This window comes from Streptomyces sp. NPDC059874 (assembly GCF_042731135.1).
Taxonomy (GTDB): Bacteria; Actinomycetota; Actinomycetes; order Streptomycetales; family Streptomycetaceae; genus Streptomyces.
Map to the genome: position 1 here is coordinate 112767 of NZ_JBHWJY010000008.1, position 46746 is coordinate 159512.

43 protein-coding genes and 1 pseudogene (2 of these 44 running past the window's edge) are annotated in these 46746 nt (G+C 72.6%); 11 read left to right on the forward strand and 33 right to left on the reverse strand.

What is annotated here, in order from left to right; all coding sequences use genetic code 11:
* Positions 1 to 19, forward strand: partial view of an ATP-binding cassette domain-containing protein gene (locus ACFV9H_RS07355; RefSeq protein WP_385394528.1) — the 3' portion only. Its footprint begins 716 nt before the window's first position; only the last 19 of its 735 coding nucleotides appear in the window; the start codon falls outside the window, past its left edge; its stop codon occupies positions 17 to 19.
* Here ACFV9H_RS07355 and ACFV9H_RS07360 read toward each other — a convergent pair.
* A protein-coding gene (locus ACFV9H_RS07360) for a transglycosylase family protein (protein ID WP_385394531.1) crosses the window boundary here: on the reverse strand, positions 1 to 614 show its 5' portion. 91 nt of this gene lie to the left of the window's left edge; 614 of the gene's 705 nt are visible here — the first part of the coding sequence; its start codon is at positions 612 to 614; its stop codon lies off the left edge, out of view. The two genes, ACFV9H_RS07355 and ACFV9H_RS07360, sit on opposite strands and share 110 nt — an antisense overlap.
* A gap of 294 nt (positions 615 to 908) precedes the next feature.
* Between ACFV9H_RS07360 and ACFV9H_RS07365 the strand changes: the two genes are divergently transcribed.
* Entirely contained in the window at positions 909 to 1727 is an 819-nt protein-coding gene (locus tag ACFV9H_RS07365; protein WP_385394534.1) for a hypothetical protein, read from the forward strand.
* Positions 1728 to 1884: 157 nt separating this feature from the next.
* The gene (locus ACFV9H_RS07370) at positions 1885 to 2295 is read left to right on the forward strand and encodes a hypothetical protein (protein WP_385394537.1); all 411 of its coding nucleotides are present in this window, start codon (positions 1885 to 1887) and stop codon (positions 2293 to 2295) included.
* 11 nt (positions 2296 to 2306) lie between these two features.
* Here the strand turns inward: ACFV9H_RS07370 and der are convergent, their stop codons facing one another.
* The 5 genes from der to ACFV9H_RS07395 form a co-directional block, all read right to left on the reverse strand.
* Entirely contained in the window at positions 2307 to 3770 is a 1464-nt protein-coding gene (gene der, locus ACFV9H_RS07375) for a ribosome biogenesis GTPase Der (RefSeq protein WP_385394539.1), read from the reverse strand.
* Positions 3771 to 3845: 75 nt separating this feature from the next.
* Positions 3846 to 4535: a lysophospholipid acyltransferase family protein gene (locus ACFV9H_RS07380; protein WP_385394542.1), complete on the reverse strand. Its 690-nt coding sequence runs from the start codon at positions 4533 to 4535 to the stop codon at positions 3846 to 3848.
* Positions 4490 to 5197, reverse strand: a complete 708-nt coding sequence (cmk, locus tag ACFV9H_RS07385) for a (d)CMP kinase (RefSeq protein ID WP_385394544.1) — start codon at positions 5195 to 5197, stop codon at positions 4490 to 4492. Before cmk ends, ACFV9H_RS07380 begins: the two co-directional genes overlap by 46 nt.
* A 262-nt stretch (positions 5198 to 5459) precedes the next feature.
* Entirely contained in the window at positions 5460 to 6548 is a 1089-nt protein-coding gene (locus ACFV9H_RS07390) for a prephenate dehydrogenase (protein ID WP_385394547.1), read from the reverse strand.
* Positions 6549 to 6685: 137 nt separating this feature from the next.
* Complete coding sequence (locus ACFV9H_RS07395) at positions 6686 to 7120, reverse strand: YidB family protein (protein WP_385394549.1); 435 nt, start codon at positions 7118 to 7120, stop codon at positions 6686 to 6688.
* Positions 7121 to 7257: 137 nt separating this feature from the next.
* On the opposite strand from ACFV9H_RS07395, the gene ACFV9H_RS07400 reads away from it, so the two are divergent.
* The 3 genes from ACFV9H_RS07400 to ACFV9H_RS07410 all read left to right on the forward strand — a co-directional run bounded on the left by ACFV9H_RS07400 (position 7258) and on the right by ACFV9H_RS07410 (position 8873).
* Positions 7258 to 7602 (forward strand): DUF952 domain-containing protein, encoded by a 345-nt coding sequence (locus ACFV9H_RS07400; RefSeq protein WP_385394551.1) that lies wholly within the window; start codon positions 7258 to 7260, stop codon positions 7600 to 7602.
* An 82-nt stretch (positions 7603 to 7684) separates the two neighbouring features.
* On the forward strand, positions 7685 to 8164 hold the full coding sequence (locus ACFV9H_RS07405; protein WP_385394553.1) for a Rieske (2Fe-2S) protein: 480 nt from the start codon (positions 7685 to 7687) through the stop codon (positions 8162 to 8164).
* A 28-nt stretch (positions 8165 to 8192) separates the two neighbouring features.
* Positions 8193 to 8873 carry a DNA polymerase beta superfamily protein gene (locus tag ACFV9H_RS07410; protein WP_385394555.1) on the forward strand — a complete coding sequence of 227 codons (681 nt, stop codon included), beginning with the start codon at positions 8193 to 8195 and terminating at the stop codon, positions 8871 to 8873.
* A 3-nt stretch (positions 8874 to 8876) separates the two neighbouring features.
* Here ACFV9H_RS07410 and ACFV9H_RS07415 read toward each other — a convergent pair whose 3' ends face one another.
* From ACFV9H_RS07415 to ACFV9H_RS07480, 14 genes are all read right to left on the reverse strand, one after another.
* Positions 8877 to 9635 carry a DNA polymerase beta superfamily protein gene (locus ACFV9H_RS07415; RefSeq protein ID WP_385394557.1) on the reverse strand — a complete coding sequence of 253 codons (759 nt, stop codon included), beginning with the start codon at positions 9633 to 9635 and terminating at the stop codon, positions 8877 to 8879.
* Between the two features lie 3 nt (positions 9636 to 9638).
* Entirely contained in the window at positions 9639 to 10649 is a 1011-nt protein-coding gene (locus tag ACFV9H_RS07420; RefSeq protein WP_385394560.1) for an ADP-ribosylglycohydrolase family protein, read from the reverse strand.
* Positions 10646 to 11386, reverse strand: coding sequence for an NUDIX domain-containing protein (locus tag ACFV9H_RS07425; protein ID WP_385394562.1), 741 nt, complete (start codon positions 11384 to 11386; stop codon positions 10646 to 10648). The genes ACFV9H_RS07420 and ACFV9H_RS07425 overlap by 4 nt, the downstream gene beginning before the upstream one ends.
* Positions 11383 to 12462 carry an AAA family ATPase gene (locus tag ACFV9H_RS07430; protein WP_385394564.1) on the reverse strand — a complete coding sequence of 360 codons (1080 nt, stop codon included), beginning with the start codon at positions 12460 to 12462 and terminating at the stop codon, positions 11383 to 11385. Before ACFV9H_RS07430 ends, ACFV9H_RS07425 begins: the two co-directional genes overlap by 4 nt.
* Positions 12459 to 13055, reverse strand: coding sequence for a nicotinamide riboside transporter PnuC (gene pnuC, locus ACFV9H_RS07435; RefSeq protein ID WP_385394567.1), 597 nt, complete (start codon positions 13053 to 13055; stop codon positions 12459 to 12461). Before pnuC ends, ACFV9H_RS07430 begins: the two co-directional genes overlap by 4 nt.
* Positions 13056 to 13180: 125 nt before the next feature.
* Complete coding sequence (locus ACFV9H_RS07440) at positions 13181 to 14584, reverse strand: pseudouridine synthase (RefSeq protein WP_385394569.1); 1404 nt, start codon at positions 14582 to 14584, stop codon at positions 13181 to 13183.
* Positions 14584 to 15207, reverse strand: a complete 624-nt coding sequence (scpB, locus tag ACFV9H_RS07445; RefSeq protein ID WP_385394571.1) for an SMC-Scp complex subunit ScpB — start codon at positions 15205 to 15207, stop codon at positions 14584 to 14586. The genes ACFV9H_RS07440 and scpB overlap by 1 nt, the downstream gene beginning before the upstream one ends.
* Positions 15204 to 16526: a segregation/condensation protein A gene (locus ACFV9H_RS07450; RefSeq protein WP_385394646.1), complete on the reverse strand. Its 1323-nt coding sequence runs from the start codon at positions 16524 to 16526 to the stop codon at positions 15204 to 15206. The genes scpB and ACFV9H_RS07450 overlap by 4 nt, the downstream gene beginning before the upstream one ends.
* A gap of 728 nt (positions 16527 to 17254) precedes the next feature.
* Complete coding sequence (locus ACFV9H_RS07455) at positions 17255 to 17761, reverse strand: hypothetical protein (RefSeq protein WP_385394573.1); 507 nt, start codon at positions 17759 to 17761, stop codon at positions 17255 to 17257.
* Entirely contained in the window at positions 17746 to 18864 is a 1119-nt protein-coding gene (locus ACFV9H_RS07460) for a ParA family protein (protein WP_385394575.1), read from the reverse strand. The genes ACFV9H_RS07455 and ACFV9H_RS07460 overlap by 16 nt, the downstream gene beginning before the upstream one ends.
* Positions 18865 to 19232: 368 nt before the next feature.
* Entirely contained in the window at positions 19233 to 20348 is a 1116-nt protein-coding gene (gene ald / locus ACFV9H_RS07465; RefSeq protein WP_385394579.1) for an alanine dehydrogenase, read from the reverse strand.
* 153 nt (positions 20349 to 20501) lie between these two features.
* Positions 20502 to 22478 (reverse strand): tetratricopeptide repeat protein, encoded by a 1977-nt coding sequence (locus ACFV9H_RS07470; protein ID WP_385394581.1) that lies wholly within the window; start codon positions 22476 to 22478, stop codon positions 20502 to 20504.
* 337 nt (positions 22479 to 22815) lie between these two features.
* The gene (locus tag ACFV9H_RS07475; RefSeq protein WP_385394583.1) at positions 22816 to 23454 is read right to left on the reverse strand and encodes an NUDIX domain-containing protein; all 639 of its coding nucleotides are present in this window, start codon (positions 23452 to 23454) and stop codon (positions 22816 to 22818) included.
* An 81-nt stretch (positions 23455 to 23535) separates the two neighbouring features.
* Complete coding sequence (locus tag ACFV9H_RS07480; RefSeq protein ID WP_385394586.1) at positions 23536 to 25185, reverse strand: CTP synthase; 1650 nt, start codon at positions 25183 to 25185, stop codon at positions 23536 to 23538.
* Positions 25186 to 25685: 500 nt separating this feature from the next.
* Between ACFV9H_RS07480 and ACFV9H_RS07485 the strand changes: the two genes are divergently transcribed.
* Both ACFV9H_RS07485 and ACFV9H_RS07490 read left to right on the forward strand, forming a co-directional pair.
* Entirely contained in the window at positions 25686 to 27452 is a 1767-nt protein-coding gene (locus ACFV9H_RS07485; RefSeq protein WP_385394649.1) for a glycoside hydrolase family 15 protein, read from the forward strand.
* Between the two features lie 109 nt (positions 27453 to 27561).
* Positions 27562 to 28944 (forward strand): FAD-binding protein, encoded by a 1383-nt coding sequence (locus tag ACFV9H_RS07490; RefSeq protein WP_385394588.1) that lies wholly within the window; start codon positions 27562 to 27564, stop codon positions 28942 to 28944.
* 3 nt (positions 28945 to 28947) lie between these two features.
* Here ACFV9H_RS07490 and ACFV9H_RS07495 read toward each other — a convergent pair whose 3' ends face one another.
* The gene (locus tag ACFV9H_RS07495) at positions 28948 to 30588 is read right to left on the reverse strand and encodes a flavin monoamine oxidase family protein (RefSeq protein ID WP_385394590.1); all 1641 of its coding nucleotides are present in this window, start codon (positions 30586 to 30588) and stop codon (positions 28948 to 28950) included.
* A gap of 59 nt (positions 30589 to 30647) precedes the next feature.
* Positions 30648 to 32222, reverse strand: a complete 1575-nt coding sequence (locus ACFV9H_RS07500) for an APC family permease (RefSeq protein ID WP_385394593.1) — start codon at positions 32220 to 32222, stop codon at positions 30648 to 30650.
* Between the two features lie 185 nt (positions 32223 to 32407).
* Between ACFV9H_RS07500 and ACFV9H_RS07505 the strand changes: the two genes are divergently transcribed.
* On the forward strand, positions 32408 to 34027 hold the full coding sequence (locus ACFV9H_RS07505; protein ID WP_385394596.1) for a PucR family transcriptional regulator: 1620 nt from the start codon (positions 32408 to 32410) through the stop codon (positions 34025 to 34027).
* 250 nt (positions 34028 to 34277) lie between these two features.
* On the opposite strand, the gene ACFV9H_RS07510 is transcribed toward ACFV9H_RS07505, so the two are convergent.
* The 5 genes from ACFV9H_RS07510 to ACFV9H_RS07530 all read right to left on the reverse strand — a co-directional run bounded on the left by ACFV9H_RS07510 (position 34278) and on the right by ACFV9H_RS07530 (position 39399).
* The gene (locus ACFV9H_RS07510; protein WP_385394599.1) at positions 34278 to 35387 is read right to left on the reverse strand and encodes a glycosyltransferase family 4 protein; all 1110 of its coding nucleotides are present in this window, start codon (positions 35385 to 35387) and stop codon (positions 34278 to 34280) included.
* Positions 35388 to 35614: 227 nt separating this feature from the next.
* Positions 35615 to 37339 (reverse strand): DNA repair protein RecN, encoded by a 1725-nt coding sequence (recN, locus tag ACFV9H_RS07515; RefSeq protein WP_385394652.1) that lies wholly within the window; start codon positions 37337 to 37339, stop codon positions 35615 to 35617.
* Positions 37340 to 37446: 107 nt separating this feature from the next.
* The gene (locus ACFV9H_RS07520) at positions 37447 to 38355 is read right to left on the reverse strand and encodes an NAD kinase (RefSeq protein WP_385394601.1); all 909 of its coding nucleotides are present in this window, start codon (positions 38353 to 38355) and stop codon (positions 37447 to 37449) included.
* Entirely contained in the window at positions 38352 to 39167 is an 816-nt protein-coding gene (locus ACFV9H_RS07525) for a TlyA family RNA methyltransferase (protein ID WP_385394604.1), read from the reverse strand. The genes ACFV9H_RS07520 and ACFV9H_RS07525 overlap by 4 nt, the downstream gene beginning before the upstream one ends.
* 7 nt (positions 39168 to 39174) lie before the next feature.
* Positions 39175 to 39399: a hypothetical protein gene (locus ACFV9H_RS07530; protein ID WP_385394607.1), complete on the reverse strand. Its 225-nt coding sequence runs from the start codon at positions 39397 to 39399 to the stop codon at positions 39175 to 39177.
* A gap of 64 nt (positions 39400 to 39463) precedes the next feature.
* Between ACFV9H_RS07530 and ACFV9H_RS07535 the strand changes: the two genes are divergently transcribed.
* Positions 39464 to 39811, forward strand: coding sequence for an SCP2 sterol-binding domain-containing protein (locus tag ACFV9H_RS07535; protein ID WP_385394609.1), 348 nt, complete (start codon positions 39464 to 39466; stop codon positions 39809 to 39811).
* A gap of 178 nt (positions 39812 to 39989) precedes the next feature.
* Here the strand turns inward: ACFV9H_RS07535 and ACFV9H_RS07540 are convergent, their stop codons facing one another.
* The 4 genes from ACFV9H_RS07540 to ACFV9H_RS07555 all read right to left on the reverse strand — a co-directional run bounded on the left by ACFV9H_RS07540 (position 39990) and on the right by ACFV9H_RS07555 (position 44075).
* Positions 39990 to 40868, reverse strand: a complete 879-nt coding sequence (locus tag ACFV9H_RS07540) for an ABC transporter ATP-binding protein (RefSeq protein ID WP_385394612.1) — start codon at positions 40866 to 40868, stop codon at positions 39990 to 39992.
* Positions 40865 to 41911 carry a FecCD family ABC transporter permease gene (locus ACFV9H_RS07545; RefSeq protein ID WP_385394615.1) on the reverse strand — a complete coding sequence of 349 codons (1047 nt, stop codon included), beginning with the start codon at positions 41909 to 41911 and terminating at the stop codon, positions 40865 to 40867. The genes ACFV9H_RS07540 and ACFV9H_RS07545 overlap by 4 nt, the downstream gene beginning before the upstream one ends.
* Positions 41908 to 42966 (reverse strand): FecCD family ABC transporter permease, encoded by a 1059-nt coding sequence (locus tag ACFV9H_RS07550; RefSeq protein WP_385394617.1) that lies wholly within the window; start codon positions 42964 to 42966, stop codon positions 41908 to 41910. Before ACFV9H_RS07550 ends, ACFV9H_RS07545 begins: the two co-directional genes overlap by 4 nt.
* 71 nt (positions 42967 to 43037) lie before the next feature.
* Positions 43038 to 44075 carry an HAD-IIA family hydrolase gene (locus tag ACFV9H_RS07555; protein ID WP_385394619.1) on the reverse strand — a complete coding sequence of 346 codons (1038 nt, stop codon included), beginning with the start codon at positions 44073 to 44075 and terminating at the stop codon, positions 43038 to 43040.
* Between the two features lie 112 nt (positions 44076 to 44187).
* On the opposite strand from ACFV9H_RS07555, the gene ACFV9H_RS07560 reads away from it, so the two are divergent.
* Complete coding sequence (locus ACFV9H_RS07560) at positions 44188 to 45459, forward strand: DUF1015 family protein (protein WP_385394621.1); 1272 nt, start codon at positions 44188 to 44190, stop codon at positions 45457 to 45459.
* Positions 45460 to 45535: 76 nt separating this feature from the next.
* On the opposite strand, the gene ACFV9H_RS07565 is transcribed toward ACFV9H_RS07560, so the two are convergent.
* Positions 45536 to 46363, reverse strand: coding sequence for a tetratricopeptide repeat protein (locus ACFV9H_RS07565; RefSeq protein WP_385394623.1), 828 nt, complete (start codon positions 46361 to 46363; stop codon positions 45536 to 45538).
* Positions 46345 to 46746, reverse strand: a pseudogene (locus ACFV9H_RS07570) (hypothetical protein); the annotation flags it as partial. The pseudogene ACFV9H_RS07570 and the gene ACFV9H_RS07565, both read right to left, overlap by 19 nt.

The window sequence follows — 46746 nt, forward strand, 5'->3', positions numbered from 1 at the left end:
CCCACCGGCTCCGGAATGACCAGCAGCATCCCGATCGCGATCACCCCCGGCTTCGGCCCGATCAGCGCCCGGTTCGCCGCGTACAGCGCCGGCCAGCCGCCCACCACCCGGTGCCTCCGGGCGATGGCGTACAGGGTGTCCCCGGCCCGCACCGTGTGCATCCGGCCCGCCAGCCCGTACCGCTTCGAGCACACCGGCCAGGCGTCCCACCCCTGCCGGGCGAGGACGTCCTGGGCGACCCGAATCTGCTGCCCGCGGCTCGCCAGGTCGGCCCGCCGCGCGAAGGCCAGCCCGCCGTACTCCTCCCACGTCTGCTGCCAGAACTGCAGCCCGCCGTAGAAGCCGTTGCCGGTGTTGACCGCCCAGCGGCCGCTGCTCTCGCAGTCGGCCACGCAGTCCCAGGGCCACTCCCCGCCCGGTCCGCAGTCCCCGGGCCCCTTCCCGATCAGTCCCGGCGAACCGGGGTGCGCCACCCCGGCAGGCCCGGGCGCGGGCGGTGGCGGAGCCGCTGCCGCCGCACCGGAGGGGAGTACGAGCACCAGTACGGCGGCAGCGGTGACGGCGACGGCGACGGCAGCACCGACGGCGCCTCGCCGGATCCCGAGGTTGGGCATCGCGTCACGCTACGCAGCCTCCCGCGCCGCTCCCGAACCGCCACGCGGCGCTTCCTCGCGCCCCACCCGGTCGGCCGACCGCGCCGCCTCCCCCAAACGGCCATCTCCGAGCACCAACTGCGCACAACGAGAAAACAGTTGGCACGAAAACAAAGCCCCGGTCGGACGGTTCACTCTTCCGGGGGCCCGGTTCGATTCCGTTCCCTCCAATGGCGTGACCCCGGCCGCCGATCCCCCGTTGAGCCCGGCGAGCCGGGAACCGCCCGGCCCGCACCTATGCCGAGGAGTCACCCCGTGCCGCGCATGCTCGACGTCAGTGATGAGGTACGTGCCGAGATCGGTGACGAAGAAGCCGACAGGCTGCTCGTCGGCGACGACGCGCCGCGCAGTTACGACTGCACCTCCTGCCGCACCCCCGGCGACCCCGAGAGCGACCGCACCAGCACGGTGCTGTTCGTCGGCGAGGAGACCGCCGTCCTCGCCTTCGCCCACGCCACCTGCATCCCCTCGCAGGTCGTCACCGTCTCCGAGGAGCAGCTGCAGGGCGCCGTCCGCAGCATCACCGGCGACGGCCCGGCACCCTCCGCGCCCGCCGTGCCCCTCCCCGGTGAGGGCCCACAGAACGTGCCGGGTGGCCAGGCCGTCCTCGGCATCACCAGCGGCCTGGTCCTGATCGGCGGCGAACTGCACCCCGCCCTGGTCGTCGAGCCGACCGCGCCCATCGCCCGCCCCGGCACCACCGGCCCGGGCGACGATTTCCTGCCGCTCCTCATCGAGCAGGGCTTCATCCCGGTCACGGACACCGCCGAACTCCCGACCGCCCTCGGCGGCTGGTCGGTGCTGCTCGCCGGCGGGCAGCTGCACGCCGTGCTGCAGCCGGGCACCGACGGCGGCCAGGTCGCGTGGTGGCAGGCGCACCAGGCGCTGTCGGTCACCGACGGCTGGCGGGCGGCCGTCAACAAGACCCAGCGCGTGCTCATCTACGCCGCCCCGGTCGGCTCCATCGGCCAGCAGCCCCGCGAGGACCTGCTGCGCGACGCCCTGGACAAGGCCGCCGCCGCGGGCAAGCTCGTGGCCGCCTCGATGCCCCTCGCCGGTACCTCCGGGGCCTGACGCCCAGCGGCTCGAAAACGGCCGCCGGGCCCCCCTCACCCCGGGGGCCCGGCGGCGTGCGCCGGGGGTGTGCGGTCCGTCCCGCACACCCCCGGCTTCTTGCGTTTTCGCCCCGCTCACCCCGCATCCGCAGGGCGCCGCTTTCGTTGGCTGGTACGTGCACTCATACGACTCCTCCCGCGCCCCCGCCCGTACGAGCACCGCCTCGCACACCCCGATCTACGACACGCTGTACTCGGAGTACCTGCGCGCCTTCCGGGCGCTGCCGGGCGACCGTACGGGCGAGGAGGACCTCGGGTTCACGGCGTTCTCGTACGGGGGCGCGTACGGCAGCGGCGGCGGCAGCAGCAGCGTCGGATCGTACTCCGGCGGCTGGAACGGTTCCTCGTGGCAGCGCACCGACACCTGGCAGCCCTCGTACGCCCCGCAGCCGCAGCCACAGCCCGCCTACTCCTACGCGGGCGCCGCCTCCGAGCCCGCCCCCGCATACAGCGGCGGGCGGCAGCACCAGACCGGGATGACCCACATCCCGGCGGCACTGCCGCCCGCTCCGCGCCGGGGCTACTGACCCCGAGGCGCCTACTTCTTCTTCTTGTACTGGGCGCCGCGCTTCTCGCGCACCCGCACCGAGATGTGGATCGGGGTGCCTTCGAAGCCGAACTCCTCGCGCAGCCGGCGCTCGATGAAGCGGCGGTAGCCGTGCTCCAGGAAGCCGGAGGCGAAGAGGACGAACCGCGGCGGCTTGCTGCCGGCCTGGGTACCGAACAGGATGCGGGGCTGCTTGCCGCCGCGGATCGGGTGCGGGTGGGCGGCGACGACCTCGCCGAGGAAGGCGTTCAGCCGACCGGTGGGGACGCGCGTCTCCCAGCCCGCGAGGGCGGTCTCGATCGCCGGGACCAGCTTCTCCATGTGGCGGCCGGTGAGCGCGGAGACGTTCACCCGGGGCGCCCAGGAGACCTGCTGCATCTCGGTCTCGATCTCGCGCTCGAGGTAGTAGCGGCGCTCCTCGTCGAGCTCGTCCCACTTGTTGTAGGCGATCACGATCGCGCGGCCGGACTCGACGGCCATGGTGATGATGCGCTGGTCCTGGACGCTGATGGTCTCGGTGGTGTCGATCAGGATGACCGCGACCTCGGCCTTCTCCACGGCGGCGGCCGTGCGCAGGGAGGCGTAGTAGTCGGCGCCCTGCTGGAGGTGGACCTTCTTGCGGATGCCGGCGGTGTCGACGAACTTCCAGGTGACGCCGCCCAGCTCGATCAGCTCGTCGACCGGGTCGCGGGTGGTGCCGGCCAGCTCGTTGACGACGACCCGCTCCTCCTTCGCGACCTTGTTGAGCAGCGAGGACTTGCCCACGTTGGGGCGGCCGATCAGCGCGATGCGGCGCGGGCCGCCGGGGGCGGCGCCGCCGAAAGTCTGCTCGGGGGCCTCGGGCAGGGCTTCGAGGACGGCGTCCAGCATGTCGCCGGTGCCGCGGCCGTGCAGCGAGGAGACGGGGTGCGGCATGCCGAGGCCCAGGGACCACAGCGAGGCCGCGTCGGACTCGCCGCTCTGGCCGTCGACCTTGTTGGCGCACAGCACGACGGGCTTCTTGGACTTGCGCAGCAGGCGCACGACGGCCTCGTCGGTGTCGGTGGCGCCGACCTTGGCGTCGACGACGAAGACCACGGCGTCGGCGGCCTCGATGGCGTACTCGGCCTGGGCGGCGACGGAGGCGTCGATGCCGAGGACGTCCTGCTCCCAGCCGCCCGTGTCGACGACCGTGAAGCGGCGGCCCGCCCACTCGGCCTCGTACATGACGCGGTCGCGGGTGACGCCGGGCTTGTCCTCGACGACCGCCTCGCGGCGGCCGATGATGCGGTTCACCAGGGTCGACTTGCCGACGTTCGGGCGGCCGACGATGGCGAGGACGGGGAGGGGGCCGGCAGCGGCCTCCTCGAGGGCACCTTCGACGTCCTCGATGTCGAAGCCCTCTTCCGCGGCGAGCTCCATGAACTCCGCGTACTCGGCATCGCCAAGCGCTCCGTGGTCGTGCTGGTCGTTCATGAAGTCCGTTCCTCGTCGTTCGTGGTGATCGGTGGTACCCGCGCAGCGCGGTTCCACTACTAGGTCAAGTCTCGCTCAGCGCCCGGTGAGGCGCTTGGCGTCGGCCAGGTGGGCGGTCAGCCTGTCCTGGATGCGTACGGTGGCCTCGTCCAGCGCGGTACGGGTACGGCGGCCACTGCCGTCCCCGGCGTCGAAGGCCGAGCCGAAGACGACGTCGACCCGGCTCTTGAAGGCGGGCAGTCCCTTGACGAACCTGCCCTTGGTGTCGCCGCTGCCCAGCACGGCCACCGGCACGATGGGCGCGCCGCTGCGGACCGCGAAGTAGGCGAGCCCGGCGCGCAGTGAGGCGAAGTCTCCCTCGCCCCGGGTGCCCTCGGGGAAGATGCCCAGGGCCCCTCCATTGTCGAGCACGCCGAGGGCGCGGCCTATCGCGGTGCGGTCGGGGCCGCTGCGGTCGACCTTGACCTGCCCGATCCCTTCGAGGAAGGGGCCGAGCGGGCCCACGTACGCTTCCTTCTTGATCAGGAAGTGCAGGGGCCGCGGGGCGGTGCCCATCACCATCGGGCCGTCGATGTTGTGCGAGTGGTTCACGGCAAGGATGACCGGGCCGGAGGCCGGCACCTTCCAGGCACCGAGCACGCGCGGCTTCCACAGCCCGTACATGAGGCCGATGCCGATGCGCCTGCCGACCGCCGCACCCCTCAGGGAGGGCGCTTCGCTCACTTGCGGCCCGCCCGCTTCTCTTCCACCAGGGTCACGACGCACTCGATGACCTGGTCGAGCGTGAGCTCGGTGGTGTCCACCTCGACGGCGTCGTCGGCCTTGGCCAGTGGGGAGGTCTTGCGGCCGGAGTCCGCGGCGTCGCGCTTGATCAGCGCCGCCTGGGTGGCCGCGAGGTCGGCGGCCTCCTTGCCGCGGAGCTCACCGCTGCGCCGGGCGGCGCGCGCCTCGGGGGAGGCCGTGAGGAAGATCTTGAGGTCGGCGTCGGGCAGGACGGTGGTGCCGATGTCCCGGCCCTCGACGACGATCCCGTCGGCCTCCGCGGCCGCCTCGGCGGCGATGGACCTCTGCAGCTCGGTGATCAGGGTGCGCACCTCGGGGACGGCGCTGACGGCGCTGACCTTGGAGGTGACCTCCTGGGTGCGGATCGGAGCGGAGGCGTCGAGGCCGTCCACGGTGATGGTGGGCGCGGCCGGATCCGTACCGGACACTATGGCGGGCTTGCCGGCGGCGAGGGCGATCGCCTCGGGGTCGTCGGGGTCCACGCCGTTGGTGATCATCCACCAGGTGATGGCCCGGTACTGGGCCCCGGTGTCCAGATAGCGCAGCCCGAGCTTGGCGGCCACGGCCTTGGAGGTGCTGGACTTGCCCGTGCCGGAGGGACCGTCGATGGCGACGATCACGGCTGCCGGAGCTGCGGTTTCCACGGTGCGGGCACCTTCCTGGTTGCGCGTACGAATGCGGGCGCGCGAAAACGCCCCTGCTCCAGGTTACCGGGCCCCGACACCCCCGGATCCCGCCCGCACAATCCAGCCCCGCCGCACACGATCCGGCCTCGCCGGCGTTCGAGGCGCGGGGGCTCCGGGGGCAGCGCCCCCGGCAACGGCGCCGCACCCGGCCTACCTCCAGCCCCGCCGGCGATCGAGGCGCGGGGTCCGGGGCGTAGCCCCGGCAGGCGGCCCCGCCCGCCTACTGCTGCCGCAGCGCCCAGCCCCGCTCCCGCAGCTCGGCCGTCAGGCCGGCAACGGCCCGCGGCTCCACCATCAGCTGCACCAGGCCGGCCTGCTGTCCCGTCGCGTGCTCGATCCGGACGTCCTCGATGTTGACCCCCGCCCGCCCCGCGTCCGCGAAGATCCGCGCCAGCTCTCCCGGCTGGTCGGAAATCAGCACGGCCACCGTCTCGTAGACCGTCGGCGCCGCGCCGTGCTTGCCCGGCACCCGCACCCGCCCGGCGTTCCCGCGCCGCAGGACGTCCTCGATCCCGGCGGCGCCACCCCGCCGCTTCTCCTCGTCGGCCGACTGCAGACCGCGCAGCGCCTCGACCGTCTCCTCCAGGTCGGCGGCGATCCCGGACAGTACGTCCGCCACCGGTCCCGGATTCGCCGAGAGGATCTCCACCCACATCCGCGGATCGGACGCCGCGATCCGCGTCACGTCCCGGATTCCCTGCCCGCACAGCCGCACGGCCGTCTCGTCGGCCTCCTCCAGCCGGGCGGCGACCATGCTGGAGACCAGCTGCGGTGTGTGGGAGACCAGCGCCACCGCCCGGTCGTGGGCGTCCGCGTCCATCACCACGGGCACGGCCCGGCACAGGGCGACGAGTTCCAGGGCCAGGTTCAGCACCTCGTGCTCGGTGTCCCGGGTCGGGGTCAGCACCCAGGGGCGCCCCTCGAAAAGGTCCGCCGAGCCCGCGAGCGGCCCCGACCGCTCCTTGCCGGCCATGGGGTGCGTGCCGATGTACGAGGTGAGGTCCACGCCGAGTTCCGCCAGCTCCCGCCGCGGCCCGCCCTTCACACTGGCCACGTCCACGTACGCCCGCGCGACGCCACGCCCGATGACGTCCGCCAAGGTCGCCGCCACGTGGGTGGGCGGTACGGCGACGATCGCGAGGTCCACCTGCCCCTCCAGGGGCTCGTCCGTGCCGGCGCCGAGGGCTGCCGCCGTACGGGCCTGGGCCGGGTCGTGGTCGACGAGGTGGACGGTGATCCCGCGGCCGGTCAGGGCGAGCGCCGCGGAGGTGCCGATCAGTCCGGTTCCGATGACGACGGCGGTTCTCACGGGGCGCTCCAGGGGTGCGTACGGGATCAAGGACTCTGCGTGACCAGAGTAGCCAGAGAGGGCAGCCAGAGGGCCCGGTCGCCCATCCCGTCCCACCCCGTGGGACAGGGGCCGCCGGGCCCTCTCCTGCCGCGGGATCAGAGAGCTTGTGCCTTGATGATGTCCTCCAGCGACCCGGACGGCATCCGGCCGCTCGGCGTCAGCTTGTCGACCGCCTGCGGCAGCGTCTGCGCGATCTGGTCGGCGGCCTGCTCCGGGCTGACTCCCGCGTCCTGCGCGACCTTGTGCAGGGTGTCGGCCGGCAGCGCCTCCTGGATCTGCGCACCACTGACCGGCTGGTTCTCGCCGGTGCCGACCCAGGACTGCGCCTGGTCGACGAGGCCGGACTTGGTCAGCATGTCCAGCAGGCCGCCCAGCGGATTGCCGTTCCCGGCCGCCTGCGCACCGCCGCCACCGGCGCCGCCCATGAGCGCGCCGAGCAGCGAGCCGAGGATGTTGCCGCCCCCACCGCCCTGACCGCCGCCGCCGCCGAGGAGGCCGCCGAGAAGAGAACCGAGGTCGTTACCCGCCATGGTGATGCCTTTCGAAGAGGGACCGGGCCGCGCGGACAGCGCCGCACCCGGCTTCGAGACACGGACAATGTCACCCATGCCCGGTCATACCGCCACCTGGCGCACGGCTCCCCGACCTCTGGGGTAGAACGATCCGCATGATCTTCCACATCGTCCCGCTCACCGACTGGGCCGCCGCGCCCGACCTCCCGTACGCCCCGCCCTCGCTCGACTCCGAGGGCTTCGTGCACTGTTCGGCCGACCGGGCGACGGCTCTCGCCATCGTCGAGGCGCGCTACCGGGAGTTGCCGGGGACCCTGCTGGCGGTGGAACTCGACGAGTCCGCCCTGACCGCGGAGGTCCGCCGGGAGGATGAATCCGGCGGCCGCTACCCGCATGTGCACGGCCCGGTGAACCGGGACGCGGTGATCCACGTGTGGGAGGTCGTACGCACACCCGGCACCCCTGCCTCACTGGTCCCATGGCAGCCGACCGCCCGTTGAACCGGCGCGGCGGGCTTCACCTGGGGGCCGCCACAGGCCAGGATGCTGCTCGCCCGACCAGCCACACAGCTGAGGAGACACCATGAGCGACCCCACGACCACCGCCCGGCGCACCGTACTGGCGGTGGGAGCGGCCGCCCTGGCCGGCGGAACCCTCGCCGCGTGCGGCGGCGACGGCAACGGCGGGAAGGAGCAGCCCAAGAGCGAATCGGGCAGCGCGGCCACCCCGTCCGCACCCACGACCGGGTCGGCGTCCGCTCCGGCCGCCGGCGGCAAGACCATCGCCAAGGCGGCGGACGTACCGGTGGGCGGCGGCACGGTCCTCAAGGACGAGAAGCTGGTGGTCACCCAGCCGACGGCCGGGTCCTTCCGCTGCTTCACCGCGGTCTGCACGCACCAGGGCTGCCTGGTCAACAAGGTGGAGAACGGCACCATCGACTGCCCCTGCCACGGCAGCAAGTTCAAGGTCGCGGACGGCGCGGTGGCCCACGGACCGGCCACCAAGCCCCTGGCGGAGCAGAAGATCACCGTGGCCGCGGACGGCAATATCTCGCTCGCGTAGCGGAGGCCGCGGCGCCTAACCTCCCCTGATGGACGATCTGACACTGGTACGTGACCACACGGTCTACCGGTGCGTGATGGGGTCCCGGGCGTTCGGGCTGGCGACGGAGGCGAGCGACACCGACCGGCGCGGTGTCTACCTCGCCCCGACGCCGCTGTTCTGGCGGTTCGAGAAGCCCCCCACGCACGTGGAGGGCCCTCGGGCCGAGGAGTTCTCCTGGGAGCTGGAACGCTTCTGCGAGCTCGCCCTGCGCGCCAACCCGAACATCCTGGAGTGCCTGCACTCCCCCCTGGTGGAGGAGGCCACCCCCGTCGGCGAGGAACTCCTCTCCCTGCGCGGGGCGTTCCTCTCCCGCCGGGCCCACACCAGCTTCAGCCGGTACGCGGCATCCCAGCGCGGCAAACTCGTCGCGGACGTCCGCGTCCACGGCGCCCCGCGCTGGAAGCACGCCATGCACCTGCTGCGGCTGCTCCTGTCCTGCCGCGACCTGCTGCGCACGGGCCGGCTGACCATCGACGCGGGCCCGCACCGCGAGCGCCTGCTGGCGGTCCGCCGCGGCGAGTCCACCTGGGACGAGGTCGACGCCTGGATGACCCGGCTCCAGGAGGAGACCGAAGCCGCCCTCGCCGGAACGCCCCTTCCCCCGGAGCCGGACCAGCGCCGCGTCGAGGAGTTCCTCCAGCGCACCCGCCGCGCGTCGGCCGCGTAGCTCTCAGTCGCGCGGGTTCCGGCGCCGTACGACCAGCTCGTCGAGCGCGTCGTACGCCGAGGCGTGCTCCGGCAGCCCCGAGGCGGCCTGCGCCGCGTCCAGCACCGCGTGGAGCGCCTCGAAGTCATGCCGTACCCCACCGAAGTCCGGCCCCGCGTAGCCCCCGTGCTCGGCCGCGACCTTGGCCTCGATCAGGGCACCGAGGTACGCGGGCGCCTCGGCCACCTCGACCAGCAGGGTCGGCAGGTGCGCCTGCACCTCACCCGACCGCATCAGGTGGATGCCGGTGAGCAGGGCCCGGAACGCGTAGAGCACCGGCTTGAGTTCGCGGGCCTTCTCGAAGAGCCGCCACTGGGTGTTGGCGAAGCCCCGGTAGTGGTGGGCGTGGTGGGAGGTCAGGACCCCCGGGGCCAGCGCGATCAGCTCCTCGTGGGTCGGCGTCGTGTGGACCACGAGCGGGGACAGCAGCTGCTCCAGGACGTAGCCGTTGCGGTTCAGCATCAGGCGGACGAACTTGCGCAGGTCGTGCGTGACGAGGTCCATCTCCACGTCGTCCCGGTCCCACATGCGGGTGCGCGTCTCCTCCGGCTCGCGCAGCCCGAGAAGGGCCGCAGCGGGCAGCAGGTGCGCGCCGCGCAGGTCGATGTCGGAGTCCCGGGAGGGGAATCCGTAGAGGTGGGCCCCCGAGACCGTGGCGAAGAGCAGCGGGTCGGGCTGCTCCGCCACGACGGGGGTCAGGTCGAGACTCAGTGCGTCCAGCATGGATCAAGCATCCCAGAGGGCTCCGAAGGCCAGGAGTTCGTCCCGGTACTCGATGCGGCCCTCCCAGTCGCGGGGCCACACGTCCGCGCCGAGGTGGGCTCCGGCGAAGGCGCCGGCGAGGCAGGCGAGGGAGTCCGAGTCGCCCCGGGTGCAGGCCGCGCGGCGCAGGGCCGTCAGGGGCTCGTCGGGGAAGAGCAGGAAGCATTGCAGGGCGGTGGCGAGGGCCTCCTCCGCGATCCAGCCGTCGCCCGTGGTCAGGCAGGGGTCGGTCTCCGGGGACGGGCTGCGCAGGGCGGCCGCCAGCCGGTCCAGGACCTCCAGGCACTCGTCCCAGCCGCGCGCGATGAAGGACTCCGGCGAGGCGTCGGACGCGGTGCGCATCCAGAGGTCGCCGAGCCACCGCTCGTGGTAGCGGGTGCGGTTCTCCAGGGCGTACGAGCGCAGCAGCCCGACCAGGCCGGTCACCTCGGTGCCCTGGGCCAGCAGGTACACGGCGCGGGCCGTCAGGTCGGAGGCGGCGAGCGCCGTCGGGTGGCCGTGGGTGAGGGCCGACTGGAGCTGGGCCGCGCCCGCCCGCTCCTCCTCGGTCCAGCCGGGGACCAGGCCGACCGGGGCCACCCGCATGTTGGCGCCGCAGCCCTTGGAGCCGATCTGGCTGGCGTCCCGCCAGTCCCGCTCCGGCCGGTTCAGGAGCGAGCAGGCCTTCAGGCAGGTGTTGCCGGGGGCCCGGTTGTTGTCCGGCGAGTGGTACCAGTCGACGAACTCCTCGCGGACCGGCCGGGTGAGCCGCAGCGGGCCCACCCGGCCGCGCTCTTCGGCCGTTCGTATGCCGCGCGCCAGGGCGAGGGTCATCTGGGTGTCGTCCGTGACGATCGCCGGGCGGGGCAGCTTCATCTCCCGCCAGGGACCGGTCTTGGCCAGGATCGACGGCACGTCGTTGAACTCGGTCGGGAAGCCGAGGGCGTCGCCCAGGGCGAGCCCGATCAGGGCGCCGGTCGCGGCTCGCTTCGTCATCGGGTGGGTCCTTCCGGTCGGAGCAGAGGGGGATGCAGGGCGGTCGCCGGGCCGGCCCGATAGAGGGCGGCCGGTTTGCCGCGCCCGCCGGTCAGCCGGGCGGCGCCGGGCACGGCCTCGACGAACCCGGGCGTGGCGAGGACCTTGCGGCGGAAGTTGGGGCGGTCGAGGGTGGTGTCCCAGACGGTCTCGTAGACGGCCTGGAGCTCCCCGAGGGTGAACTCCGGCGGGCAGAAGGCGGTGGCCAGGCAGGTGTACTCCAGCTTCGAGCCGATCCGCTCCCGGGCGTCGCCGAGGATCACCGCGTGGTCGAAGGCCAGGTCCGCGACCTCCCCCACCGGCACCCAGCGGGCGTGAGCCGCGTCGCCGCCGCCCTCCGCCGCGGGCTCCGGCATGTCGGGCACCAGCGCCGTGAAGGCCACCGAGACCACCCGCATCCGGGGGTCCCGGTCCGGCTCGCTGTAGGTGCGCAGCTGTTCCAGGTGCAGGGCGGCCACCACGGGGTCCGCCAGGCCGGTCTCCTCGGCCAGTTCACGGCGGGCGGCGGTCTCCGCGGACTCCCGGGGCAGGACGAAGCCGCCGGGCAGCGCCCAGGCGCCCTCGTACGGCTCCTGGCCGCGCCGGATCAGCAGCACGTGCAGCCGGCCGGCCCGTACGGTGAACACCGCGAGGTCGACGGTCACCGCGAACGGCGAGAAGGCGTGGGGGTCGTAGCCCGCGGGCAGCGCCGCACTCATCGGGTCTCCGGCAGGGGGGCGGCGAAGTGCCAACCTTCGGCGAGCAGTTCGTCGACCGCCGCCACCGCGGTCGCCAGCCGTTCCTCGCGGTCGCCCCGTACGACGAGGAAACGCCTGCCGGTGCGTTCCAGTTCCTCCCGGAACCGCCCGGTCATCCAGGGCCGCAGGTGCGGGCCGTCGCGCAGGCCGTCGTCCTCGAAGGGCACGTCCGCGTCGTCCGTGAGCAGGTACAGGTCGCGCCGGGTGAGGGAGGCGGTCTTCTCGACTTCCTCGTTGCGTCCGCCGAGGTACCGCTCGTGCCAGATGCCGGTCGCGAAGGAGTCGGTGTCGCAGAACAGCACCGGTGAGCCCAGCCGGGCCGAGCGTTCCTCCTCCGCGTCCTGCCGCCGGGCGATGACCGGGAACTCCTCCGAGGCGAAGGTGATGTCCTCCCATGTGGCCGCCGGGTCGGCGGCGCGCGCCGCCGCCAGTTTCTCCTCGCTGTACCGGCGCCCGTACTCGGCGACCCAGCCCGTCCCGGCCCAGATCCCGCCGCGCCGCCGGTAGTGCTCGGCCAGCGCCCGCGACAGCGTCGTCGTACCCGTGGACTCGGCGCCCAGTACGACGACCCGCCGGGCCAGGGAGGCCCGGACGGCGGGCCCCAGGAAGTCCCAGCAGCCCACCGGGTCGGCCCGGACGGCCGTCCCGGAGACCGGGAACAGCGTCCGCGCCGGGTCCACGCAGACCTCCTCGGCGCCGAACCGCCGCGCGAGCTCGGTCCCGTACGCCTCCGAGGTGAAGACGGCGTCGACGGGTCTGCCGACCGCTTCCCGGAAGATCGCCATGTGCGCCTCCCAGACCGTCGGGTCCGTCAGGTCGACCGGGATGTCGTCGACCGCGCCGACGACGTCCGTGTCGGGGTGTTCCTCGCGCATCCAGGCGACCCGGTCGGCGAGCGGGACGGACTCCACGGAGGCCGCGCAGACCAGCACGGTCAGCCGGTCGCAGCGGTCCTGGGCGGTGCGCACCAGGTGGTGGTGGCCGGCGTGCGGCGGGTAGAACTTGCCCAGGACCAGGCCGTGTCCGTAGCGCCTCATGCCGTCGCCCCCAGTGTCGTACGGACGCCCCGCGCGGGGAGCGTCCGCCGCCAGCCGAGCAGCCCGAACACGCAGAGCCCGAGGAAGCCGACGTAGAGGACCGCGGTCAGGTGGAGGCCCTTGTACACGTACAGCGGGATGTACACGAGGTCGGCGGCGATCCACAGCCACCAGGACTCGACGAGCTTGCGGCACTGGCCGTAGGTCGCCGCGAGCGAGAGCCCGGTCGTCAGGGCGTCCCAGAAGGGGACGGTGGAGTCGGTGGCGCGGCTCAGCAGCAGGGTGAGGCCGAACACCCCCACCGCCCCCGCCGCGGCCAGCCAGACCCATTCGGTGCGCGTGGTGCGGCGCACCGGCAGGGCTTCGGCGGTTCCTGGTCCACCCCCGTGGGTCCAGGACCACCAGCCGTACGCGGCGAGGGCGATGAAGGCGATCTGCAGCCCGGCGTCGGCGTAGAGGCCGGCCTGGGCGAACAGGACGATGAAGAAGATGTTGTTGGCGATGCCGATCGGCCAGTTGGCGACGTGCCGGCGGGCCACGAGCCAGACGCACAGGGCACCAGTGGCGAATCCGAGTACCTCGGTCCAGCTCATGCCGACCCCTCACTCCCTTTAATGGTCAGGTTGACTATAAACAGGGAGAGGGGTCCCGGACAAGCGAAAAGCCCGCGGCGCCGTAAGGCACCGCGGGCTTTTCGCTCGTTCTGCGATCAGAAGGACTACAGACCGACCTCGCGCATCAGCATGCCGACCTCGGTGTTGGTCAGGCGGCGCAGCCAGCCGGACTTCTGGTCGCCCAGCTCGATCGGCCCGAAGGAGGTCCGGACGAGCTTCTCGACCGGGAAGCCGGCCTCCGCCATCATGCGGCGGACGATGTGCTTGCGGCCCTCGTGGAGGGTCACCTCGACCAGGTAGTTCTTGCCGACCTGGTCGACGACGCGGAAGTGGTCGGCGCGGGCGTACCCGTCCTCCAGCTCGATGCCGTCCTTCAGCCGCTTGCCGATCTCGCGCGGCAGCGGGCCGGTGATGGCGGCGACGTAGGTCTTCTTCACGCCGTACTTCGGGTGCGTGAGGCGGTGGGCCAGCTCACCGTGGTTGGTGAGCAGGATGATGCCCTCGGTCTCGGTGTCGAGCCGGCCGACGTGGAAGAGACGCGTCTCACGGTTGGTGACGTAGTCGCCCAGGCACTGGCGGCCGTCCGGGTCCTCCATGGTGGAGACGACACCGGCGGGCTTGTTCAGCGCGAAGAACAGGTACGACTGGGTGGCGACGGTCAGGCCGTCCACCTTGATCTCGTCCTTCGGCTGGACGCGCTTGCCCTGCTCCAGCACGATCTCGCCGTTGACCTCGACGCGGGCCTGCTCGATGAGCTCCTCGCAGGCGCGGCGCGATCCCATGCCGGCGCGGGCGAGCACCTTCTGCAGACGCTCACCCTCCTCCTCGGCACCCGGGAAGGTCTTCGGGGTCTTGATCACGGGCTTGTCGGCGTACCGGTCGCGCACGCGCTCCTCGATGCGCGCGTCCAGCTCACGCGGGCGGGACTGGCCGCTCCGGCTGCCGGGGCCGCGGCGCGGGCCGCCGGCGCCGCCGATGCCGGGGGTCTTGGAGGTCTTGGGGCCGCCCTTGGCACCGCCGCGCGCTGCCGCGCCGCGGGCGCCACCGCCGCCGGCCTTGGGGCCGCTGCGGCCGCTGCGCTCGCCCTCGGGGCCCACGTCGTAGCGACGCTCCTCGGGGCGGGGGTTGCGGATGCGCTGGGGCGCCTGGTCGCGGTCGCGGTCACGGTCGCGCGAGCCGCCCTGGCCGCCGCCGTAGCCGCCGGAACCGCCCGTGGAGCCGCCGCGGTAGCCACCGCCGCCGCCGGAGCCACCGCTCGAGCCACCGCGGTAGCCGCCACCGGAACCGCCGGAGCCGCCACTGGACCCGCCGCGGTAGCCGCCACCGCCCGAGCCGCCGGAGGAGCCGCCCCGGTAGCCACCGCCACCGCTGCCGCTGCCACCACCGGAGCCGCCGCCGCGGTAGCCACCGCCGCCGGAGGAGCCGCCGCCACGGGCGTTACCACGCCCGCCGCCGCCACCGCCGCCGCTGTTCCTGTTGCCACCGTTGCCGTTGCCGCTGCTTCGCATCAAATGTCCGTCGTCTTGTCGTCGTCTTCATCAGTGTCCGGTGCGTCCGGATCGAACGACGGCACACCTTCTTGCGTCTCGGCTTCGATCGCGTCCGCCTCGGGGAGGAAGGGCGCGAGCTCCGGGAGCTCGTCCAGGCCTCGCAGGCCCATCCGCTCCAGAAAGTAGTTCGTCGTCCTGTACAGGATCGCACCTGTTTCGGGTTCCGTGCCCGCCTCCTCCACCAGACCGCGCTGGAGGAGGGTCCGCATGACCCCGTCGCAGTTGACTCCGCGGACCGCGGAGACCCGCGACCGGCTCACCGGCTGGCGGTACGCGACCACCGCCAGGGTCTCCAGGGCGGCCTGCGTGAGCCGGGCCTGCTGGCCGTCCAGTACGAAGCCCTCGACGGCCGGGGCGTACTCCGCCCGGGTGTAGAAACGCCACCCGCCGGCCACGAGCCGCAGCTCGAAGCCGCGCCGCTGGACCGTGTACTCGTCGGCGAGCTCGCGCAGCGCGTCCGCCACCTCGCGCGGGGTGCGCTCCAGCACCTTGGCCAGGTGCGCCTCGGTCGCGGGCTCGTCCACGACCATGAGTACGGCTTCCAGGGCGGGCTTCAGCTCCAGCGCTGCCACGTCGTTCATTCCTTCACCTCCACGATCTGGTCGAACTCGTCGGTCACGGTCGGCATGCCGTCGCCGTCCCCGCCGCTCCAGCGCACGGTGAGGGTCCGCAGGGCCTCCTCCTGGTCGAGCACCACCGCCTTCTCCCGGTAGAGCTCCAGGAGGGCCAGGAAGCGGGCGACGACGGTGAGGGTGTCCTCGGCGTCCTCGGTGAGCTCCTGGAAGGTGGCCTCCCCGCGCGCCTTCAACATCCGGACCACGAGCCCGGCCTGCTCGCGCACGCTGACGAGCGGTGCGTGGATGTGCTCCACGTAGACCTGGGGCTTGGCCTTGGGCTGCATGGCCTTGACGGCGAGCCGGGCGAACCCGTCCGCGCCGATGCTGATGACGACTTCGGGAAGCAGGTCGGCGTGGTGCGGCTCCAACCCGACGGTCCGCGGGTACCGCCTGCCCTCGGCCTCGGCCCGCCCCTCGAAGATCTCGGCGATCTTCTTGTACGCCCGGTACTGGAGCAGCCGCGCGAAGAGCAGGTCCCGCGCCTCCAGCAGGGCGAGGTCCGCCTCGTCCTCGACTTCGGCGACCGGCAGCAGCCGGGCGGCCTTGAGGTCGAGGAGGGTGGCGGCGACGACGAGGAACTCGGTGGTCTGGTCGAGGTCCCAGTCGGGCCCCATGGCCCTGATGTGGGCCATGAACTCGTCGGTGACCTGGGACAGCGCGACCTCGGTGACGTCGAGCTTGTGCCGCGAGATCAACTGCAGCAGCAGATCGAACGGCCCCTCGAAGTTGGCGAGCCGCAACGTGAACCGCCCGTCGCCTCCCGCGGGGTCGCCGGTGGGCCCCGCGGTGGCGCCCGACGGGTCGCCTCCGGCGGGGATCGCCTCGCCGGCGGGCCCGTCAGGGACTCGGGGGGCGTCCCGGGGCTCCGCCCCGGCCGCGGCCGGCCCGCCTGCGGCGGGGGTCGACTGGTCGGAGCTCTGCCGCTGGGCAGGGGCCTCGGGGGTCTCGGCGTCACCGGTTCCGCCCGGCCCTTCGCCCCCTTCGCCGCCCGCAGCGGGCGCGTGAGGGGTTTGGGGGGTCTCCTCGGTGTCCGGCCCGGCGTCGGTCGGCTCGCTTTCGGCCGGGCTCGGCTGGTCGGAGCTCCGCTCGGGACCGCCGTGCGCCCTCCCGAGGCCCTGCGGGGCCTCAGGGGGCCCGTCAGGGGCCTGCGGGGGCTCCTGGGGGTCCGGCCCGGTGCCGGGCCCGTCCGTGGGCCCAGGGCCCGCCGGGGCCTCTCCCGGCGCACCGGGGCCGCGCCCCAGCAGGCGGCGGGGCGGGCGGCCGGGTTCGGCGGGGAGGGGCATCGAGGTCCAGGTGGTGCGGAGGGGGCGGCGTACGGGCCGAGGAGGGTGACCCACGGCCCTGAGCAGCCTATGGGGTGCCGGGTGGATCGAGGCCCCACGGCCCGGGGTGTCCGTCCCGGGGGGAGCCGAGCGAAGCGCCGGCGCCGACCCGGACCCCCACCGGCGCGAGGCACGGAGCGTTGCCGGGAGGGCGGGGCGGCCACAGCTCGGCCGTGATCCGCCGGACACCCCTTGGCCGACGGCCGGCCCTGCGGGGTGGGAAGCCGGACCGTTCATCGGAGGCGGGCCGCAGACCTGCAGGCGAGGCAGGGGTGCTCCCAGGCGCCGGAGGCCAGGAGAGCCGGCGTCGGAACTCCCGCCCGCAGTGGTCCGCCGGACACACCGCCGCCGACGGCCGGCCCTACGGGCGGGAAGCCGGACCGGGTTCCACGGAGGCGGGCCGCAAGCCTGCACGCGGGGCAGGGGTGGCCCCAGGACGGAGGCCGGGAGAGCGGGCCCCGGCCCGCGTCAGCGGCGCCACCGAGGGCCGGCCCTGCGGGCGGGAAGCCGGACCGTTGCACGGAGGCGGGCCGCAGGCCTGCGGGCGGGGGTGGGAGGTCTGGAGCGTTGCCAGGCGAGCAGCCCACAGGCCGGCGGGCCGGGAGTGAGCGCCGCGGGCCGGAGCATCGCCGGGCAAGCGGGCCCGGGCTCCGGGCGGGGCGTTGCCGGGGAAGCGGGCCGCAGGCCGGTCAGCGGCCGCGGAGGCGGCGGACGAGGATGCTCGCGTCCCCGCGGGATTCGAGATCGGCGAGGACCACCGCCACCGCCTCGCGGACGATGCGCCCGCGGTCGACCGCCAGGCCGTGTTCCCCGCGCAGCACGAGCCGGGCGTGTTCCAGGTCCATGAGCTCCTCGGCGGAGACGTAGACCGTGATCTTCTCGTCGTGCCGCTCGCGCCCGCTCGGCCGCCGGTTCGCGCCCCGGCCCTGGCCCTTGCCGCGGCCGGCCGCGGGGGTGGTCCCGTTGACAGAACCTTCCTGCGGCCGCCGCGGTGCGCCCACGACGGGCTCCGTACCGGCCGCGGCCTCCCGGCTGCGGCCCTCCCCCGCCGTGCCCTCGGCCGAGGCGGCCGAGTGTTCCCCGGCCCCGGAGGACGCCTCGTCGGCTCCCCGTCGCGGCGAGGACGACTGGAGGGCCATCCCCCCGGTCGTGCGGAACAGTTCGTCGGCTCCGGGCAGACTCACTCGGCGTGACACCGGGCGAGCACCTCCCTGGCCAGCTGGCGATAGGCGGCGGCGCCGACGGAGTTGGAGGCGTACGTGGTGATCGGTTCGCCGGCGACCGTGGTCTCCGGGAAGCGCACGGTCCGCCCGATGACCGTGTGGTACACGTGGTCGTCGAACGCCTCGACGACACGGGCCAGCACCTCGCGGCTGTGCACCGTACGGGAGTCGTACATCGTGGCCAGGATGCCGTCGAGCTCCAACTCGGGGTTGAGCCGCTCCTGCACCTTCTCGATGGTCTCGGTCAGCAGCGCCACACCGCGCAGTGCGAAGAACTCGCACTCCAGCGGGACGATGACCTTGTGAGCCGCCGTCAGGGCGTTCACGGTCAGCAGACCGAGCGAGGGCTGACAGTCGATCACGATGTAGTCGTAGTCGGCCATCAGGGGCTTCAGGGCCCGCTGCAGCGTCGACTCGCGCGCGACCTCGCTGACCAACTGCACTTCCGCAGCGGACAGGTCGATGTTGCTCGGCAGCAGGTCCATGTTGGGGACCGCCGTCTTGAGCAGCACCTCGTCGGCCGACATGCCCCGCTCCATGAGCAGGTTGTAGACCGTCAGGTCGAGTTCCATCGGGTTCACGCCGAGACCCACGGACAGTGCGCCCTGCGGGTCGAAGTCGACGAGCAGCACCCGCCGTCCGTACTCGGCGAGCGCCGCACCCAGGTTGATGGTCGACGTGGTCTTGCCCACGCCGCCCTTCTGGTTGCACATCGCGATGATCTTCGCCGGACCGTGGTCGGTCAGCGGACCCGGGATCGGGAAGTACGGAAGCGGGCGTCCGGTCGGGCCGATCCGCTCACGGCGCTGACGGGCAGCGTCGGGGGCGAGGGTGGCCGCGTACTCGGGGTCCGGTTCGTACTCCGCGTCGGGGTCGTAGAAGTGCCCTTCGGGCACGTTTTCGTAGTCGGCGAAACCCACGGGCTTTTCGCCGCTCAGGTCGCCGGCCCTGGAGTTCACGTCTAGGCCGTCCATGCTGTTTTGGGGCGTCGTCAGGTGCTGGTGGTTTGCGAAGGTGCGTACTGCGACGGAGCCGACAGCCTCGAGCCCGGCAGGGCTTTCGCCCCGCGCGGGCATCCCCGCTCGACCACCCCCAGGAGCAAATGTCGACTCATTCACAAGTCGTCTTACCTCCTCGGACGTGACCAGGACACTTATCGATAGGTCAGCGTGGCACCATGCCGACGGTTGGCGACTCTATGGCGTGTCACCGCTCAGCGGCAACACAATCCGCCGGACCCGGCACGATGTGTCGGCAACCGAACACCACTCTGTCAAGGGCGCACGGACTGTCGCCGCGAAGTTTCGCGGGTGTGCGAAAGGGTTAAAGGGTTACGTTCGAGGCGAGTTGAGAGGGGTCCGCGGGCTCCTCGCAAACGCGTCCGGCCGGACCTTGCGGGCAAGGTCCGGCCGGATACGTGAGATTGACGTCAGTCGTTGACGGCTCAGCCGAGCAGCGTGCTCAGCTCGAGGGTCTCGAGACCGTGGGCCTCGGCGACCGGGCCGTAAACGACCTGGCCGTCATGGGTGTTGAGGCCCAGCGCGAGCGCGGGGTCGCGACGCAGCGCCTCGACCCAGCCGAGGTTCGCGAGCTGCACGATGTAGGGCAGCGTGGCGTTCGTCAGCGCGTAGGTGGAGGTGTTCGGCACCGCGCCCGGCATGTTGGCGACGCAGTAGAAGACCGAGTTGTGGACCTGGAAGGTCGGCTCGGCGTGGGTGGTCGGACGGGAGTCCTCGAAGCAGCCGCCCTGGTCGATCGCAATGTCGACAAGGACACTTCCGGGCTTCATCTTGGCGACGAGCTCGTTGGTGACCAGCTTCGGGGCCTTCGCACCCGGGATCAGCACCGCGCCGATGACGAGGTCGGCCTCGATGACGGCCTTCTCCAGCTCGTAGGCGTTGGAGACGATCGTCTTGATCTTCGTACCGAAGATCTTGTCGGCCTCGCGGAGCTTGTTGATGTCGCGGTCCAGCAGGGTCACGTGGAAGCCCATGCCGACGGCGATCTGCACGGCGTTCCAGCCGGAGACGCCGCCGCCGATGACCACGCACTCGCCGGCGTGGGTGCCGGGGACGCCGCCGGGGAGCACGCCGCGGCCGCCGACCGAGCGCATCAGGTGGTAGGCGCCGACCTGCGGGGCCAGGCGGCCCGCGACCTCGGACATCGGGGCGAGCAGCGGCAGCGCGCGGTTGGCGAGCTCGACCGTCTCGTACGCGATGGCGGTGGTGCCGGACTCCAGCAGGGCGTCCGTGCACTCGCGGGAGGCCGCGAGGTGCAGGTAGGTGAAGAGGGTCTGGTCCTTGCGGAGGCGGTGGTACTCCTCCGCGATGGGCTCCTTGACCTTCAGCAGCAGGTCGGCGGTGGCCCAGACCTCGTCGGCGGTACCGAGGATCTCGGCGCCGGCGGAGACGTACTCGGCGTCCGTGATCGAGGAACCCACACCGGCGTTCTGCTCGATGAAGACCTGGTGGCCGTTACGGACGAGCTCGTGGACACCGGCGGGGGTGATGGCCACGCGGAACTCGTTGTTCTTGACCTCGCGGGGGATGCCGACCTTCATCGTCGATCACGGTCCTTGACTCAGGGGGATTTAACGGGGCACTTCCATACATACCCGCCCACAAGAACGCGCAACGGGATGCACCACGGGATGGCGTGGTGAACCCAGTTTATTGAAGGATTGTCGCGTGTCTAGCCTTGCAAACAAATAATCTCAGTCGGATCCACTGCGGATTTCGCAGGCTGCGGGGTCGTCTCCCAGCAATCTGTCCGCTGCGGACCGGTGCAAGCGTGCGGCTGCCGGGTCACCCAGTCGGTCCAGCGTGTCGGCCAGTCGGACCTGGAGTGCGGCCTGCAGTCGCTGGTCCCCGGCCTTGCGCGCCAGCTCCACCGCCTCGCGGCAGGTGTGCAGCGATTCCTCCGGCCGCCCGGCGTACTCCTGAACCCTCGCCATCTCGCTCAACGCCTTTGCCTGGCCCGGGACATCGGCCAGCTTCCGGTACCCGGCCGCGGCGGCCCGCCAGCTGCGCAGTGCGTCCCCGTAGCGGCCCGCGTACGTGTGCACGTTCCCGAGCCGCCCGTACAGCCGGGCCTCGTCCGCGCGCTCCCCCCGCGCGAGCGCCTGGGACAGCGCCCGACCGAACCAGTCGGAGGCCCGGTGCCAGTCCTCCAGCTCCTGGTAGGCACCGCCTACGGATTCCATCGCGCGGCCACTGGCGTACGGGTCGTTCGCCGCCCGTCCGGCGTCCAGAGCGGCGCGGTAGCGCTCCAGGGCCTCCTGGGTCCGGCCGGTCTCGGCGTCCAGGTCGGCCAGGTTCAGCAGTGCGGCGGCCTGCTCCCGGTACAGGTTGCGCCGCTCGGCCACGTCCAGGACCAGCCGGTGAAGCCCGTACAGCTCGGGGGCGGCCTCGGCGGTGCCGCGGTGGTCGACGAGGGCCCGTACGAGGCCCGCGACCAGCCTCCGGGCCAGGGTGTCCAGCTCCCCGTCGGCCACGGCCAGGGACGCGGCCGCGCCCAGCGCGGGCAGCCGGGTGTCCAGCCACTTGGCGGCGGCCCGCCGGTCGGGGAAGCGCAGGGTGCGCGGGAGCCCGTCCAGCAGCTCCCGCACCGCGTCGGCGTCTTCGCCGTCCCCGGCTCCGGCCATGGCCCGGCAGGAGTGCAGCAGCCGTACGGTCCGCTCCAGCATCCGGGCCCGGGCCAGCTGGACCTCCGCCGGCCGCTCCTTGGCCTCCAGCAGGGCCTGGAGCAGCGGTGCGAGGCAGCCGGGCAGCAGGAACAGTCCGTCCTGTGCGTGGCGTACGAGGCCCAGGGCGGCGAAGTCGTCCAGCGTCGACTGGGCCGCGGCCACGGAGCAGCCGACGAGGGCGGAGGCGGTGTGCGAGTCGATGATCCCGGCGGGGGCCAGCGGCAGCAGCCGCAGGGTCCGCTGGGCGGGCTGGGGCAGGGTTTCGTAGACGAGCCGGAAGCAGCGGGCGAGCGGGCCGCCGGTGGCGGCGGGCATGTCGTGGAGCTGCTTGGCCACGTCGGCGACGGAGGCCTTGGGGTGGGCGGCGAGCCAGCCGCCGACGAGCACGAGCGCGGCGGGCTGGCCCCCGCACTCCTCGGCGAGGGCTTCGGCGGCGCGGGGGTCGGCGGTGACGCGGGTGTCGCCGATGCGGTGGACCAGCATCCGCACGGCGGAGGGGGTGTCGAGCCCACCGAGGGTGCAGGGCCGGACGTCGGGGATGCCGGTGAGCGGCCCCTCGGCGGTGACGACGACGAGGCACTCGGGGGTGTCCGGGAGCAGGGCGTCGACCTGGTGCGGGTCGGCGGCGTCGTCGACCAGGATGATCACGCGGCGGCCGTCGAGCGCGGTGCGCAGGGCCGAGCTGAGCTCGTCCTCCCCGGCGCCGGGGGGAGTACGCCGGCCCAGTGCCTCCAGGAGGCCCCGTACGGCCCGCTCGGTGGCCACGGTCTCCCCACCGGGAGAGGTGAGCCGGGTCCGGAGCACCCCGTCGGGGTACTCCTCGGCGACCTCCCGCACGAACGCCTCGGCGAGGGCGGTCCGCCCGGACCCGGGGCGCCCGGCGACGAGCAGCACCCGGGCGCGGGGCGCCTTCGCCTTCCGGCCGGAGAGGGTGTCGAGCCCGGTCCGTGCGATGTCCTCGCGCAGCTCCTTGAGCTCACGCCGCCGCCCGACGAAATCCGCCACGGATCCGCTCCTCTCCTGCCCCTGCCCTTCGGGGATCCCGAGCGTAGTTCACGCAGAGCGACGACCCGTGTGGAGCGCGGCGGACATATCCCCTGATCGGATCAGCGGATGTTCTGTTTTTCCGCGTTCCGCCCACCCCGCAGGTGGGGGCCGCTGCGCGGAGCGGTCCCCTACCCGCCCTTCCACCGTTCCCCGGGGCTCCGCCCCGGACCCCACGCCTCGAACGCCGGCGGGGCTGGGTTGCGGACCGCATCAGCCAAATCAAGCCTCGCCGGCGTTTGAGGCGCGGGGTCTGGGGCAGCGCCCCAGCAGCGGCGTCGCACACCAACCGGCGCGGCTACGCCTCGTACGGGCGGGCCGGCCAAGGGGCGTCGGCCGGGCGGAGGGATTCGAGGCCGCCTTCGGCGGCGAGGGCGGCGGAGAGGGCCAGGACGCCGGTCACCAGGCCCGGGTTGCCGATCCGACCGGCCAGCACCCCGGCCACCAGTTCCGCGAGCGGAACCCACGCCACCTCCATGTCGGCCTCCTCCGACCCGGTCTCCGCGTACCGTTCGCCGTCGGCGTCGGAGACGCCCCGCGCCAGGAAGATCCGGATGGCCTCGTCGGAGCCGCCCGGGGAGGCGTAGAAGTCGGCCAGCACCCGCCAGTCCTCCGCCTTGACGTGGGCTTCCTCGATGAGCTCGCGCTGCGCCCCGTGCAGCGGGTTCTCGCCCGGCACGTCGAGCAGCCCGGCCGGCAGCTCCCACAGCCGCATCCGTACCGGGTGCCGGTACTGGCTCAGGACCAGGACCCGCCCGGCCTCGTCCAGGGCCAGCACGCAGACCGACCCGGGGTGCACCTGGTAGTCGCGGCGGGCCACCGATCCGTCCGGCATCCGCACCTCGTCGGAGTCGACGGCCGTCTTCGCTCCCTGGAACGGCCGCCGGGTCGACAGCATCTCCCAGGATTCCGACGTGTCCTTGATGACGATGCCCATGCCGAATGCCCTCCACAACGCGCGACAGCCGGGGTACGGATCTTCCGTACCCCGGCTGCCTACGTTATGCGGTCAGCGCACTCACTTGGCGGACTGCTGCCGCTCCACGGCCGCCTTGACCAGGCCCGCGAACAGCGGGTGCGGGCGCGTCGGGCGCGAGCGCAGCTCCGGGTGGGCCTGGGTGGCCACCAGGTAGGGGTGCACCTCGCGCGGGTACTCGACGTACTCGACGAGCTTGTTGTCCGGGGAGGTGCCGGAGAAGACGATGCCCGCCTTCTTCTCCAGCTCGCCGCGGTAGGCGTTGTTCACCTCGTAGCGGTGCCGGTGGCGCTCGTCGACGTACGCGTCGCCGTAGACCTCGCGGACGATGGAGCCCTCGGCGAGCTTGGCCGTGTACATGCCCAGGCGCATGGTGCCGCCCAGGTCGCCCGCGCCCTCGACGAAGGCCAGCTGCTCCTCCATCGTCGAGATGACCGGGTTGGCGGTGGAGGCGTCGAACTCGGTGGAGTTCGCGTCCTCGATGCCCGCCAGGTTCCGAGCCGCCTCGATGACCACGCACTGCAGGCCCAGGCACAGGCCGAGCAGCGGGATCTTGTTCTCGCGGGCGTAGGTGATCGCGCCGACCTTGCCGTTGACGCCGCGGTCGCCGAAGCCGCCGGGCACGCAGATCGCGTCCACGTCGGACAGCTGCGCGGCAGCTCCCGCCGGGGTCTTGCAGTCGTCGGAGGTGACCCACTTGATCTGCACGCGGGCCTTGTTGGCGAAACCGCCGGCGCGCAGCGCCTCGGTCACCGACAGGTAGGCGTCGGGCAGGTCGATGTACTTGCCGACGAGCGCGACCTTGACCTCGTGGTCGGGGTTGTGGACCCGGTCCAGCAGGTCCTCCCACACCGTCCAGTCGACGTCGCGGAAGGGCAGGTCGAGCTTGCGCACGACGTACGCGTCCAGGCCCTCGGTGTGCAGCACCTTCGGGATGTCGTAGATCGACTTGGCGTCGATCGCCGCGACCACGGCCGCCTCGTCCACGTCGCACATCAGCGAGATCTTGCGCTTGATGGAGGTGGGGACGTCACGGTCGGCGCGCAGCACGATCGCGTCGGGCTGGATGCCGATGTTGCGCAGGGCCGCGACCGAGTGCTGGGTCGGCTTGGTCTTCAGCTCGCCCGAGGGGCCGATGTAGGGCAGCAGCGAGATGTGCACGACGAAGACGTTGTCGCGGCCGACCTCGTGGCGGACCTGACGGACGGTCTCCAGGAACGGCAGCGACTCGATGTCGCCGACGGTGCCGCCGACCTCGGTGATGACGACGTCGACGTCCTCGGTCGCCATGCGCCGGATGCGGTGCTTGATCTCGTTGGTGATGTGCGGGATGACCTGCACGGTGTCACCGAGGTACTCGCCGCGCCGCTCCTTGGCGATGACCTGCGAGTAGACCTGGCCGGTGGTGACGTTGGCCGAGCCGTCGAGGTCGACGTCGAGGAAGCGCTCGTAGTGGCCGATGTCCAGGTCGGTCTCGGCGCCGTCGTTGGTGACGAACACCTCGCCGTGCTGGAACGGGTTCATCGTGCCCGGGTCGACGTTCAGGTAGGGGTCGAGCTTCTGCATCGTGACCCGCAGGCCGCGCGCCTTCAGCAGCGCACCCAGGCTGGAGGCCGTCAGGCCCTTGCCGAGGGAGGAAGCGACACCCCCGGTGACGAAGATGTGCTTGGTCGTCATGGATTTGGGCGGCATCGCCAAGAGGGGGCTCCCGTGGTCGCGAGGTGAGGTGCGTCCGGCGCCGGCCACCTTCGATCCGGAAGGGTCTCAGGGGGCGCCGAAGCTGCGGTTTCGGGGCTCCTGATTCGCACAGGCAGACCACCGGTCCACGGGGTACCAGCCTATCAGCGCCTCGGGCGGTCCGCCTCCGGCCACGCGGCTCGGACCCCGCCGGGGAGAGTGGCCGGCGACGTATCCGCTGTTCACCCGTTTGGCGGAGGCGCATTCTTCCGCCGCTTAAGGGGATCACTAGGGTGCCGTCATATCCTGCTCGGATATCGCACACATCGCCGCCGAGCAGTCCGTCACACGGCCTCACCGAGCCGCTATGCGGAATCATGGGCTCAACGCGGGGATCCCTGCACACAGGAGACCGCGCAACCGCGCAATGCAAGCGCCCTTCGGGGCGGACGTGGCCGTTCGACTGGAGATGCAACGTGTCCGGGCGCATCGAGGATTACGCACTGATCGGGGACATGCAGACCGCGGCGCTGGTCTGCCGGGACGGGGCAGTGGATTGGTTGTGCCTGCCACGTTTCGACTCCCACGCCGTGTTCGCGAGCATTCTCGGCACCGAGGATCACGGTTTCTGGCGGATCGGCCCGGCCTTCCCGGCCGGCACCGAGGCACCGCGGGCCGCGCGCCGCCGCTACCGCGGCGACTCGCTGGTCCTGGAGTCGGAGTGGGACACGCCGCGCGGCACCGTCCGGGTGATCGACTTCATGCCGCCCCGCGAGGACCACGCGCCCCAACTGATCCGGATCGTCGAGGGGGTCACCGGGCGCGTCCCGATGCGTTCCGCGCTGCGCATGCGCTTCAGCTACGGGCGGGTCGTGCCCTGGGTGCACAAGGTCGACGGGCGCACGGTCGCCGTCGCCGGCCCCGACTCGGTCTGGCTGGACACCGAGGTCCAGACGTACGGCAAGGACCTGACCACGTACTCGGACTTCACGGTCCGGCCCGGCGAGCGGATCGCCTTCAGCATCAGCTGGCAGCCCTCGCACAAGGGCGCGCCGGAGGCCCCCGACGCCGAGTCGGCGCTGGAGTCGACCGCCGAGTTCTGGCGCGACTGGGTCGACCAGTGCACGTACCACGGGCCCTACCGGGAGGCGGTGGTCCGCTCCCTGATCACCCTCAAGGCCCTCACGTACGGCCCTACGGGCGGCATCGTGGCCGCGCCGACCACCTCCCTGCCGGAGGAGATCGGGGGCGTCCGCAACTGGGACTACCGCTACACCTGGCTCCGCGACGCGGCCATCACCCTCTCCTCGCTGCTGCGCACCGGCTACCGCGAGGAGGCGCGCGCCTGGCGCGAGTGGCTGCTGCGCGCGGTCGCCGGGGACCCGGAGAACCTGCAGATCATGTACGGGATCGCGGGCGAGCGGGAGCTCGGCGAGACCGAGCTGGACTGGCTGCCGGGCTATGAGGACTCGCGCCCCGTCCGCGTCGGCAACGGCGCCGCCGGGCAGCTCCAGCTCGACGTCTACGGCGAGGTCACCGAGGCCCTGCACCTGGGCCACATGACCGGCCTGGCGCGCAGCGACTACGCCTCGCTGCTCCAACTGAAGCTGATCCGCTACCTGGAGACCCACTGGGACCAGCCGGACGAGGGCATCTGGGAGGTGCGCGGCCCGCGCCGCCACTTCGTGCACTCGAAGGTGATGGCCTGGGTCGCGGTGGACCGCACGATCAAGCTGATCGAGAGCGGGGACGCGGACGGCCCGCTGGAGCGGTGGCGCGAACTGCGTGACGAGATCCACGAGGACGTGTGCGAGAAGGGCTACGACAAGGAGCGCAACACCTTCACGCAGTCGTACGGGTCGGTGGAGCTGGACGCCTCGCTGCTGCTGATTCCGCAGATGGGTTTCCTGCCGCCGGACGACAAGCGGGTCATCGGGACCATCGAGGCGATCCAGCGCGAGCTGTCGACGCCCGACGGTTTCATCCTGCGCTACCCGACGGCGGGCGACGAGGCGGGCGTGGACGGTCTGGAGGGCGACGAGGGCGCCTTCCTCGCGTGCTCGTTCTGGATGGCCGACGACCTGGCGATGATCGGGCGGGTGGACGAGGCGCGGCGGCTCTTCGAGAAGCTGCTGTCGCTCCGCAACGACCTGGGCCTGCTGGCGGAGGAGTGGGACCCGCGGCTCCAGCGGCAGGTCGGGAACTTCCCGCAGGCCTTCAGCCACGTTCCGCTGATCGACACCGCACTGCGGCTGACGGCGAGCGGGGCGTACGGGGGCTAGCCGGCGCCTGCGACTCGCCGGGGCCTCGGGATTTCTCGACGCGCCCCGGTGATCGCCTCCGCCTACGCTTGAAAGGTCCTATGCCCTCCCTCCGCGGAAGGGGGCAGCCATGGCTCCCCTCTCGAAGGCGGGCGCGGCCCTGACCGCGCTCCGCGAGGACCTGTCGGGTGACGTGTTCGCTCCGGACGATCCCGGGTACGACGAGGCACGCGCGATCTTCAACGCGATGATCGACCGCAGGCCCGCCGTCATCGCCCAGTGCGAGAGCGCGGCGGACGTGGTGACGGCCGTTCGGTTCGCCAGGGACCTCGACCTGAAGATCGCGGTGCGCGGCGGCGGGCACAGCGTGGCCGGCATGTCGCTGAACGACGGCGGCCTGGTCGTGGACCTGCGGCGGATGCACGAGGTGACGGTCCATCCGGCGGCGCGGGCGGCGTACGTCGGCGGCGGGGCCACGATGAGCCACCTGGACCGGTCCTGCGAGCCGTTCGGGCTGGCGACCACCGGTGGTCGGGCCTCCACCACGGGGGTCGGCGGCTTCGTCCTGGGCGGCGGCAGCGGTTGGCTGGACCGGAAGTTCGGCCTGGCGGTGGACAACCTGCTGGGCGCGGAGGTGGTCACCGCCGAGGGCGAGCTGGTCCACGCGACCGCGGAGGACCACCCGGAGCTGTTCTGGGGGCTGCACGGCGGCGGCGGGAACTTCGGCATCGCGACGTCGCTGACGCTGCGGCTGCACGAACTTCCGCACATGTCGATCGCGTTCCTGCTGTACCTGCCGGAACGCGGGCCCGAGGTGGTCCGCACGTACCGGGACGTCATCGAGGCCGGACCGCCCGAGGCCTCCGGCGGCGCCATCTACCTGACCGGGCCGCCGGAGGAGTTCGTCCCGCCGCACCTGGTCGGGCTGCTGCTGTGCGGTGCGCTGGTGACGTACGCGGGTCCGGAGGAGGAGCTGCGCGAGCTCGCCGCACCGCTGCTGGCGATCCCGCACGAGGTGGAGATGGTCACGGCCATCCCCTACGCGGAGCTGCAGTGCATGCTCGACGACCCGCCCAACATGCGGAACCACTGGTCGGCGGAGTACCTGACCGGGGTGCCCGACGAGTTCGTGGACGTGTTCTGCGCCCGCGCCGAATCGATGCCGGTGCCGACGGGTACCCAGCACGTGGTGTGGCCGCAGGGCGGCGCGGTCGCCTCCGGCCCCGCCGACTACCCCGTGCCGTTTCGCGACGCGCCCTGGGCGGTGCACCCGTTCGGGATCTGGGAGGACGAGGCCGACGACGAGCGGTGCCGGCAGTGGGTCAAGGACGTCCGCGCCGATGTCCGGCCGTGGAGCACCGGCGCGGTCTACCTCAACTTCACGGGCGACGAGGGCCCGGACCGGGTGGTCGCGGGCCTCGGCGAGGAGAACATGGCACGGCTGGCGGCGTTGAAGCGGCAGTACGACCCGGACAACGTCTTCCGCTTCAACCACAACATCCGGCCGGCCTGAGCATCACGTGAGGGCGGCGATCACCTCGCGCGCCGCCCGCTCGCCCTCGGTGGCGCCGCCTTCCATGAAGCCCTGGAAGTCGTAGCTGCAGTGCTCGCCGCCGATGTGGACGTTGCCCTGCGCGGTGCCCTCGTACTTGGCGTAGCGGTGCAGGTAGCCGGTGGGCCAGTACGAGTACGCGCCGAGCGAGTACGGGTTGCGGTGCCAGGCGGAGAGCTGGGCCTTGCCCGTCCAGACGGCCTTGGTGCCCGGGTAGAAGGCGTCGATGCCGGTCAGCATGCGGCCGGCGAGGGCGCGCACGTAGGGGTCGGACTCGGTGGAGAAGGGGCTCGCGGGCGCCAGTGACCCGGCGAGGGTGCCGCCGCCGTACTGGAGCAGGATGCCGCCGGTGCCGGGCTGCACCTTGGTGGTGTCCCAGGTCTGCTGGACCTCGGAGTCCGTGAAGCAGTCGCCCGCGGACACGCCGGGCCAGGGGCCGGTGCCGCGCCAGGGGCGGGCGGTGAACTGCATGTTGAGCTTGGTGCAGTAGCCCATCCGGGCGTCGCGCAGCAGGTTCCGCATGAGCGGGTCGAAGCCGGCCTGCGAGGTGTCGATGCGCTGGAGGATCGGCAACGGCAGGCACAGGACGGTGTGGTCGGCGATGGCGGTGCGTACGGAGCCGGAGTCGTTGAAGGTCAGGGTTTGGGTGCCGTCGGCGTTGGCCCGTACGGCGACCAGCTCGCGGCCCATCACGATCGAACCGGCGGGCAGGGCGGCGGCGATAGCGTTCGGCAGCCGGTCGTTGCCGCCGGTGATGTGGTAGCGCTCGTTGGACAGGCCCCAGACGTTGAAGTTGCCCGGGTTGGTCTGGTAGCCCATCAGCAGGACCAGGGCGAGCGCGGACTGCTGGTCGGTGTCGGCGCCGTACTCGACGTTGTAGGCCACGTCGATGAACCGGCCGAGTTGCGAGCCGTGGCCGCCGGGGACCCGGGTCTCGATCCACTCGTACAGGGTCATGTTGTCGAGGGCGGTGCCGGTGGCGGTGGTGGTGTTCCAGGAGACCTCCCCGGCCTCCGAGAGGTCCCGGCGCAGGGCCTGGTAGACGGCCTTGAAGTCTTCGTCGGCCTGGGTGCGGGAGTAGTACTCCCCGTTGAACCAGAGCACTTCCTCGGCCCCGTTGGGGCCGCCGCCGAGGAAGTCCTCGACGGGCAGGTTGAAGCGGCGACAGAGCTCCAGGATCTTCTTGTGGCTGGTGTCGATCAGCTCACCGCCGATCTCGGAGGTCTGTCCGTACGCCCAGTGGCTCCGCTGGGTCCACATGCGGCCGCCGACGCGGCTGGGGTTGGCCTCGTAGAGGGTGCAGTCGACGCCCGCGTCCTTGAGGGTGAGGGCGGCGGTCAGGCCGGAGATGCCGGCGCCGATCACAGCGACGCGGGCGGGGTTGCCGGGGGTGACGGGCTTCTTGTCGGGGGCGGTTTCGGCGGCGTACGCGGTCGAGGCGACGGAGCCGGCGAGGGCGGTGCCGAGACCGAGGGCGGCGGCGCGGCCGAGGAGTTCACGGCGGGTGGATCCGCGGACCTCGGCGGCGGGCATGTCGAGGCGCTCGGCGGCTGCGTGCTCGGCGGCGAGCCGGCGCAGCGCGTGCATGAGCGGGGTACGGGCCATGGCGGGGGCTCCTAGGGAGTGTCTTGTCGGTCAGGCCGGATCAGGGAGCGGTGACACGCCTACGCGTTCGCGGAAGTGGTGTCGGAGGGGGTGGCGCCCTGCCCGGGCACGACGCTCAGGCCCGGGGCGTCGCCGGGGCGCTCGGCGGCGTCTTCCAGGACGATCCGGCCGATGATCTCGTAGCGCGCGGGGGCCTTCGCCTTGAGCCAGAAGCCGAGGCCGAGGCCGCCGAGGAAGACGGCGCCGACGATCCACGGGATCAGCTTGAAGAAGAACGATCCGGCCGCGCTGCCCGCCGCGGTCTCCATGTTGAGGACCAGCAGCACCACGACGGCGATCATGCCGATGCCGCCGAGCAGCGGGGCGGTGAAGGTCTTGAACCAGTGTCGGTCCTCGGGGTGGTTCTTGCGGAAGTAGCCGATGACGGCGAAGGAGCACAGCGTCTGGACGATCAGGATCGCCATCGTGCCGAGGATCGCGAGCAGCGTGTAGAGGTGCAGGTACGGGTCCTGACCGGTGGCCCAGAAGCCGACGACGAGCGCGGTGGCGATGGCGGTCTGCACGACCGAGGCCACGTACGGGGACCCGTGCTTGGGGTGGGTGTGGCCGAGCTTCGGCGACAGGAAGCCCTCACGGCCGATGGCGTAGAGGTAGCGGGCGGCGCACTGGTGGAAGGCCATGCCGCAGGCGAAGGACCCGGTGAGCAGCAGCCATTGGAAGGCGTCGACGGCCCAGGTGCCGATGAAGGTCTGGGTGGGGGCGAAGAAGAGGTCGAGGGGGCTGGTGGAGGCGGACAGTTCGACGGACTTGGCCAGGCCGTTGCCCGCGATGGTCATCCAGGAGACGTAGATGTAGAAGAGGCCGACGCCGACGACGGAGATGAGGGTGGCCTTGGGGATGACCCGCTTGGGGTCGCGGGACTCCTCGCCGTACATGGCGGTGGACTCGAAGCCGACCCAGGACCAGAAGGCGAAGAAGAGGCCGAGACCGGCGGAGGTGCCGGTGAACGCGTTCTTCGGGTTGACGGGTTCGAACGGGATGCCCTCCGGGCCGCCGCCGGCGATCAGGACCGCGGTGGCCACGGCGAACAGCACGGCGATCTCGGCGACGAGCATCACGCCGAGGGCCTTGGCCGTCAGGTTGATGTCGAAGTGCGCGAGGGCCGCCGTGACGGCCAGCATGCCGGCCGCGTAGACGATCCACGGCAGGTCGATGCCCAGTTGGTCGTGGACGGTGGTCTTCGTGAAGTACGAGAACACCCCGACGATCGACGCCTCGAAGACGATGTACGCGAGGACGGCGAGCATTCCGGAGGCCATGCCGGCGATCCGGCCGAGGCCGTGCGAGATGTATCCGTAGAAGGCTCCGGCGGCGGTGATCCGCTTGGCCATGGCCACGTAGCCGACCGCGAAGACGGTCAGCACGACGGTGGCGAAGAGGTATCCGGCCGGGGCTCCCGTGCCGTTGCCGAAGCCGACGGCGATGGGGAGGTTGCCCGTCATCGCCGTGATCGGGGCGGCGGTGGCGACTGCCATGAAGACGACGCCGACCAGCCCGACCGAGTTGGCCTTGAGTCGCTGCACCTGCGGGGCCGCGGGTGTCTGGGATGACCCGCTGGTCGTGCCTATGCTCATGGCGTCCTCTTCCTGTGAATGGGTGGCCGCCACTCTCGCCCCGCGTGACGCAGACCACAATCGGCATGTGGTCCGATAATCTCCTTGCGGGGAAGACGAGTTGTCGGTCCGGATGGGGCAGAGCGCGGCATTTGTAACCCGTAGGTGATGTCACTGGAACAAGCAGGCCGGTACCGTCCCGCGATATGGACGACCAGGGCGGGATCACAGTTCAGCGGGCACTTGAGCTGCCGGGGCTGCGCAGCGGGCTGCCGGAGGTGGTGGCCTGCGCCGACCGCCTGGGGCGCACCGTCCGGTGGGTGCACGCGGGCGAGGTGCCGAACATCGCCTCCCTCCTCAAGGGCGGCGAACTGCTGCTGACCACGGGGCTCGGGCTCGGCACCAGGCCCGCCGAACAGCGTGCCTTCGTACGCCGCCTCGCGGACCGGGGCATCGCCGCGCTGGTCGTCGAGCTGGGCCCGCGCTTCACCCGGCTCCCGGCGACCCTCGTGGAAACGGCCCGAACCGCCGGCCTCCCGCTCGTCCAGCTCCACCGGGAAGTCCCCTTCGTGGCGGTGACGGAGGAGATCCACACCGAGATCGTCAACCACCACTACGCCCTGCTCCAGCGCGCCGAGGAAGTCCACCGGCGATGTACGGAGGCCCTGTTGGGCGGCGGAGGCATCCCCCAGGTCCTGCGGATCCTGGCCGACTTCACGGGCAACCCGGTCTTCCTGGAGACCCCGGACGGCCAGCTGCTGTACGCGGCCGGCAGCTCGGCGGCGGACGCGGGCGCGGACCCGCTCCAGGTGTGGGAGGGGCTACGGGGCCAACGCGAGGCCGAGCCGTCGGCGAACACTGTGGTGGTCGACGTACCGGGCGGGGGCCCCGGCACCGGCTCGGTACGGGCCCGGGTGGTCCTGGTCGGGGTCACGACCCCGCTGCAGCCGGTGCACCGGATGGCGGCGGAACGCACGGCGGGCGTGCTCGCGGTGGTCCTCATGCAGGCGCGTCAGGAGGAGGAGTTGGCGGCGCGCGGCCGGGGCGACTTCCTGACGGACCTCGCGGAGGGCCGCATCAGCGCGGATGACGCCCCGTCACAGGCCCGCGTACTGGGCTTCAAACCGGGCGCCGGGCCGCTGCTCCCGGTCGTCATGCGACTGGGCTCGGACCTCGGGCCGTCCGGCAACTGGGCGGTGCTGGCCCGCGCGGTCCTGGAGGAACTGGCCTCGGTCGGGGTCCCGGTGCTCCTGGGCGTCCGCCCGGTGGAAGGGCGCGTCCCGCTCCTGGTCTCCCTCCGCACCGAAACGGAGCGCACGGCGGTGGCGGACCGGGTCGCGGCCGCGCTGCGGGCGGGCGTGGAGCGGGCCGGGCTGGACCGCGCGGTCGCCCCGCCGGCCGTGGTCGTGGGGGTCGCGGGCGGCTGGGCGGCCGCCTCGGCGGGCCTGCGGCACGCGGCGGAGACCGCCACCGCCGCCCATGGCCTGCCGGCCCGGCCCTGGTACGACGCCCGCCGCCTGGACATCGACCTCCTCCTGTGGCGGCTGCGCGAACACCCCGACCTGGCGGCTTTCGTGGACCGCGCGATCGGCCCGCTGCGCACCCACGACACGACGTCCCGCCCGCCTCTCCTGCCCACCCTGGAGACGTACCTGGCCCACGCGGGCCGCAAGGCGGAGACCGCCCGCGAGCTCCACCTGAACCGCCAGACCCTGTACAACCGCCTGGCCCGCATCTCGGAGCTCCTGGGCACGGACCTGGACGACCCCGAAACGGTCCTCTCCCTCAGCCTCGCCCTCCGCGCCCGCCGCCACGTCCCTTCTTGACGCACCGCCCGCCCGCCGATGGCAAGGCGGCCGCCGGGCGGGGGTGTGGGGGTGCCCTGCGGGGCGTGTCCCCTACCCACCCTTCCACCGTTCCTCCCCCAGCTACCGCTGGCAGGCGCCCCCAGGGTCTGCCCGGACCCGCGCCTCAAACGCCGGCGAGGCTGAAAGTGCCGCTGCGCGGCAATCCAGGCGCAACATCCAGCCCCGCCGGCGATTGAGGCGCGGGGTAGAGCCCCGGCTGCCCTCCGGGCTACCGGCGGCGTTCCATCAGCTCGTCGTAGACGGACAGGACCTGCGCGACGGTGTCGTCCTCCGACGGCCACGTCGCGGCCTGCACCCGCCCGGCGGCAGCCAGATCCGCACGGCGCACGGGATCCGCCAGCAGCCCGGTCACGGCGGCGGCCAGCGCCCCCGCGTCCCCCGGCGGGACCAGCACCGCCCCCTCCCCCACCAGCTCCGGCACTCCCCCGACCGACGTGGCCACCAGGGCCACCCCGGCCCGCAGCGCCTCCTGCGCCAGCAGGGCCCGCGCCTCCCACCGGCTCGGCAGCACCGCCACGTCCGCCGCCGCCAGCAGCCGCGCCGCGTCCCGGCGCCGCCCCAGCAGACGCACCGGCAGGGCCTCCGCGTCGATCCGCCGGGCGAGTTCGGCCCGTAGCGGCCCTTCCCCCGCGATGACCAGCAGCGGCATCGGGTCCAGCGCACGCCACTCCCGCGCCGCGTCCAGCAGTACGGAGTACCCCCGGTGCGGCACCAGGCTCCCGACCGCGATGAGCAACGGCCGCTCCACCGCCCCGAGTTCCGCCCGCGCCTTGTCCGGCTCGGCCCCCGAAGAGCTCGACGGCACGGCGACCGGCGACAGCCTCGCGTCCCGCGCCCCCCGCAGCCGGGCGAGGTCCACCTGGTCGGAGGAGGCCCCGAGGACCACCGCCGCGGCCCGGGCCACGTGCCGTTCCAGCATCCGGCTCAGCCGCCCGAGCGCCCCGTCGGCCGCCGGGCCGTCCCCGTGCCAGCTCACCACCAGCGGCACCCTGCGCCCCCGCAGGGCCAACAGCGCCCGGGCCCCGGCCCGTACGCCGTGCGCGTGCACCACGTCCGCCCCCGCGCAGGCGGCCCGCAGCACGCTCACCGCGTCGGGCGCGAACTGCGCGCCCGCGCCCGTGAAGTCGTACTCCCCCTCCGTCCGCACGGGAGCGCACACCGTGACCCGCACCCCGCGCGCGGCGAGCCCCGTCGCGAGGGACCGTACGTGCGCGCTGCTGCCCGTGCCGGCGGCGCCGCCGAGCACCTGGACGGTACGCAGCGGCGGCCGCCCGTAGGGCTGTGCCGGAAGGGAGGCGGAAACCGGGGAGCTGCTCACGGGCCGAAGCTCCAGGGTGAGGGGAGTCAGAGACGACGCCCAGGATGCCAGTCCGCACGCGCGTTCCGGGACCATACGGGTGCGGATCCCGTACGAGATACCGCCGGACACCACCCATCCTCACCCACACGGGCTAGCGCGCCGTCACCTCGGCGCCCGGCCGGGACACGGCGAAGGGTCCGGAACGCGTACGCTCCGGACCCTTCACCGCCCAAACGGAACACGGCTCACCCGTCCGCGCGCGCCGCCGCCAGGAGTTCCTCCGCGTGCGCCCGCGCCGAGACCGAGTCCTCGTGACCGGCCAGCATCCGCGACAGCTCCCGGATCCGGTCCTCGCCCTCCAACACCGTGACACCGCTCCTCGTCACGGACCCGTCGTTGGTCTTCTCGACCAGCAGCTGCCGGTCCGCGAAGGCCGCCACCTGCGGCAGGTGCGTGACGACCACGACCTGCGCGGACTTGGCCAGCTTCGCGAGGCGTCGGCCGACCTCGACCGCCGCCTTGCCGCCGACTCCCGCGTCCACCTCGTCGAAGAGGTACGTCGGCACCGGGTCGGAGCCCGCGAAGACCACCTCCACCGCCAGCATCACCCGGGACAGCTCACCGCCCGAGGCGCCCTTCGCGATCGGCCTCGGCTGGGCCCCGGGGTGCGGCGCCAGCAGCAGTTCGACCTCGTCGGTGCCGGAAGGCCCGTACGCGACCGGGCGGCCGTCGACCTCCACTCCTTCGGGGTCCTCCACCTGCCGGATGTCGATGGTCACCCGGGCGTGCGGCATCGCCAGCGACGCCAGCTCCGCCGTCACGGCGGAGGCGAAGCGCGTGGCCGCTTCCACCCGGGCGTCCGTCAACGCCTGGGCCAGCAGCGACAGTTCGGAACGCAGCCCGTCCCGCTCGGCGGTCAGCTCCGTGATCCGCTCGTCGTCGCCGTCCAGTTCCAGCAGCCGCGTCGCGCCCTGCTCGGCCCACTCCAGTACGCCGTCCACGGTGCCCGCGGTGCCGTATTTGCGGGTCAGCTGGGTCAGCGCCGCCCGGCGCTCCTCCACCGCGGCCAGCCGCAGCGGGTCGGCGTCCAGGTCGTCCGCGTAGCCCGCCAGCTCCCCGGCCACGTCCGCGAGCAGGATGCCCAGCTCCCCGATCCGTTCGGCGAGCGCGCCGAGCGCCGGGTCGTGGGAACGTACGGATTCCAGCGCGCGGTGGGCGCCCGCGACGAGCGTGTTCGCGTCGATGCCCTCCGGGTCCTCGGGATTGCCCGCGAGCGCGCCGTGCGCGAGCTGCGCCGCCGAGGCCAGCGATTCGGCGTGGCCGAGCCGCTCCGCCTCCGCCGCCAGCTCGACGTCCTCGCCGGCCACCGGCTCCACGGCCGTGATCTCGTCCAGCCCGAAGCGCAGCAGGTCCGCCTCCTGGGCGCGTTCCCGGGCCCGGGTGGTGATCTCCTCCAGCTCCACGGCGACCGCGCGGAGCCTGCGGTAGGCCGAGCCGTACTTCTCCAGCGGGACGGCGACGGCGTCCCCGGCGTACCGGTCGAGGGCTTGGCGCTGCCGGGCGGGCCGCAGCAGCCCCTGCTGGTCGGTCTGCCCGTGTACGGCGACCAGGTCGTCCGCGAGCTCGCCGAGCAGGCCGACGGGCACGGAGCGGCCGCCGACGTGGGCGCGCGAGCGCCCTTCGGCGGACACGGTCCGGCTGATCAGCAGGGCGCCGTCGTCGAGCTCGGCCCCGGCCTCCTCGGCGCGCAGGGCGGCGGGGGCGTCCGGGCGCATGACGATGCGACCCTCGACCACCGCGGCCTTGGCCCCGATCCGTACGAGGGCCGGGTCGGCCCGACCGCCGAGCAGCAGCCCGAGGCTGGTGACGACCATCGTCTTGCCCGCACCGGTCTCGCCGGTCACCGCGGTGAAACCGGGCGACAGCTCGACCACCGCGTCGTCGATGACCCCGAGCGACCGTATCCGCATCTCCTCAAGCACGGGACGACGATACCGAGGTTCAGGGGTGCCATGTGACGTCACCCGTTCCAAGTTCCCCGAACGGATGTGCTATTAACTACACGGCTCGGTGTCCGTCAGTGAGGCGCCCCACGCCAACCCGACACCGGCAGCGCGAACTTCGCGACGAGCCGGTCCGTGAACGACGCGTGGTGCAGCCGGGCGAGCCGCACCGGCACCGCCCCCCGCCGGACCTCCACCCGGGCCCCGGCGGGCAGCTCCAGCGTGCGCCGGCCGTCACACCACAGGACCCCGTGCGGGGTACCGGTCTGCACCTCCACCGCCAGGACCGAGTTCGGCGAGGTCACCAGCGGCTTCGCGAACAGCGCGTGCGCGCTGATCGGCACCATCAGCAGCGCCTCCACCTCCGGCCAGACCACCGGCCCGCCCGCGGAGAAGGCGTACGCCGTCGAGCCGGTCGGGGTCGCGCAGACGATCCCGTCACAGCCGAAGCCGGACACCGGGCGCCCGTCGATCTCCAGGACCACCTCCAGCATCCGCTCCGGCGACACCTTCTGGACCGCGGCCTCGTTCAGCGCCCAGTCCCGGTGGACCACGTCGCCGTTCGTCCGCACGATCACGTCGAGGGTCATCCGCTCCTCGACCTCGTAGTCCCGGGTCACCACCCGGTCCACGACCTTGTCCAGGTCGTCGCGCTCGGCCTCGGCGAGGAACCCGACGCGACCCAGGTTGACGCCCAGCATGGGCACCCCCGAGGCCCGCGCGAACTCGGCGCCGCGCAGCAGCGTCCCGTCCCCGCCCAGCACGATCAGCAGCTCACAGCCGTCGAGCACGCCCGGGCTGGACTCGGTGACGAGCTCCACCTCCGGCGGCAGCGGCAGGTCCGCCGCCTCGTGCGCGAAGACCCGTACGCCCAGACCGCAGCGCAACAGGCCCTTCACGACCAGCTCGGCACTTCGGATGGCCGCGGGCCGTCCGGTGTGCGCGAGCAGAAAAACAGTCCGTTCCCCCGATGAATCTGTCACTGCGGCCCCTCCGCCACTGCACGGTCAACATCCGCCGGGTCGAGTGCCGGTGCCCCCGCCCGCAGCCACAGAAAGTACTCGACGTTGCCCGAAGGACCCGGCAGCGGACTCGCCGTCACACCGAGCACGCCCAGCCCCAGCTTCCAGGCCTGCGCCGCCACGTCGCGTACCGCCTCGGCCCGCAGCTCCGCGCTGCGCACCACACCACCGCTGCCCAGCCGGTCCTTGCCGACCTCGAACTGCGGCTTCACCATCAGCACCAGGTCCGCGTCCGGCGCGCAGCACCGTACGAGCGCGGGCAGCACCAGTCCGATCGAGATGAACGACAGGTCACCGACGACCAGGTCCACCGGAATCCCGTCGATCAGCTCCACCGTCAGTTCACGGACGTTCGTCCGGTCCTTGACCGTGACCCGATCGTCGCTCTGCAGCGACCAGGCGAGCTGTCCGTAGCCGACGTCGACGGCCATGACATGGGCCACGCCGGCCCGCAGCAGCACGTCCGTGAAGCCTCCGGTCGACGCCCCGGCGTCCAGCGCCCGGCGCCCCTCGACCCGCAGCCCCTGCGGCTGGAAGGCCGCCAGCGCCCCCGCGAGCTTGTGGCCGCCCCGCGACACGTAATCCGGATCGCTGTCGTCCTTCAGCACGACCAGGGCCGCGCTGGTCTCCACCTGGGTGGCCGCCTTGGTCGCGGTGGTACCGCCCACGGTCACCCGGCCCGCGGCGATCAGCTGCGCGGCGTGCTCGCGCGAGCGGGCCATGCTCCGGCGTACCAGTTCGGCGTCCAGGCGGCGGCGTGCCACTCCTGCCACGTTCGGTTCAGCTCCTGTTTTCGTACGGACCAGGGACGGGCGGTGCGTCCAGCGCGGTCAGCGCCTCGCGCAGCCCCCTGTGCACATCCTCGTACACCTCGACGTGTCCGTCCGCCGCGAGGTGGTCCACGTCCGCCAGCCGCTCCAGCTCCGCGTCCACGCCATCGTGCCCGGTGGGGGTGCGTACGAGCCCCAGCGGCGCGGCCCCGGCTTCGTCGGCTTCGTCGTTCATGCCCAGACGCTACCCCGAAGCGCCCGACGACCACGCATGGCTCTGCGGTACCGTCGTGATCACGATGGCTACGATCGATGAGTGCCGAGCCGCACTCGACCAACTCTCAGACAACCTCGCCGGGGCGGACGGCGGCGTCCGCGGCGCGGCCGCACTCGACCGCTCGCTGAGCTGCCACATCACGGACCTCGACCGGACCTTCACGGGCCGCCTCGAGGGCGGCCGCATCCGCGTGGACGCGGTCGCCCCGGGCCCACCCGCCACGAAGGCCGAAATCCGCCTGGCCATGACCGGCGACGACCTGGTCGCCCTCGTCGCGGGCAACCTCAAATTCGCCAAGGCCTGGACCTCGGGCCGAGTAAAACTCGAAGCCGGCCTCCGCGACCTCCTCCGCCTGAAGGCCCTGCTCTAACCAAACCCGCCCCCGGCCGCACCCAGCCCCGCCGGGGGCAACTCCAGCCCCGCCGGGGGCGACTCCAGCCCCGCCGGCGTTTGAGGCGCGGGGTCCGGGGCGGAGCCCCGATCTTCAGCCCCGCCGGCGTTTGAGGCGCGGGGTCCGGGGCGGAGCCCCAGCAGCGGCGCCCCACCCGCTACTCGGCGCGAGCCCCCGCCCCGCCACGGGCACCGGCACCGGCACCGGCACCGGCACCGGCACGGGCCACCCGCGCGGCCGGAATCACAAGCGGCGTCCCGGTCTCCGGATCGGAGATCACCTGGCAGCGCAGCCCGAACACCCGCTCCACCAACTCCGCGGTCACGACCTCCCCCGGCGCCCCCTCCGCCACGACCTCCCCGCCCCGCATCGCGATCAGGTGCGTCGCGTACCGCGCGGCATGGTTCAGGTCGTGCAGCACGGCCACCAGCGTCCGCCCCTGCTCCTCGTGCAGCTCCGCGCACAGGTCCAGCACGTCGATCTGGTGCTGGATGTCGAGATAGGTCGTCGGCTCGTCCAGCAGCAGCAGCGGCGTCTGCTGCGCCAGCGCCATCGCGATCCACACCCGCTGCCGCTGCCCGCCCGACAGCTCGTCCACGGCCCGGTCGGCCAGCTCGGCGACCCCCGTCGAGGCCATCGACTCGCGCACGATCCGCTCGTCCTCGGGCGACCACTGCCGCAGCAGCCCCTGGTGCGGGTACCGCCCGCGCGACACGAGGTCCGCCACCGTGATCCCGTCCGGCGCGATCGACGACTGCGGCAGCAGGCCCAGCGTCTTGGCCACCTTCTTCGCCGGCATCGTCCCGATGGCCTGCCCGTCGAGCAGCACCCGCCCCACGGTCGGCTTCAGCATCCGCGAAAGGGCCCGCAGCAGGGTGGACTTGCCGCAGGCGTTGGGTCCGACGATCACGGTGAAGGAGTTGTCGGGGATCTCCACCGACAGGTTCTCGGCGATGACCCGCTGGTCGTAGCCGAGGGTCACGTTCTCCGCGGTCAGCCGCTGCACTTTCGCACTCCCTCTTGCCTTCGACTTCATATACGTCCCGCCTTGCGCTCGGTGACGAGCAGCCAGAGCAGGTAGACACCGCCGACGAGTCCGGTCACCACACCCACCGGAAGCTGGTCGGCGCCGAACGCCCGCTGCGAGGCCCAGTCGGACACCAGCAGCAGCACCGAGCCCATCAGCGCGGCGGACAGCAGGTTCGCCCCGGGCGACCGGGTCAGGCGCCGCACCAGCTGCGGCGCGGCCAGCGCCACGAAGTTGATCGGCCCGGCCGCCGCGCTCGCCGCGGTGGTGAGCAGGATCGCCCCGAGCATCAGCAGCAGCCGGGTGCGTTCCACCCGTACCCCGAGGGCGTACGCGGCGTCGTCACCCATCTCCATCATCCGCAGGGCCCGGCCCTGGGTGAGGATCAGCGGGAAGAGCACCGCGCAGACCCCGAGCAGCGGCCAGACCTGGGCCCAGTCCCGGCCGGCCAGCGAGCCGGTCAGCCAGACCATCGCGCGGGTGGCCTCGACCATCTGGGCCTTCGTGATCAGGTACTGGATCACGGCGATGAGCATGGCGGAGGCGCCGATGCCCACGAGCACGAGCCGGTAGCCGTGGATCCCGCGCTTGTACGCCAACAGGTACACGGCGATTCCGGCCAGTACTCCGCCGACCAGCGCGCCGACGGCCACCTCGGTGGCGCCGCCCTTGAACAGGATGATGACGACGAGCGCACCGACCACCGACCCGTACCCGAAACCGAGCAGGTCCGGCGAACCCAGCGGGTTGCGGGAGACGGACTGGAAGACGGCTCCGGCCATCCCCAGGGCCGCGCCGACGAGCAGGGCGACCAGGACCCGGGGCAGCCGCAGGTCGTTGACGATGAAGTCGTTGGCGGGGCTGCCGTTGCCGAGCAGGGTCTGTACGACGTCCCACGGCGCGATCTGGAAGTCGCCGGTACCGATGAGCAGCACGGCCAGCGCGAACGCCGCGACGGCGAGCAGCACCCCCGCGCCCAGCGCACGCCGCTCGACGCGCAGCGAGATCCCGCCGGGGAGGTCCAGCCGGCGGGTTTTGGCGGTCACGGTCACAGCTGGGCCATCCTCTTGCGCCGAACCAGGTAGATGAAGACGGGCCCGCCGATGAGGGCGGTGACGATGCCGACCTGGAGTTCGGCGGGCCGGGTGACGACTCGGCCGATGACGTCGGCGCCGAGCAGCAGCACGGGCGACAGCACCGCCGAGTAGGCGAGCACCCAGCGCATGTCGGGCCCGGTGAACGCCCGCACCAGGTGCGGGATCATCAGCCCGATGAAGACGATGGGCCCGCAGGCAGCGGTCGCGGCGCCGCAGAGCAGGGTGATGGCGAGCATGGCGCCGATCCGGGTCCGCGTCAGGTTGGCGCCGAGCGCCCGCGCGGTGTCGTCGCCCAGGGCCATCGCGTTGAGGGAGCGGCCCAGCGTCAGCGCGAGCACCGCGCCGGCCAGCAGGAAGGGGGCGACCTGGCGGACGGTGTCCATGTTGGCGGAGGACAGCGAACCCACCGTCCAGAAGCGCAGCTTGTCCAGCGCCTTGCTGTCCATCAGCTGCACGGCGTTGATGTAGCCGACCAGGGCCGCGCTGGCCGCCGTACCGGCGAGGGCGAGGCGTACCGGCGTCGCGCTGCGGCTGCCCCCGAGCACGTAGACGACGACCGAGACGACGGCGGCGCCGAGGAAGGCCCACCACACGAACTCGCTCAGCGAACTCGCCCCGAAGAAGCTGATCGCGGAGACCACGGCGGCGGCCGCGCCCGCGTTGACGCCGAGGATGCCCGGTTCGGCGAGCGGGTTGCGGGTCAGCGCCTGCATCACCGCGCCGGACAGGCCGAGCCCCAGCCCGACCATCAGACCGAGCAGGGTGCGCGGGACCCGGAGGTCCCGCACGACCACGTCGGACGGCGTCCCCGCATAGTCGAACAGGCCGTGCCAGACCTCGTCGAGGGGCATCTGCTTGGCGCCCACGGCGATGCTCAGGACGGCGATCAGCGCCAGCACCGCGAGGGCGGCGAGCAGACCGGCTACGCGCGGGGCATGCCGCGGGCGGGCGACGGCGCCCGGTGCGGGCGCCGCGCTCGGTTCGGGTTCGGGGGGACTCTCGACCAACACGCGAGTTAGGTTAGCCTACCCTGCGCCCGTTCCGGATCACCCGAACGGCCCCGGCCGGGCCGGCCACAGCGCTAGAGACCCAGCTTGGCCAGCGCCTTCGCCGCGTCCAGCGTGCACACCCCGTCCCCGGCAGCGGTCCAGGCCGCCGCGCACAACGCCCGCAGCCCGTCGACCGGATCCCCGCCCTCCCCGCGCAGCTCCAGCACACCGCTGTTCAACGCGACCGCGATCCATCCACCGCAGCGGAATCCGCCCTCCGCCGGCTCCACCTCCGGCTGGCCGGTCAGCAGCCCCCGCAGGTCCCGGTCCACGTACGTCGGCCGGTGCCGGGGCTCGGCCCGCACCAGCTGCTCCGCGTCGGTCACCCCGGTCAGCACCAGCAGCGAGTCCACCTCGCCGTTGAAGGCACCCTCGATGTCCGTGTCCAGCCGGTCCCCGACCACGAGGGGCCGCTCCGCCCCGGTCCGCAGCACCGTCTCCCGGTGCATCGGGGGCAGCGGCTTGCCCGCCACCTGCGGCTCCGCGCCCGTGGCGATCCGTACGACCTCCACCGCGGCCCCGTTGCCCGGCGCGATCCCGCGCGCCCCCGGAATCGTCAGGTCGGTGTTGGACGCGTACCACGGCACTCCGCGGTTGATCGCGTACGAGGCCTCCGCGAACCGCCCCCACGCCAGGTCCGGCCCGCCGTACCCCTGGACCACCGCCGCGAGCCCCTCCTCCTCGGCGGACTCCACCGGCACCAGCCCGCGCTCGCGCAGCGCGACCCGAAGCCCCTCGCCGCCGATCACCAGCACCTTCGACCCCGGCTCCACCTGCTCCGCGATCAGCCGGGCCACCGCCTGCGCCGAGGTGATCACCTCGCCGGCCTCGGTCGGGATGCCCAGCTCGCTCAGGTGCTCCGCCACCGCGTCCGGGGTGCGCAGCGCGTTGTTCGTGACGTACGCGAGGTGCATTCCCTCCGCCCGGGCGACCGCGAGCGACTCCACGGCGTGCGCGATGGCCTGCCCGCCCGCGTACACCACACCGTCGAGGTCCAGCAGTGCAGTGTCGTACGCCGCGTGCAGACTCTGCTCACTCGCCGCCGGGCTGGTCCTGGTGTGCCGGGTCATCCGTCCACTCCTCATGGGCCCCCTCCCAGCGTCGGCTGGGGGAGATCGATCTTGTCCGATTCCGTACTGCCCCGATCATCCCGCATGGCGAGACGCGACTTACCATGCACCAATGACCACTTCTGGCACCGCGGACCACGGGCTGCGGCTGATCCCGTTCCACGGCCTGCGCTATGTCCCGGAGCGTGTCGGCAGCCTGGCCGCCGTCACCTCGCCGCCGTACGACGTGGTCGTGCGCCCCGACGGAGTCGACCACCTCGAATCCGCCGACCCGCACAACATCGTCCGCCTGATCCTCCCGCAGGCCGGCACCCCGGCCGCGCGCAACGAACAGGCGGCGCGCACCCTGCGCCACTGGCTGGCCGAAGGCATCCTGAGCGCCGATCCCGAGCCCGCGCTGTACGTGTACGAGCAGCGCAGGGCCGGTCTGCTCCAGCGCGGGATCATCGGCGCCCTCGCCCTGTCCACCGCCGAGGAGGGCATCGTCCTCCCCCACGAGGACGTCATGCCGGATGTGGTCACCGACCGCGCAGGCCTGATGCGGGCCACCGCGGCCAATCTCGAACCCCTCCTCCTCACCTACCGCGGCGACGACCCCGCCGCGGGCGCGGCAGCGGTCGTGGAGCGGGCGGCCCAGCGCGCACCCCTCCTGTCGACCACCACCGAGGACGGCTTCCAGCACCGCCTCTGGGCCATCACCGATCCGGCCGAACTGGCCACCGTGACGGCCGATCTCGGCCACCGCCAGGCCCTCATCGCCGACGGCCACCACCGCTGGGCCACGTACCTGCGCCTCCAGGAGGAGCACGGCTCACCCACCGCGTGGGACTTCGGCCTGGTCCTCCTGGTGGACACCGCCCGCTACCCGCTCCAGGTCCGCGCCATCCACCGCGTGCTGCGCCGCCTGCCGCTCTCGGACGCCCTGGCCGCGCTCGCCGGCCTGTTCCGGGTCCGCGAGGTCGAGGGGCCGCTCCCGCTGGCCCTGGAGGCCCTCTCGGACGCCGCGGAGCGGGGCAACGCCTTCCTCCTCACCGGCGACGGCTCCTTCCACCTGGTCACCGACCCCGACCTGGATCTCCTCGACCGCACGGTCCGGCACGACCGCCCCGAGGCCTGGCGCCGGCTGGACGCCACGGTCCTGCACGCGACCCTGCTCGACGCCCTGTGGCACGTACCGGACGCCCCGGACCAGATCGCGTACATCCACGACGCCGCGGCCACCGTGGAACAGGCCGAGCGCCACGGCGGCACCGCGGTCCTGCTCCACCCCGTACGGGAGGAAGTCGTACGGGACCTGGCCCGCCAGGGCGTCACCATGCCCCGCAAGTCCACTTCCTTCGGCCCGAAACCGGCTACGGGCCTGGTCCTGCGCGGCCTCGGCTGATTTCCTGGCCCCACGCCGAACACGCAGAAGGGCGGTACCCCGACCGGGGTACCGCCCTTCTTCACATCACCCTGCGTCAGGCCTTCTCGGGACCCTCGACATCGGCGTCGGCCGCGGACTCCTCCAGCGGCTCGTACTCCTCGTCGTCCTCGTCGTAGTACTCAGCGACGTCGGAAGCGCGCTCGGCCGCGGCGATCTCCGCCGCGTCCTCCTCGTCGTCCTCGTCGTCCTCGACGTCCTCGTCTTCGAGGTCGACATCGTCGGCCAGGTCGACCGCGGCGTCGACGAACTCGACACCGTCGAGCTCGGCGAGGCGGTCGGAGGCGTCGGTCGCCCCGTCCTTGTCGGCCTCGAGGGTCTTCGCGAACCACTCGCGCGCCTCGTCTTCACGACCGGCCGCCAGCAGGGCGTCGGCGTAGGCGTACCGCAGGCGCGCGGTCCAGGGCTGGACGGTGTTGGAGGCCAGCTCCGGGCTCTGCAGGGTCACGATGGCGGCGTCGAGCTGCCCCTGGTCCCGCCGGGCGCCGGCAGCGACCAGCCGCATCTCGACCTGGCCGGCCTTGTCCAGCTTCTGCACCTCGGGCTCACCGGCCATCGCCAGTGCCCGCTCCGGACGGCCGAGGCCGCGCTCGCAGTCGGCCATCACGGGCCACAGCTCGACCGAGCCGGTCATCCGCTTGGCGGCGCGGAACTCCGCGAGCGCCTCGCTGTACTTCTGCGTGGCGTACGCGGCGAAGCCGGCGGCCTCGCGCACGGCGGCGACACGGGAGGCCAGACGCAGGGCGATGCGCGAGTACGCGTACGCCTGCTCGGGGTCCTCGTCGATCAGCCGCGCGACCATGACCAGGTTCTTGGAGACCTCTTCGGCCAGACCCTTGGGCAGGCTCAGGAGCTCCTGACGCACATCGGCGTCGATCTCGAGGCCGGTGACGTCCTCGTCGATCGGAAGCCGCTTGACCGGGTCCCGGTCGCGGTCGCCGCGGTAGTCACGGTCGCCGCCACGGTCATCGCGACCACGGTAGCCACCGCGATCGTCACGGCCACCACGGAACCCACCACGGTCGCCACCCCGGTCGTCACGACGCGGGTAGCTGGGACGGTCCCCGCCACGGTCGTCGCGACGCGGGTAGGAGGGGCGGTCGCCGCCACGGTCGTCACGACCGCCACGGAACCCACCACGCTCATCGTCGCGACGCGGGTAGCTCGGACGCCCACCACGGTCGTCATCACGACGGAACGACGGACGGTCCCCACCACGGTCATCGCGACGCGGGTAGGACGGGCGGT

Coding starts and splice junctions, on each gene's coding strand:
- ACFV9H_RS07475 (WP_385394583.1), bottom strand. CDS start 23,454: ATGGGCATCGTCATCAAGGACACGTCGGAATCCTGGGAGATGCTGTCG.
- ACFV9H_RS07490 (WP_385394588.1), top strand. CDS start 27,562: ATGGCTCCCCTCTCGAAGGCGGGCGCGGCCCTGACCGCGCTCCGCGAG.
- ACFV9H_RS07505 (WP_385394596.1), top strand. CDS start 32,408: ATGGACGACCAGGGCGGGATCACAGTTCAGCGGGCACTTGAGCTGCCG.
- ACFV9H_RS07395 (WP_385394549.1), bottom strand. CDS start 7,120: ATGGCGGGTAACGACCTCGGTTCTCTTCTCGGCGGCCTCCTCGGCGGC.
- ACFV9H_RS07540 (WP_385394612.1), bottom strand. CDS start 40,868: ATGAAGTCGAAGGCAAGAGGGAGTGCGAAAGTGCAGCGGCTGACCGCG.
- ACFV9H_RS07560 (WP_385394621.1), top strand. CDS start 44,188: ATGACCACTTCTGGCACCGCGGACCACGGGCTGCGGCTGATCCCGTTC.
- ald (WP_385394579.1), bottom strand. CDS start 20,348: ATGAAGGTCGGCATCCCCCGCGAGGTCAAGAACAACGAGTTCCGCGTG.
- ACFV9H_RS07480 (WP_385394586.1), bottom strand. CDS start 25,185: ATGCCGCCCAAATCCATGACGACCAAGCACATCTTCGTCACCGGGGGT.
- pnuC (WP_385394567.1), bottom strand. CDS start 13,055: ATGAGCTGGACCGAGGTACTCGGATTCGCCACTGGTGCCCTGTGCGTC.
- ACFV9H_RS07440 (WP_385394569.1), bottom strand. CDS start 14,584: ATGCGAAGCAGCGGCAACGGCAACGGTGGCAACAGGAACAGCGGCGGC.
- ACFV9H_RS07425 (WP_385394562.1), bottom strand. CDS start 11,386: ATGAGTGCGGCGCTGCCCGCGGGCTACGACCCCCACGCCTTCTCGCCG.
- der (WP_385394539.1), bottom strand. CDS start 3,770: ATGAACGACCAGCACGACCACGGAGCGCTTGGCGATGCCGAGTACGCG.
- ACFV9H_RS07430 (WP_385394564.1), bottom strand. CDS start 12,462: ATGAGGCGCTACGGACACGGCCTGGTCCTGGGCAAGTTCTACCCGCCG.
- ACFV9H_RS07405 (WP_385394553.1), top strand. CDS start 7,685: ATGAGCGACCCCACGACCACCGCCCGGCGCACCGTACTGGCGGTGGGA.
- ACFV9H_RS07535 (WP_385394609.1), top strand. CDS start 39,464: ATGGCTACGATCGATGAGTGCCGAGCCGCACTCGACCAACTCTCAGAC.
- ACFV9H_RS07415 (WP_385394557.1), bottom strand. CDS start 9,635: ATGCTGGACGCACTGAGTCTCGACCTGACCCCCGTCGTGGCGGAGCAG.
- recN (WP_385394652.1), bottom strand. CDS start 37,339: ATGCGGATACGGTCGCTCGGGGTCATCGACGACGCGGTGGTCGAGCTG.
- ACFV9H_RS07495 (WP_385394590.1), bottom strand. CDS start 30,588: ATGGCCCGTACCCCGCTCATGCACGCGCTGCGCCGGCTCGCCGCCGAG.
- ACFV9H_RS07450 (WP_385394646.1), bottom strand. CDS start 16,526: ATGCCCCTCCCCGCCGAACCCGGCCGCCCGCCCCGCCGCCTGCTGGGG.
- ACFV9H_RS07500 (WP_385394593.1), bottom strand. CDS start 32,222: ATGAGCATAGGCACGACCAGCGGGTCATCCCAGACACCCGCGGCCCCG.
- ACFV9H_RS07410 (WP_385394555.1), top strand. CDS start 8,193: ATGGACGATCTGACACTGGTACGTGACCACACGGTCTACCGGTGCGTG.
- scpB (WP_385394571.1), bottom strand. CDS start 15,207: ATGAACGACGTGGCAGCGCTGGAGCTGAAGCCCGCCCTGGAAGCCGTA.
- ACFV9H_RS07460 (WP_385394575.1), bottom strand. CDS start 18,864: ATGCCCGCGCGGGGCGAAAGCCCTGCCGGGCTCGAGGCTGTCGGCTCC.
- ACFV9H_RS07530 (WP_385394607.1), bottom strand. CDS start 39,399: ATGAACGACGAAGCCGACGAAGCCGGGGCCGCGCCGCTGGGGCTCGTA.
- ACFV9H_RS07555 (WP_385394619.1), bottom strand. CDS start 44,075: ATGACCCGGCACACCAGGACCAGCCCGGCGGCGAGTGAGCAGAGTCTG.
- ACFV9H_RS07400 (WP_385394551.1), top strand. CDS start 7,258: ATGATCTTCCACATCGTCCCGCTCACCGACTGGGCCGCCGCGCCCGAC.
- ACFV9H_RS07485 (WP_385394649.1), top strand. CDS start 25,686: ATGCAGACCGCGGCGCTGGTCTGCCGGGACGGGGCAGTGGATTGGTTG.
- ACFV9H_RS07420 (WP_385394560.1), bottom strand. CDS start 10,649: ATGACGAAGCGAGCCGCGACCGGCGCCCTGATCGGGCTCGCCCTGGGC.